This is a genomic window from Streptomyces sp. NPDC047014 (assembly GCF_040644195.1).
Taxonomy (GTDB): Bacteria; Actinomycetota; Actinomycetes; order Streptomycetales; family Streptomycetaceae; genus Streptomyces.
Window position 1 is genome coordinate 1 of sequence record NZ_JBEYVX010000002.1, and the last position, 56,108, is coordinate 56,108.

General features: G+C 73.5%; 49 protein-coding genes and 1 tRNA gene (1 of these 50 running past the window's edge). 23 read left to right on the forward strand and 27 right to left on the reverse strand.

All coding sequences use genetic code 11. The features are described from left to right. Positions 1–110: 110 nt before the first annotated feature. The 6 genes from pknB to ABZ873_RS01235 all read right to left on the reverse strand — a co-directional run bounded on the left by pknB (position 111) and on the right by ABZ873_RS01235 (position 8,173). Positions 111–2,132, reverse strand: a complete 2,022-nt coding sequence (gene pknB, locus ABZ873_RS01210; RefSeq protein ID WP_360863645.1) for a Stk1 family PASTA domain-containing Ser/Thr kinase — start codon at positions 2,130–2,132, stop codon at positions 111–113. A 193-nt stretch (positions 2,133–2,325) separates the two neighbouring features. Next, positions 2,326–3,792 carry a penicillin-binding transpeptidase domain-containing protein gene (locus ABZ873_RS01215; RefSeq protein WP_360863647.1) on the reverse strand — a complete coding sequence of 489 codons (1,467 nt, stop codon included), beginning with the start codon at positions 3,790–3,792 and terminating at the stop codon, positions 2,326–2,328. Continuing rightward, on the reverse strand, positions 3,789–5,213 hold the full coding sequence (locus ABZ873_RS01220; protein ID WP_360863649.1) for an FtsW/RodA/SpoVE family cell cycle protein: 1,425 nt from the start codon (positions 5,211–5,213) through the stop codon (positions 3,789–3,791). The genes ABZ873_RS01215 and ABZ873_RS01220 overlap by 4 nt, the downstream gene beginning before the upstream one ends. Before the next feature lie 28 nt (positions 5,214–5,241). Then, positions 5,242–6,702 (reverse strand): PP2C family serine/threonine-protein phosphatase, encoded by a 1,461-nt coding sequence (locus ABZ873_RS01225; protein WP_360863651.1) that lies wholly within the window; start codon positions 6,700–6,702, stop codon positions 5,242–5,244. Positions 6,703–6,849: 147 nt separating this feature from the next. Further along, a complete protein-coding gene (locus ABZ873_RS01230; RefSeq protein WP_360863653.1) occupies positions 6,850–7,353 on the reverse strand; it encodes an FHA domain-containing protein in 504 nt (167 codons plus the stop codon). 10 nt (positions 7,354–7,363) lie between these two features. Next, positions 7,364–8,173, reverse strand: coding sequence for a DUF3662 and FHA domain-containing protein (locus tag ABZ873_RS01235; protein ID WP_360863655.1), 810 nt, complete (start codon positions 8,171–8,173; stop codon positions 7,364–7,366). A 292-nt stretch (positions 8,174–8,465) separates the two neighbouring features. Between ABZ873_RS01235 and ABZ873_RS01240 the strand changes: the two genes are divergently transcribed. The 6 genes from ABZ873_RS01240 to ABZ873_RS01265 all read left to right on the forward strand — a co-directional run bounded on the left by ABZ873_RS01240 (position 8,466) and on the right by ABZ873_RS01265 (position 13,940). Beyond that, positions 8,466–8,548 (forward strand) — tRNA-Leu (locus tag ABZ873_RS01240). A gap of 234 nt (positions 8,549–8,782) precedes the next feature. Beyond that, a complete protein-coding gene (locus ABZ873_RS01245) occupies positions 8,783–10,495 on the forward strand; it encodes a histidine kinase (protein WP_360863657.1) in 1,713 nt (570 codons plus the stop codon). A gap of 9 nt (positions 10,496–10,504) precedes the next feature. Beyond that, a complete protein-coding gene (locus tag ABZ873_RS01250; protein ID WP_360863659.1) occupies positions 10,505–11,164 on the forward strand; it encodes a response regulator transcription factor in 660 nt (219 codons plus the stop codon). A gap of 51 nt (positions 11,165–11,215) precedes the next feature. Beyond that, positions 11,216–12,616, forward strand: a complete 1,401-nt coding sequence (locus ABZ873_RS01255; protein ID WP_360864085.1) for a DUF2252 domain-containing protein — start codon at positions 11,216–11,218, stop codon at positions 12,614–12,616. Positions 12,617–12,698: 82 nt separating this feature from the next. Continuing rightward, complete coding sequence (locus ABZ873_RS01260; RefSeq protein ID WP_360863661.1) at positions 12,699–13,532, forward strand: hypothetical protein; 834 nt, start codon at positions 12,699–12,701, stop codon at positions 13,530–13,532. A gap of 63 nt (positions 13,533–13,595) precedes the next feature. Then, positions 13,596–13,940: a rhodanese-like domain-containing protein gene (locus ABZ873_RS01265; protein WP_030647619.1), complete on the forward strand. Its 345-nt coding sequence runs from the start codon at positions 13,596–13,598 to the stop codon at positions 13,938–13,940. 56 nt (positions 13,941–13,996) lie between these two features. Here the strand turns inward: ABZ873_RS01265 and ABZ873_RS01270 are convergent, their stop codons facing one another. The 6 genes from ABZ873_RS01270 to paaA all read right to left on the reverse strand — a co-directional run bounded on the left by ABZ873_RS01270 (position 13,997) and on the right by paaA (position 18,884). Beyond that, complete coding sequence (locus ABZ873_RS01270; RefSeq protein ID WP_360863663.1) at positions 13,997–15,142, reverse strand: acyl-CoA dehydrogenase family protein; 1,146 nt, start codon at positions 15,140–15,142, stop codon at positions 13,997–13,999. Between the two features lie 109 nt (positions 15,143–15,251). Continuing rightward, a complete protein-coding gene (gene paaE / locus ABZ873_RS01275) occupies positions 15,252–16,358 on the reverse strand; it encodes a 1,2-phenylacetyl-CoA epoxidase subunit PaaE (protein ID WP_360863665.1) in 1,107 nt (368 codons plus the stop codon). Further along, positions 16,359–16,871 carry a 1,2-phenylacetyl-CoA epoxidase subunit PaaD gene (gene paaD / locus ABZ873_RS01280; protein WP_360863666.1) on the reverse strand — a complete coding sequence of 171 codons (513 nt, stop codon included), beginning with the start codon at positions 16,869–16,871 and terminating at the stop codon, positions 16,359–16,361. It abuts the gene before it with no gap. After that, a complete protein-coding gene (paaC, locus tag ABZ873_RS01285) occupies positions 16,865–17,608 on the reverse strand; it encodes a 1,2-phenylacetyl-CoA epoxidase subunit PaaC (RefSeq protein WP_360863668.1) in 744 nt (247 codons plus the stop codon). The genes paaD and paaC overlap by 7 nt, the downstream gene beginning before the upstream one ends. Continuing rightward, positions 17,605–17,889, reverse strand: a complete 285-nt coding sequence (gene paaB / locus ABZ873_RS01290; protein ID WP_360863670.1) for a 1,2-phenylacetyl-CoA epoxidase subunit PaaB — start codon at positions 17,887–17,889, stop codon at positions 17,605–17,607. The genes paaC and paaB overlap by 4 nt, the downstream gene beginning before the upstream one ends. Beyond that, positions 17,886–18,884, reverse strand: a complete 999-nt coding sequence (paaA, locus tag ABZ873_RS01295) for a 1,2-phenylacetyl-CoA epoxidase subunit PaaA (RefSeq protein ID WP_360864087.1) — start codon at positions 18,882–18,884, stop codon at positions 17,886–17,888. Before paaA ends, paaB begins: the two co-directional genes overlap by 4 nt. A 200-nt stretch (positions 18,885–19,084) precedes the next feature. On the opposite strand from paaA, the gene ABZ873_RS01300 reads away from it, so the two are divergent. The 3 genes from ABZ873_RS01300 to ABZ873_RS01310 all read left to right on the forward strand — a co-directional run bounded on the left by ABZ873_RS01300 (position 19,085) and on the right by ABZ873_RS01310 (position 21,993). Further along, entirely contained in the window at positions 19,085–19,747 is a 663-nt protein-coding gene (locus ABZ873_RS01300) for a DUF5819 family protein (RefSeq protein WP_360863671.1), read from the forward strand. Continuing rightward, positions 19,735–21,024, forward strand: a complete 1,290-nt coding sequence (locus tag ABZ873_RS01305) for an HTTM domain-containing protein (RefSeq protein ID WP_360863673.1) — start codon at positions 19,735–19,737, stop codon at positions 21,022–21,024. The genes ABZ873_RS01300 and ABZ873_RS01305 overlap by 13 nt, the downstream gene beginning before the upstream one ends. 216 nt (positions 21,025–21,240) lie before the next feature. Continuing rightward, positions 21,241–21,993 (forward strand): TrmH family RNA methyltransferase, encoded by a 753-nt coding sequence (locus ABZ873_RS01310; RefSeq protein WP_360863675.1) that lies wholly within the window; start codon positions 21,241–21,243, stop codon positions 21,991–21,993. A gap of 2 nt (positions 21,994–21,995) precedes the next feature. On the opposite strand, the gene paaN is transcribed toward ABZ873_RS01310, so the two are convergent. Further along, entirely contained in the window at positions 21,996–23,678 is a 1,683-nt protein-coding gene (gene paaN, locus ABZ873_RS01315; RefSeq protein ID WP_360863677.1) for a phenylacetic acid degradation protein PaaN, read from the reverse strand. Between the two features lie 124 nt (positions 23,679–23,802). Between paaN and ABZ873_RS01320 the strand changes: the two genes are divergently transcribed. Together ABZ873_RS01320 and ABZ873_RS01325 are read left to right on the forward strand one after the other, a co-directional pair. Continuing rightward, positions 23,803–25,350, forward strand: a complete 1,548-nt coding sequence (locus tag ABZ873_RS01320) for a 3-hydroxyacyl-CoA dehydrogenase (RefSeq protein WP_360863679.1) — start codon at positions 23,803–23,805, stop codon at positions 25,348–25,350. Further along, positions 25,347–25,934, forward strand: coding sequence for a TetR/AcrR family transcriptional regulator (locus tag ABZ873_RS01325; protein ID WP_360863681.1), 588 nt, complete (start codon positions 25,347–25,349; stop codon positions 25,932–25,934). The genes ABZ873_RS01320 and ABZ873_RS01325 overlap by 4 nt, the downstream gene beginning before the upstream one ends. A 49-nt stretch (positions 25,935–25,983) precedes the next feature. Here the strand turns inward: ABZ873_RS01325 and ABZ873_RS01330 are convergent, their stop codons facing one another. After that, positions 25,984–26,580 (reverse strand): Lrp/AsnC family transcriptional regulator, encoded by a 597-nt coding sequence (locus ABZ873_RS01330; protein WP_360863683.1) that lies wholly within the window; start codon positions 26,578–26,580, stop codon positions 25,984–25,986. 177 nt (positions 26,581–26,757) lie between these two features. Here ABZ873_RS01330 and pdhA (ABZ873_RS01335) point away from each other — a divergent pair, with 177 nt between their 5' ends. From pdhA (ABZ873_RS01335) to ABZ873_RS01345, 3 genes are read left to right on the forward strand one after another with little or no spacing between them, the layout of a single operon-like run. Then, on the forward strand, positions 26,758–27,894 hold the full coding sequence (gene pdhA, locus ABZ873_RS01335) for a pyruvate dehydrogenase (acetyl-transferring) E1 component subunit alpha (protein ID WP_360863685.1): 1,137 nt from the start codon (positions 26,758–26,760) through the stop codon (positions 27,892–27,894). 47 nt (positions 27,895–27,941) lie between these two features. Continuing rightward, positions 27,942–28,910, forward strand: a complete 969-nt coding sequence (locus ABZ873_RS01340) for an alpha-ketoacid dehydrogenase subunit beta (protein ID WP_360864089.1) — start codon at positions 27,942–27,944, stop codon at positions 28,908–28,910. Next, a complete protein-coding gene (locus ABZ873_RS01345; RefSeq protein WP_360863687.1) occupies positions 28,910–30,238 on the forward strand; it encodes a dihydrolipoamide acetyltransferase family protein in 1,329 nt (442 codons plus the stop codon). Before ABZ873_RS01340 ends, ABZ873_RS01345 begins: the two co-directional genes overlap by 1 nt. Before the next feature lie 85 nt (positions 30,239–30,323). Here the strand turns inward: ABZ873_RS01345 and ABZ873_RS01350 are convergent, their stop codons facing one another. From ABZ873_RS01350 to ABZ873_RS01395, 10 genes are all read right to left on the reverse strand, one after another. Continuing rightward, the gene (locus tag ABZ873_RS01350; RefSeq protein WP_360863689.1) at positions 30,324–31,301 is read right to left on the reverse strand and encodes an NAD(P)H-quinone oxidoreductase; all 978 of its coding nucleotides are present in this window, start codon (positions 31,299–31,301) and stop codon (positions 30,324–30,326) included. A 26-nt stretch (positions 31,302–31,327) separates the two neighbouring features. Continuing rightward, positions 31,328–32,428 (reverse strand): potassium channel family protein, encoded by a 1,101-nt coding sequence (locus ABZ873_RS01355; RefSeq protein ID WP_360863691.1) that lies wholly within the window; start codon positions 32,426–32,428, stop codon positions 31,328–31,330. Further along, entirely contained in the window at positions 32,416–33,714 is a 1,299-nt protein-coding gene (locus tag ABZ873_RS01360) for a molybdopterin molybdotransferase MoeA (RefSeq protein ID WP_360863692.1), read from the reverse strand. The genes ABZ873_RS01355 and ABZ873_RS01360 overlap by 13 nt, the downstream gene beginning before the upstream one ends. Beyond that, on the reverse strand, positions 33,711–34,649 hold the full coding sequence (locus ABZ873_RS01365) for an NTP transferase domain-containing protein (RefSeq protein WP_360863694.1): 939 nt from the start codon (positions 34,647–34,649) through the stop codon (positions 33,711–33,713). Before ABZ873_RS01365 ends, ABZ873_RS01360 begins: the two co-directional genes overlap by 4 nt. A gap of 144 nt (positions 34,650–34,793) precedes the next feature. After that, positions 34,794–35,333, reverse strand: coding sequence for a bacterial proteasome activator family protein (locus ABZ873_RS01370; protein WP_360863696.1), 540 nt, complete (start codon positions 35,331–35,333; stop codon positions 34,794–34,796). An 81-nt stretch (positions 35,334–35,414) separates the two neighbouring features. Continuing rightward, on the reverse strand, positions 35,415–38,180 hold the full coding sequence (locus ABZ873_RS01375) for an ABC transporter permease (protein WP_360864091.1): 2,766 nt from the start codon (positions 38,178–38,180) through the stop codon (positions 35,415–35,417). Positions 38,181–38,281: 101 nt separating this feature from the next. Next, on the reverse strand, positions 38,282–39,034 hold the full coding sequence (locus tag ABZ873_RS01380; RefSeq protein ID WP_360863698.1) for an ABC transporter ATP-binding protein: 753 nt from the start codon (positions 39,032–39,034) through the stop codon (positions 38,282–38,284). A 25-nt stretch (positions 39,035–39,059) separates the two neighbouring features. Continuing rightward, on the reverse strand, positions 39,060–39,692 hold the full coding sequence (locus tag ABZ873_RS01385; protein ID WP_360863700.1) for a PadR family transcriptional regulator: 633 nt from the start codon (positions 39,690–39,692) through the stop codon (positions 39,060–39,062). An 84-nt stretch (positions 39,693–39,776) separates the two neighbouring features. Further along, a complete protein-coding gene (locus ABZ873_RS01390) occupies positions 39,777–40,274 on the reverse strand; it encodes a hypothetical protein (RefSeq protein ID WP_360863702.1) in 498 nt (165 codons plus the stop codon). Positions 40,275–40,473: 199 nt separating this feature from the next. Next, entirely contained in the window at positions 40,474–42,126 is a 1,653-nt protein-coding gene (locus ABZ873_RS01395) for a protein kinase (protein ID WP_360863704.1), read from the reverse strand. Between the two features lie 229 nt (positions 42,127–42,355). On the opposite strand from ABZ873_RS01395, the gene ABZ873_RS01400 reads away from it, so the two are divergent. After that, on the forward strand, positions 42,356–43,951 hold the full coding sequence (locus ABZ873_RS01400; protein ID WP_360863706.1) for a protein kinase: 1,596 nt from the start codon (positions 42,356–42,358) through the stop codon (positions 43,949–43,951). Positions 43,952–44,051: 100 nt separating this feature from the next. Here ABZ873_RS01400 and ABZ873_RS01405 read toward each other — a convergent pair whose 3' ends face one another. Next, a complete protein-coding gene (locus tag ABZ873_RS01405) occupies positions 44,052–44,711 on the reverse strand; it encodes a response regulator transcription factor (protein ID WP_360863707.1) in 660 nt (219 codons plus the stop codon). Positions 44,712–45,037: 326 nt separating this feature from the next. On the opposite strand from ABZ873_RS01405, the gene pdhA (ABZ873_RS01410) reads away from it, so the two are divergent. The 4 genes from pdhA (ABZ873_RS01410) (at position 45,038) to ABZ873_RS01425 (ending at position 49,532) form a co-directional block, all read left to right on the forward strand. Beyond that, positions 45,038–46,246: a pyruvate dehydrogenase (acetyl-transferring) E1 component subunit alpha gene (gene pdhA, locus ABZ873_RS01410; RefSeq protein ID WP_360863709.1), complete on the forward strand. Its 1,209-nt coding sequence runs from the start codon at positions 45,038–45,040 to the stop codon at positions 46,244–46,246. Then, complete coding sequence (locus tag ABZ873_RS01415; protein WP_360863711.1) at positions 46,246–47,226, forward strand: alpha-ketoacid dehydrogenase subunit beta; 981 nt, start codon at positions 46,246–46,248, stop codon at positions 47,224–47,226. Before pdhA (ABZ873_RS01410) ends, ABZ873_RS01415 begins: the two co-directional genes overlap by 1 nt. Positions 47,227–47,239: 13 nt before the next feature. Further along, complete coding sequence (locus ABZ873_RS01420; RefSeq protein WP_360863713.1) at positions 47,240–48,664, forward strand: dihydrolipoamide acetyltransferase family protein; 1,425 nt, start codon at positions 47,240–47,242, stop codon at positions 48,662–48,664. Between the two features lie 103 nt (positions 48,665–48,767). After that, positions 48,768–49,532: a hypothetical protein gene (locus ABZ873_RS01425; protein ID WP_360863715.1), complete on the forward strand. Its 765-nt coding sequence runs from the start codon at positions 48,768–48,770 to the stop codon at positions 49,530–49,532. A gap of 28 nt (positions 49,533–49,560) precedes the next feature. Here the strand turns inward: ABZ873_RS01425 and ABZ873_RS01430 are convergent, their stop codons facing one another. Continuing rightward, positions 49,561–50,772: a DUF1266 domain-containing protein gene (locus ABZ873_RS01430; RefSeq protein ID WP_360863717.1), complete on the reverse strand. Its 1,212-nt coding sequence runs from the start codon at positions 50,770–50,772 to the stop codon at positions 49,561–49,563. Between the two features lie 197 nt (positions 50,773–50,969). Here ABZ873_RS01430 and ABZ873_RS01435 point away from each other — a divergent pair, with 197 nt between their 5' ends. Next, a complete protein-coding gene (locus ABZ873_RS01435; RefSeq protein WP_360863719.1) occupies positions 50,970–52,913 on the forward strand; it encodes a C1 family peptidase in 1,944 nt (647 codons plus the stop codon). After that, on the forward strand, positions 52,889–53,203 hold the full coding sequence (locus tag ABZ873_RS01440; RefSeq protein ID WP_360863721.1) for a hypothetical protein: 315 nt from the start codon (positions 52,889–52,891) through the stop codon (positions 53,201–53,203). Before ABZ873_RS01435 ends, ABZ873_RS01440 begins: the two co-directional genes overlap by 25 nt. Here ABZ873_RS01440 and ABZ873_RS01445 read toward each other — a convergent pair. Next, on the reverse strand, positions 53,184–54,365 hold the full coding sequence (locus ABZ873_RS01445; protein WP_360863723.1) for a DUF418 domain-containing protein: 1,182 nt from the start codon (positions 54,363–54,365) through the stop codon (positions 53,184–53,186). The two genes, ABZ873_RS01440 and ABZ873_RS01445, sit on opposite strands and share 20 nt — an antisense overlap. 166 nt (positions 54,366–54,531) lie before the next feature. On the opposite strand from ABZ873_RS01445, the gene ABZ873_RS01450 reads away from it, so the two are divergent. Together ABZ873_RS01450 and ABZ873_RS01455 are read left to right on the forward strand one after the other, a co-directional pair. After that, entirely contained in the window at positions 54,532–55,182 is a 651-nt protein-coding gene (locus tag ABZ873_RS01450; RefSeq protein WP_360863725.1) for a GntR family transcriptional regulator, read from the forward strand. Positions 55,183–55,334: 152 nt separating this feature from the next. Continuing rightward, on the forward strand, positions 55,335–56,108 hold the 5' portion of the coding sequence (locus ABZ873_RS01455; protein ID WP_360864092.1) for an MFS transporter. The gene runs 510 nt beyond the window's last position; the window shows 774 of its 1,284 coding nt (coding positions 1–774); the start codon lies at positions 55,335–55,337; its stop codon lies off the right edge, out of view.

A 56,108-nucleotide genomic window follows, 5' to 3' on the forward strand; every position in this document is an offset into this window, starting at 1 on the left:
CCACGGCGACGGTGTGGGAGACGTACGCGTCCACCTCGCCCCGGATCCGGTCGCGGACGTCCCGCGGGAGAGGGGCCGGACCCTTTTTGCCTACTCGCGTGCGCGGGTGCCTAGCGGCGTCCGCCGGTCAGGCCGCCGAACAGGCCGCCGTTGTTGTTGCCGCCGTCCTGCTGGCCCGGCTGCGTGATGAGGTCCACGTTCTGCCCCGAGGTGAGCGGGGTCCCCGGGGGCGGGTTGGTGGCGACGACGAGCGCGTTGTCGTCCGACGGGCCGGTGACGATCCCGACGCGCAGGTTGGCGCGCTGGAGGTCGTCCTTGTACTGCTTCACGGTGCGGCCCGCGAAGTTCGGCACCGCCGCCTGCGTCGCGGCCTTGGCGATGGTGATGTTCACCGTCTTGTTGACCTCGATCTGCTGGCCCGCCGCGAACTGCTGCCCGACGACCGTGCCCGGCGCCGCGCCCGGGGTCTCCGTCTCGGTGACGCTGCCGAGCTTGAGGTTGACGGCCTTGAGGGCCTTCTCCGCGTCGTCCCTGGTCTTGCCCTTGAGCTCGGGCACCTCGGCCTTGGAGATCTCCTTGGCCACCGTCAGCACGACCACGGAGTTCCGCTCGGCCTCGCCGCCCTTGGGGGTCTGGTCGAGGACCGTGCCCGGGGTCCGGTTGGACTCCTGCTGCTTGCGGTCGACCTGGAAGCCCTTCTCCTTGAGCGCCTTCTCCGCCTCCTCGAAGCTGAGATTGACGACGTTGGGCACGGCCTCCTTCGGCGCGCCCACGGAGATGGTCACCGTCACCGTGGAGCCGTCGGCGGCCTTGGTGCCCTCCGCCGGGTTCTGCTTGCAGACATTGCCCTTGGGCTGGTCGGCGCAGGGCTCCTCGGCTCCCTTGACCACCTTGAGGCCGACGTTGTCGCCGCTGCGGCTCGCCTGCTCCAGGGTCTGGCCCACGAACTTGGGCACGGTGGGCCGGTTGTCGGCCTGGCCGCCGAGGAGGGCGCGGCCGATCAGGATCGCGCCCACCAGGACGAGGACGCCGGCCGCCACGAGCAGGATGGTCGACGCCTTGCTCTTCTTCTGGCGGCGCGGGTTCTGGTCGTAGCCGCCGTGGCCCTGGTCGCCGTAGCCGTAACCGCCGTCACCCGGGGGCATCGGCGGCATCATCGAGGTCTGGGCGCCGGGGTCGGCGGTGCGCAGAGCCGTGGTGGGCTGGTCGTAGCCGCCCTGCGGGCCGTAGCCGTGGCCCTGGTCGGGATAGCCGTAGCCGGCCGCCCCCATGGTCGCGGCTGCGGCGACGGGCTGGCCGTCCAGGCACGCCTCGATGTCGGCGCGCATCTCGTCGGCCGACTGGTAGCGGTAATCGGGGTCCTTGACCAGGGCCTTGAGGACGATGGCGTCCATCTCGGGCGTGATCTCGGGGTCGAAGTTCGAGGGCGGCTGCGGCTCTTCCCGTACGTGCTGGTAGGCGACGGCCACCGGGGAGTCGCCGACGAACGGGGGCCGCACGCACAGCAGCTCGTAGAGCAGGCAGCCCGCCGAGTACAGGTCGGAGCGCGCGTCGACCTGCTCGCCCTTGGCCTGCTCCGGGGAGAGGTACTGGGCGGTGCCGATCACGGCGGCCGTCTGCGTCATCGTCATACCGGAGTCGCCCATGGCGCGGGCGATGCCGAAGTCCATGACCTTGACCTGGCCGGTGCGGGTCAGCATCACGTTCGCGGGCTTGATGTCGCGGTGCACGATGCCGGCGCGGTGCGAGTACTCCAGCGCCTGGAGGATGCCGATGCACATCTCCAGGGTGCGCTCGGGTAGCAGCTTGCGGCCCGAGTGCAGCAGCTCGCGCAGCGTGGAACCGTCGACGTACTCCATCACGATGTACGGGATGGAGATGTTGTCGACGTAGTCCTCGCCGGTGTCGTAGACCGCGACGATCGCCGGGTGGTTCAGGGACGCGGCCGACTGGGCCTCGCGCCGGAACCGGGCCTGGAAGGACGGATCACGGGCGAGGTCGGCACGCAGGGTCTTGACGGCGACGGTACGGCCGAGCCGGGTGTCGTGGGCGAGGTACACCTCGGCCATGCCACCGCGGCCGAGCACGTGGCTCAGCTCGTACCGGCCGCCGAGGCGACGCGGCTCTTCCATAACGTTCCAGCCCTCTCCGTCGGTCCCGACCGCACCTGTGTGTGGTCCGGCGGTGTGCTGTTCGCGCAAAGGCTACCGGCCGATCGTCCGTGATCGGTTCGCGGCCACAGGCTGATACTGGACCGGTACCGTACGCGCCGGTCCGCGCGGGGCTCAGTGACCTGGATCACCCCGCCCGGCGCGGATCCCCCGGTCACCCCTGGCTCTTGAGCACCGCTTCCATGACCGCCTTCGCGACGGGGGCGGCCAGACCGCCACCGCTGATGTCGTCGCGCGCGGTGCCCTCGCTGTCCTCGATGACCACGGCGACGGCCACCGGCGAGCTGCCGTCCGGGTTCTCGGCGTAGGAGATGAACCAGGCGTACGGGCGCTTCTTGTTGCCCTCGCCGTGCTGGGCGGTACCGGTCTTGCCGCCGACCTTGGTGCCCTTGATCTTCGCCTTCTCACCGGTGCCGGAATCGACGACGTTGACCATCATCTCCTGCACCTTCTGCGCGTTGGCGGCGGAGAGGGGCCGGCTCATCTCGGAGGGCTCGTGCTTCTCGATGATGTCCAGGTTCGGGGCGGTCAGCTGGTCCACCATGTACGGCTTCATCAGCTTGCCGTCGTTGGCGATGGCCGCGGTGACCATCGCCATCTGCAGCGGGGTGGCCGCGGTGTTGAACTGGCCGATGGAGCTCTGCGCGTTGCCGTCGCGGCCCATCTTCTTGTCGTAGATGCTGGCGAAGGCGCGGACCGGGACGTCGATCTTGTCGTTGTTGAAGCCGAACTTCTCCGACGTCTCGACCATCTTGTCGCGGGTCACCTTGTCGCCGAGGTTCGCGAAGACCGAGTTGCAGGAGATCCGCAGCGCCTCGTTCAGGCTGGCCTTCTCGCAGCCGGTGTGCGAGTTGGGCAGCTGGGTCTTGGTGCCGGGCAGGATGTACGGCTCCGGCGTGTCCGTCGGGTCGTTGATCTCCTTGACCACGCCGTGCTCCAGCGCGGCGGCGGCGGTGACCACCTTGAAGGTGGAGCCCGGCGGGTAGGTCTCGCGCAGGGCGCGGTTGACGAGCTTCTTGTCCTCGCTGTCCTTGAGCTCCACCCACGCCTTCTCGTCGTCCTTCGAGTTGCCCGCGAAGCGCGTGGGGTCGTAGGAGGGCGTGGAGACCAGGGCGAGGATGGCGCCGGTGCGCGGGTCGATCGCGGCGACCGCGCCCTTCTTGGTGCCGAGCTTCTCGAAGGCGGCGCGCTGGGCGTCCGGGTTGAGGGTGGTGACGACGTTGCCGCCCTGCTTCTTCTCCCCGGTGAACATGCCGATGGTGCGGTCGAAGAACAGCCGGTCGTCGTTGCCGGTGAGGATCCCGTCCTCCAGCGACTCCAGCTGGGTCGCGCCGAACGCCTGCGAGGCGTAGCCGGTGACCGGCGCCCACAGTTCGCCGTCCTTGTAGGTCCGCTTGAACTTGTAGTCGCTGCCGTTGGTGACCGCCGAGCCCGTGATCGGCTCGCCCTTGACGATGATGTTGCCGCGTTCGGTGGCGTACTGGGCGATCTGGACCCGCCGGTTCTCCTTGCGCGTGCCGAGCTCCTCCGCCTGCACGTACTGCAGCCAGTTGGTCCGGATCAGGAGCGCGAGGACGAGCAGCCCGCAGAACAGCGAGATGCGGCGCAGGGGCTTGTTCATGACGGGCGGACCACCTGGGTCATCTCGGAGTCGGGGGACGGGGCGGGGGCCGGCGCGGGGCGGCGTGCGGTGTCGCTGATCCGGATGAGGACGGCGATGAGGATCCAGTTCGCGAGGACGGAGGAACCGCCGGAGGCGAGGAAGGGCATCGTCATGCCGGTGAGGGGGATGAGGCCCATGACCCCGCCGGCGACGACGAAGATCTGGAGCGCGAAGGCGCCGGAGAGGCCGATGGCGAAGAGCTTGCCGAAGGGGTCGCGCGCGGCGAGGGCGGTGCGCACGCCCCGCTCGATGATGAGCCCGTAGACCAGCAGGAAGGCCATCACACCGGCGAGGCCGAGTTCCTCGCCGACGGTGGAGAAGATGAAGTCGGAGTTCGCGGCGAAGCCGATCAGGTCGGAGTTGCCCTGGCCCCAGCCGGCGCCGAGCACGCCGCCCGAACCGAAGCTCATGATCGACTGGCCGACCTGCTCGCAGGCGCCCGACGTGGCGTAGCAGCCGAAGGGGTCCAGCCAGGCGTTCACACGGGCCTGGACGTGGCTGGCGAAGCTGGCCACGACCACGGCGCCGCCGACCGACATCAGCAGGCCGATGACGATCCAGCTGGTGCGCTCGGTGGCCACGTACAGCATGATCACGAACATGCCGAAGAAGAGCAGCGAGGTGCCGAGGTCGTTCTCGAAGACGAGGACGAGGAGGCTCATCCCCCAGATCATCAGGATCGGGCCGAGGTCGCGGCCGCGCGGCAGGTAGAGCCCCATGAAGCGCCGGCTGGCCAGCGCGAGCGCGTCGCGCTTCACCATCAGATAGCCCGCGAAGAAGATCGCGATCACGATCTTGGCGAACTCACCGGGCTGGATGGAGAACCCGCCGACGCTGATCCAGATCTTGGCGCCGAAGACGTCCGCGCCCAGACCCGGGACCACGGGCAGGATCAGCAGCACCAGGGCGCCGGCCATGGAGATGTACGTGAACCGCTGGAGGACGCGGTGGTCCTTGAGGATCAGCAGCACACCGGCGAACAGGGCGATGGCCAGCGCCGTGTACATCATCTGGCGGGGCGCGGAGGGGGAGAACGTGCCGAAGGACCGCTTGGCCAGGTTCTGCAGGCGCTCGGACTGGTCCAGGCGCCAGATCAGCACCAGGCCCAGCCCGTTGAGGAGGGTGGCCAGCGGAAGCAGCAGCGGGTCGGAGTACTTCGCGTACCGGCGTACGACGAAGTGCGCGACCCCGGCGAGGGCACCGAGGCCCAGCCCGTAGAGCACCATGCCGGGCGGCAGGGTGCCGTTGATCGCGAGACCCACGTTGGCGTAGGCGAACATCGGGATGACCACGGCGAAGGCGAGCAGCATCAGCTCGGTGTTCCGCCGGCTCGGCAGCTCGATGGCGCCGATGGTGGTCGTGTTGGTGACAACGCTCATGGTGTGGCAGGCCCCCTGCGCCCGCGGGCTACTTTCCGCACAGGCCGACCAGCTGCTGCTCCTCGGCAGTCAGGCTGGGGCCGGGTGTCTGGCTGTTCTGGGCCTCGGCCTTGCGGCGCTCCTCGTCCTTCTTGCAGGCGGAGACCTGGACGCCGAGGTCGTCCAGCTTCTTGCGGGCGCCGTCGAGGGTGCCCTCGCTGATGGTGGCCTCGACGAGCTTCCGCTTGAAGGGCGGCAGGTACTTCAGTTCGATGTCGGGGCGGTCGGTCTCCACCTTGGAGAGCTCCAGCGGGCCGAGCTTCGGGCTGATGCCGCGGAAGAGCGCGACGTGCTCGCCCTTCACGCCGACGTAGAACTGGGTCTGGGTCCAGCGCCAGCCGGCGTAGAGGCCGCCGCCGATGACTCCGGCGACGATGAGCAGGGTCAGGGTGCGGGTGGCCCACCTGCGCCCTTTGCCGCGGCGCCTGCGGGGGTGGTCGTAGGTGTCCTCGTAGCCGGATCCGCCGTCGTAGCCGTCGGCCTCGCCGAAGGAGCCGTAACCGCCGCCGCCCTGGCCCTGGTCGCCGTACCCGTAGCCGCCGCCGTCGCCGCTGCCGGGCGGGCCGAAGGAGCCGGCCGGGGGGCCGGCCTGGCGGCCGAGCCCGGAGGCGCGGCCGGCCGGGGTCTGCATGGCGTGGTTGTTGTCGAAGAGCTGGTGCTGGTTCTCGGCGACCGCGCCGACGACCACCGGGGTGTCGCTGACCTGGGCGGCGAGGGTGTCCCCGCTGTCCGTGTCGAGCACGTCGGCGACGATGCAGGTGATGTTGTCGGGTCCGCCGCCGCGCAGGGCGAGCTGGATCAGCGACTGCACGGTCTCGCGGGGGCCGTGGTAGTCCGCGAGGGTCTCCTCCAGGGTCTGGTGGGAGACCACACCGGAGAGCCCGTCGGAGCAGATCAGGTAGCGGTCGCCGGCGCGGACCTCGCGGATGGAGAGGTCGGGCTCGACGATGTCGCCGCTGCCCAGCGCGCGCATCAGCAGGGAGCGCTGCGGGTGGGTGGTGGCCTCCTCCTCCGTGATGCGTCCCTCGTCCACGAGGCGCTGCACCCAGGTGTGGTCCTGGGTGATCTGCGTGAGGACGCCGTCGCGGAGCAGGTAGGCGCGGGAGTCACCGACGTGGACGAGGCCGAGGCGCTGGCCGGTCCACAGCAGGGCGGTGAGCGTGGTGCCCATGCCCTCCAGCTGGGGGTCCTCCTCGACCATGACGCGCAGCTGGTCGTTGGCCCGCTGCACGGCGCTGGCCAGGGCGGTGAGGATGTCGGAGCCCGGGACGTCGTCGTCGAGCTGCACCAGGGTGGAGATCACCTCGGAGCTCGCGACCTCGCCGGCGGCCTGGCCTCCCATGCCGTCGGCGATCGCCAGGAGACGCGGACCGGCGTAGCCGGAGTCCTCGTTCCCCTCGCGGATCATGCCCTTGTGGGAGCCGGCTGCGAACCGCAGGGACAGACTCATGCGCACCTGCCCTGTCGACGAAGCTTCCTCCGGGTACAACCGGTCTCGAGCCACACTGCCCACCCTCCGGTCGGGAGCGCGCTCGGGTCCGTGTCCTCGGTGGGACGGATCGCCGCCGCGCGCTCGCTCCGCTCGCTCATTCTCGTACTACTTCCGCAGCTCGATGACGGTCTTGCCGATGCGGATCGGCGCGCCCGGCGGAATGGGCGTCGGCGTGGTCAGCCGGGTCCGGTCGAGATACGTGCCGTTGGTGGATCCGAGATCCTCGACGATCCACTGGCCGTCACGGTCGGGGTAGATCCTGGCATGGCGGCTGGACGCGTAGTCGTCGTCCAGCACGATCGTGGAGTCGTGCGCCCGGCCCAGCGTGATCGTCTGGCCGGCGAGCGCCACGGTGGTCCCCGTGAGGATGCCCTCGGAGACGACGAGCTTGGTGGGCGCACCGCGCCGCTGCCGCTGCTGCGGGGGCGCGGCCTGCCGGCCGCCGCCCTGCTGCGGGGCACCACCGGTGTTCCCGCCGCGGCGCGAACCGCGCTGGGTCACTCTCGTACCGAAGAGATCGCTGCGGATGACCTGGACGGCCACGATGACGAACAGCCACAGAACGGCCAGGAAACCCAACCGCATGACCGTCAGGGTCAGCTCTGACATTGCCCCCGCTTCACCCTTCGGCTTGCCGGTAAATGATGGTGGTGCTGCCCACGACGATCCGCGAGCCGTCGCGGAGCGTAGCGCGGGTGGTGTGCTGCCCGTCCACCACGATGCCGTTGGTGGACCCGAGATCCTGGATCGTCGAGGGCGTTCCGGTCCGGATCTCACAGTGCCGGCGCGAGACGCCGGGGTCGTCGATCCGCACGTCGGCTTCGGTGCTTCGGCCGAGTACGAGCGTCGGGCGCGAGATCTGGTGGCGGGTGCCGTTGATCTCGATCCAGTGCCGCCGGGAGCCGCCCGCACCGGCCGCGGGGGCCGGTCCGCCGGGACCCGGGGCGGGCCTGCGCGCGCCGGGTCCGCCGGGGGGCGGGGCGCTGGGCATGGGCGGGGCACCGGCCGGCGGGTAGCCGTAGCCGCTCTGCGGCGTGGGCTGGGCCTGGGAGGTGCTGGAGGCCAGGGTGCGGCTGCGGACCCGGTAGAGACCGGTGTCGAGGTCCTCGGCCTTCTCCAGGTGGACCTTGATGGGCCCCATGAAGCTGTAGCGCTGCTGCTTGGCGTAGTCGCGGACGAGGCCCGCGAGCTCGTCGCCGAGCTGCCCCGAGTAGGGGCTCAGGCGGTCGTAGTCGCCGGCGCTGAGCTCCACGATGAAGTCGTTGGGGACGACGGTCCGCTCGCGGTTCCAGATGGTGGCGTTGTTGTCGCACTCCCGCTGGAGGGCTCCGGCGATCTCCACCGGCTGGACCTCGGACTTGAACACCTTGGCGAAGGTGCCGTTCACCAGACCTTCGAGTCGCTGCTCGAACCGCTTCAGAACTCCCATGGGGCACCTCCTCCGTCGCTGTCGCCCTGTACTGCTTACTGATCGTATCCACGCGTGGCGGATTCGGGTGGTTCCCCATCGCTCCCGCGAGGACGAGTGTTGGTCCTCACAAGGGATCGTAGGGGCGCTCCGGGAACAGTGTCCCGCACCCGGAGCGGAGTGCGGGAGGGGCAGTCCGCACGGGGCCGTATGCCCCCGGGGAAAGCGATGTGAACACACCCCGTTCTACGTGCTAATGTTTCGACGTCGCCAGGGGAACGGCCCGAAAGGGAAGGCCACTGGGACGCTGCTCGGGCGAGTGGCGGAACGGCAGACGCGCTGGCTTCAGGTGCCAGTGTCCTTCGGGACGTGGGGGTTCAAATCCCCCCTCGCCCACATCGACGAAACGGTCGGCATCGTGATCACGGTGCCGGCCGTTTCGCTGTGTCCGCACTCTCCGTGTTCCTCATTGCTCTGCCGGTCCCTTCTCTCTCCTCCGGCCCTCCGGGGGCTTCCTCCGCCCGGAGTGTGGCGTCGGTCACGGTCCGCCCCGCGCGAGCGACTTTGGTCGAGCGGATCGAGACGAAAGGCGGAGGGCGGTCCGGGATCCGGGTGTCTAGGGTCGGGCGGGTGGATGCGAAGGCGAAGACGCGGGCCGGCTGGAACTGGCTGACGGGGCCCGAGCCGTGGACCCCGCGGATGCTGGCCGGGGACCTGGCCGTCGCCGCGGTGCTGGCCATCCTCGGCCTGGGGGCCGTGGAGCTGGACCGGGGCACGGGCCGGGCGATGCTCGGCGGTTCCCTGGTCGTCCTGGTGCTGACCCTGCTGCGCCGGCGGCTGCCCGCGACCACGCTCGTGGTGGGTACGGCGCTCGGCTCGGTGCTGCCCGGGGTGATCTTCGCCCTGCCGATGCTGGGCTGGTCGGCCGGGCGGCGGATCGTCGGGGTGGGCCGGGCGCTGGGCGCCTTCACGCTGGCCTTCCTCGCGTCGGTGGGCTTCGGCGTGCTGGACCAGTGGGCGCAGATGCGGCCGCTGCTGGTGATCGTCTTCTCCACGCTGATGTTCCTGGCGACGACCGTCATGCCGGGCCTCGCCAGCCGCTACTGGTCGCAGCGCCGGACCCTGCTGGCGGCCCTCCAGGAGCGCAACGGGCAGCTGCTGCGGGAGCGGGCCATGGTCGCCGGGCAGGCACGGCTGCGCGAGCGCCAGCGCATCGCCCAGGACATGCACGACAGCCTCGGCCACCAGCTGGCGCTGATCTCCGTCCACACCGGGGCGCTGGAGGTGGACCCCGAGCTCACCGACCGTCAGCGCGAGGCGGTGGGGGTGCTGCGGCAGGCGTCGGTGGCCGCGATGCACGAACTGCGCGAGGTGGTGGGCATCCTGCGCGACGGGGTGGAGGCGCCCGCGCCGGTGGAGGACGCGCAGCCGGCCGCGCGCGGGGTGGCCGGTATCCCCGGGGTCGTGCAGGCGGCGCGGGGCGCGGGGACCGACGTACGGCTGACCACGGAGGGGCAGCCGCGGCCGCTGGTGGCGGCCTGCGACCACGCCGCCTACCGGATCGTGCAGGAGGCCCTGACGAACGCGTACAAGCACGCACCGGGGGCGCCGATCGCGGTGGAACTCCGGTACGAGGACGACTCGCTGGTGGTGGAGATCGCCAACGGGCCCTCGCCCGGCCCGGCCCCCGACGAGGTGGTCTCCGGCGGGCAGGGCCTGACGGGGCTGCGCGAGCGGGCGCGGCTGGTCGGCGGCATGGTGCACGCGGGCCCCGCCGAGGGCGGCGGCTTCCGGGTGGCGGGGGTCCTCCCGTACGGCACGGAACCGGCCGGGGCGGCCGACGTGGCCGACGACTTCGGGCAGCGGGCGCAGGCCCAGAAGCTCGTCTTCCCCCAGCTCCGGCGCGGGCGGCGGGGCGAGGGGCAGCCCATGGACTGGGCGGCGGTGGACCGGGAGCTGGCGGTGCGGGTGCGCAGCCGCAGCGCGGGCGTCGCGGTGGGCTGCGGGATCGCGGTGGCCGCGGTGGTGCTGCTGCTGATCGTGTTCGGCGCGGCCGCGGTGCTGCTGATGGACTCCGCGAGCGATTCCTTCATCGACCGCGGCGAGTACGACGCGGTGCACGTGGGCGAGGCGGAGAAGACGGTCCGCGGCCGGCTGCCGGCCGGCGGCGGTTTCATGACCTCGGGCGTGGAGCGGAAGGGGCCGCCCCGGCCGGAGGACTCCCAGTGCCTGGTGCTGCTCGCCGACGACCATCCGGGCGGGTGGGACACGGACTTGGTTTTCCGGTTCTGCTTCAAGGACGGCAAGCTCGTGGACAAGCAGGCGTACGAGGTCAAGCAGTAGGAGCACGGGGTGACAGCCGAAGTGATCAGAGTGGTGATCGCCGACGACGAGCCGCTGATCCGGGCCGGGATCAGGATGATCCTGACCTCGGCTCCGGACATCGAGGTCGTCGCGGAGGCGGGCAACGGCCGGGAGGCCGTGGACCTGGCCCGTTCGCACGCGCCGGACGTGATGCTGCTGGACATCCAGATGCCGGTGCTGGACGGGCTGACCGCGCTGGAGGAGCTGCGGCGGGCCGCCCCGGAGGTGCGGGCCCTGATCCTGACCACCTTCGGGGAGAAGGAGAACGTACTGCGGGCGCTGGGCCAGGGCGGGGCGGGCTTCCTGCTCAAGGACTCGGCTCCGGGCGAGCTGATCGGCGCGGTCCGGGCGGCCGCCGCCGGGGACGCCTATCTCTCGCCGGGCGCGACCCGGCACGTGGTGGACCAGCTGACCTCCGGGCGGGCCGCCGCCCGGGGCGCGGAGGCCCGCCGCCGGGTGGACGGGCTGAGCGAGCGGGAGCGGGGGGTGCTGGCGCTGCTGGGGGAGGGCCTGTCCAACGCGGACGCGGGCCGGCGGCTGCACATGAGCGAGGCCACCGTGAAGACGTACGTGAGCCGGATCCTGGCCAAGCTGGACTGCGAGAACCGGGTGCAGGCCGCACTGCTGGCCAGGGACGCCGGGCTGTAGGTACGGTCAGCCCGTTCGGGAAGCGATCGTGAACGGGTGGGGGCGGCGTCGATGACGGCGGTGGCGGGACAGCGGATTCCGGAGGTGGCGGGCTTCGCCCCGCGCGGGGCGGCGGGCTCCCCGAAGGAGCAGGGCAAGGCGCTGCGGGAGCGCCTGCCGCGGGCGGCGCACGCGGGCTTCGAGGCGCCCGCCGGGCGGCCGGACGCGGTGCGGGCGGTGGAGGAGTCCAACGCGGGACGGGTCCCCGGACTGAGCCCGATACGGGTGGGCCGGATGGCCGCCAACCCCTTCGCCTTCCTGCGCGGGGCGGCCGGGCTGATGGCCCACGACCTGTCCGGCGGCCCGGTGACCGGCGTCGGCGCGCAGATCTGCGGGGACGCGCACGCGGCCAACTTCGGTCTGTACGGGGACGCGCGCGGCCGGCTCGTCATCGACCTGAACGACTTCGACGAGACCGTGTACGGCCCGTGGGAGTGGGACGTGAAGCGGCTCGCGACCTCGCTGGTGCTGGCCGGCCGGGTGGCCGGGGCGGACGAGGACACCTGCCGGGCGGCCGCGCTGGACGCGGTGGGCGCCTACCGGCGCACGCTGCGGCTGCTGGCCAAGCTGCCCGCGCTCGACGCGTGGAACGCCATCGCGGACGAGGAACTGGTCTCGCACGCCGATGCCCGCGACCTGCTGGGCACCCTGGAGCGGGTCTCGGAGAAGGCCCGCAACAACACCTCGGCCCGGTTCGCGGCCAAGTCCACCGAGCGGGGTCCGGACGGCGCCTGCCGCTTCGTGGACGCACTGCCCGTGCTGCGCCGGGTCGGGGACGCGGAGGCGGCGGCCGTGGCGGCCTCCCTGGGCCCCTATCTGCACACGCTCCAGGGCGACCGGCTGCCGCTGCTCGCGCGGTACGCGATCCAGGACGTGGCCTTCCGCGTGGTGGGCACCGGGAGCGTCGGCACCCGCTCGTACGTGGTGCTGCTGCTCGACCACCGGGGCGAGCCGCTGGTCCTCCAGGTGAAGGAGGCGCGCCCGTCGGTGCTGCTGCCGTACCTGCCCGGACTGGGCTTCACGTCGGAGCCGGTGGAGCACGAGGGGATGCGGGTGGTGGCCGGGCAGAAGCGGATGCAGGTGGTCTCCGACATCATGCTGGGCTGGACCACGGTGGAGGGCCGGCCCTTCCAGGTGCGGCAGTTCCGCAACCGCAAGGGCAGCGTCGATCCGGCGGCCCTGGCCGTGGACCAGATCGACGACTACGGGCGGATGACCGGCGCCCTGCTGGCCCGCGCGCACGCGCACAGCGTGGACCCGCGGCTGCTGGCCGGGTACTGCGGCAAGAACACGGAGCTGGACGAGGCGATGGCGGCGTTCGCCGTGGCCTACGCCGACCGCACCGAGGCCGACCACGCCGATCTGGTGGCGGGGGTCCGGGCGGGGCGGATCGCGGCGGAGCTCGGGGTCTAGCCGGAGGCGGCGGGGGCGCGGGCGGTGTGCGCGGTGTTTCACGTGAAACATCGCCCGCGCGGACGGGCCGTACCCTGGCCGGGTGAGCGAGCACACCGAGCACCCCGAGCACCCCGAGCAGACCGTCCCCGGTGAGGAGCGTCCCGAGGCGCGCCTGGAGCGGGCCGTGAAGGCCGCCGAGCAGGCGCTGATCGAGTTCGAGATCGCGGTGGAGACCTTCCGCGTGGAGGTGGAGAACTTCTCCCGCCTCCACCACCAGAAGCTCGGCCCCATGTACACGCGGCTGGACGAGCTGGACGCGCTGATCGCCGAGGCGAAGGCGGCCCGCAGCGGGGACGCGGAGGATCTGCGGCGGGCCCGGGAGGCGCGGTCGCTGGTCATGCCGATGCCCGGGGTGGATGAGCTCTTCCACGACTGGATGGGCTCGGACGGGATCTCCGACGACGCCGGCGCGATGCTCACCGACCGCCCCGTGCGGCCCCCGGAGCGGGTGCGCCCCTCGGAGGAGGTGCGCCGCCTCTACCGCGAGCTGGTCCGCCGGGCCCACCCGGACCTGGCCCAGGAGGAGACGGAGCGGACGCGGCGCGATGCCTTCATCGCCCGGGTCAACTCCGCCTACGGGCGCGGGGACGAGGCCATGCTGCGCGAGCTGGCCGAGGAGTGGGAGGCCGGGCCGGCGCCGGTCGCGCAGCGGCTGAGCGAGAGCGAGGAGCTGTACGAGCGGCTGGAGTTCCTGGCCCGCCGCAAGGAGCTGCTGACGCTGGTGGCCAAGGAGCTGGAGGACAGCGCGATCGGCTCCATGCTGCGGATGGCCCCGGAGGACCCGGACCGGCTGCTGGAGGAGATCGCGGAGCAGCTGCTCGCGCAGGTCTCCGAGCGCGAGGCGGAGCTGGCCGCGGCGCTGGCCGCCGAGTGAGGCGGTCCGTACGGCCGGTCGGATAGGTTGGCGGCAGATCCGTGACGAGAGAAGGCGACAGCTATGAACTTCGGACCGCTGCCCTCCGTGGACGCCGCCGCGGTGCCCTCCGAAGGCTTTGTCCTGGACGTCCGTGAGGACGACGAATGGGCGGCCGGCCATGTCGAGGGCGCGCTGCACATCCCGATGAGCGACTTCGTGGCCCGCTTCGGCGAGCTGACGGAGGCCGTCGAGGACGGCCGCCGGGTGTACGTGATGTGCCGGGTCGGCGGGCGCTCCGCGCAGGTCACCCAGTACCTGGTGCGCCAGGACATCGACGCCGTGAACGTGGACGGCGGGATGCAGGCGTGGGACGGCGCCGGGCGCCCGATGGTGACGGACAGCGGGAACCCGGCCTTCGTGCTGTAGCCCGTCCCGGGGGACGGGGCTCGGGGTTCAGGTCTTGGGGCTCGGGGCCTCAGGTCTCAGGCGAGGGGGTGGGCGGCCAGCAGGTCGCCCAGGGCCTCCTCGTGGGCCGCGGCCGGGCCGAGCTGGAGCTCCAGCTGCTTGGCCCAGGCGTGGTAGCGGTGCAGCGGGTAGTCGGTGTCGGCGCCGAAGCCGCCGTGCAGGTGCTGGGCGGTCTGCACCACCCGGCGCACGCCCTCCGCGGCCCAGATCTTCGCCACGGCGACGTCCCCGGCGCTCGGCAGCGGCCCGCCGGCCGCCGTGCCGGTCGCGGCGTCGAGGCGCCAGGCGGCCTGCCAGAGGGTGACCTCCATGGCGCGCAGGTCGATGTAGCGGTCGGCGGCCTGGACGGCGACGGCCTGGAAGGTGGCCACCGGGAAGCCGAACTGCTCGCGTTTCCCGGTGTACTGGCCGGTCATGGCGAGGACGGCCTCCCCGAGTCCGAGCGCGAGGGCGCAGGTCCCGGTGGTGAGGAGCAGGCGCAGCCGCTCCCAGGCGGTGGGGTCCGCGATCAGGTGCGTCCCCTCCACGCGGACGCCGTCCAGGGCGAGTTCGGCGTACCGCTCCCCGCTGGTGGAGACCTGCTCGGCGAGGGCGAGTCCCGGCGCGGTGCGCGGTACGAGGGCCAGTACGGCTTCCCCTTCGCCGGTGTGGGCCGGTACGGCGATCCAGTCGGCGCCGTGCGCCCAGGCCACGGCGGTCTGGGTGCCCTCCAGGAGCCAGGCTTCGCCGTCCGGGCGGGCGAGCACGGCCAGTTCGGCCGGGTCGTGGCCGGAGCGGCCGTGCGCGGCGGCGGTGAGTACGAGGGAGCCGTCCGCGGCGCCGGGCAGCAGGGCGGCGGCCAGCTCGGGGCTCCCGTGGGCCTGGACGGCCATGGCGGTGGCGCAGTGCTCCAGCAGCGGGACCCGGGCGAGCACCCGGGCGGCCTCGCGTAGCACCAGGCACAGGGCGATGGTGTCCAGTCCGGCGCCGCCGTGCTCCTCGGCGAGGACCAGGCCGAGCAGATCGGATCCGGCGAGCCGGGACCACAGCGGGCGGTCGAGGTCCTCGGTGACGGCGCCGGGGGTGAGGGCGGGGCTGGGCACGCCGTCGGGGACGACGTCCGCGAACACGGCGCGGGCCGCCTCGACGGCGGCCCGCTGCTCCTCGGTGAAAGTGAAGTCCACTGCCTGTCCCTCCCGTTCCGGTCTGACGGGGCGTCAAGATAGAACAGGTTCCCGTAAATGGACAGGCCCGGGCGCTGCCGGCCGGCGGCTGCCGGGCGCCCGTTTCCGGCTAGCGGTCGAAGTCGATCTCCACTTCCTCCGTCACCGGGTGGGACTGGCAGGCGAGGACAAAGCCGGCGTCGGTCTCCTCCGCCTCCAGGGCGAAGTTGCGCTCCATCCGGACCTCGCCCGAGACCACGAAGGCCCGGCAGGTGCCGCAGACCCCGCCCTTGCAGGCGTACGGGGCGTCCGCGCGGTTGCGGAGCACCGCGTCCAGCAGGGATTCCCCGTCCTGGACGGGCCAGGTGCCGGAGCGGCCGTCGAGCCGGGCCGTGACCCGCCCCTGCGAGGCGGTGGCCGAGGCCGTCACACGCACCACGGCGGGGGCGGTGTCCTCGACGTGGAAGATCTCCTCGTGCACCCGGGTCCGGGCCACGCCGAGCCCGGCGAGCGCCCGCTCGGCGCCCTGCACCAGGCCGTACGGGCCGCACAGGAACCAGCCCGTCACCTCCGCCACCGGCAGCAGCGCGGGCAGCAGGGCCGCCAGCCGCTCCTCGTCGAGCCGGCCCGAGGGCAGCCCGGACTCCTGCTCCTCCCGGGAGAGCACGGTGACCAGCTGGAACCGCGACGGATAGCGGTCCTTGAGGTCGGCCACCTCCTCCAGGAACATCGTGGACGCCGCCGTACGGTCGCTGCGCACCAGGCAGAACCGGGCGTCGGGCCGGGCGGCCAGCAGGCTCGCGGCGATCGACAGCACCGGGGTGATCCCGCTGCCGCCGACGATCGCCGCGTAGTGCCCGGAGGCGGGGGCGGCGGCGGGCTCCAGCACGAAGCGGCCCGCCGGGACCATCACGTCCAGGACGTCCCCGGCGGCGATCTCCTTGTGCGCGAAGGTCGAGAACTCGCCGCCCTCCACCAGCCGCACCCCGACCCGCAGCCGCGCCGGGCCGGGTCCGTCCGCCACGGGGGCGGGCGAGCAGATCGAATAGGTGCGGCGGACCTCCGTGCCGCCCTCGGGAGCGGCCCGGCGCAGGGTGAGGTGCTGGCCGGGGGCGTGCCGGTAGTCCTCGCGCAGTTCCTCGGGGACCCGGAGGGTCAGCGCCACCGAGTCGTCGGTGAGCCGGTCGACTGCCGCCACCGTCAGCGGGTGGAACGCGCCGTGGCGGGGGGCGGCCATCTACAGCTCCTTGAAGTGGTCGAACGGTTCCCGGCAGGCCGTGCAGCGGCGCAGCGCCTTGCACGCGGTGGACGAGAACCGGCTGAGCAGCTCGGTGTCGGTGGATCCGCAGTGCGGGCAGCGGACCGACAGGGTCACCGGGACGGGCCCGCCCGCGGCGTGCGGCCGGGGCGGGGCGATGCCGAACTCGGCGAGCTTGCGGCGGCCCTCGGCGCTGATGTCGTCCGTGGACCAGGCGGGGGCCAGCACGGTGGTCACCCGCACCTCGGGGATGCCGTGGCCGGTCAGGGCCCGCTCGATGTCGGCCGACATGGCCTCGATGGCGGGGCACCCGGTGTAGGTGGGCGTGAGGGTGACCTCGGCGTGCCCGTCCTCATGCATCCGCACCCCGCGGACCACGCCGAGCTCCCCGAGGGTGAGCACGGGCAGCTCCGGATCCGGCACGGACCCGGCCAGCTCGGCCAGCTCCGCCTCCAGGCGGGTCACCGTGGCGGTGTCAGCGGCGCTCACCATGACGCCCCCGGGTGGCTGCGGTGCAGGTGCTGCATCTCGGCCAGCATCCGGCCGAAGGACTCGGTGTGCAGGCCCTGGCGGCCGGCGCCCGCGGCCCAGGCGCCGGTGCGGGAGCCCTCGGGCAGGGACAGGCCGGCCCGCTCCAGGACACCGGTCAGCGAGGCCAGCCAGCGCTGCTCCAGGGCCGCCCAGTCCACCCCGTCCAGGCCGTCCACCGGCTGGAACAGCTCGCCGGTGTACTTCCACAGCGCCTGGAGCGCCGCCCGCATCCGGCGGTGGCTCTCCTCGGTGCCGTCGCCGAGGCGCAGGGTCCACTGCTCGGCGTGGTCGCGGTGGTAGGCCGTCTCCTTGACCGCCTTGGCGGCGAGCGGCGCGAACGGGCCGTCCCCGGCGGCGAGCTCCGTGTACAGCTCGTGCTGGTGGAGCGAGAAGTACAGCTGGCGGGCGATGGTGTGCGCGAAGTCGCCGTTCGGCTGCTCGACCAGCTGGAGGTTGCGGAAGGAGCGCTCCTCGCGCAGGAAGGCCAGCTCGTCCTCGTCGCCCGCCAGGGACAGCAGGACGCGCGCCTGGCCGAGCAGGTCGAGGGCGATGTTGGCGAGGGCGAGCTCCTCCTCCAGCACGGGGGCGTGCCCGGCCCACTCGCCGAGGCGGTGGGAGAGGATCAGCGCGTCGTCGCCGAGGGCGAGGGCCGCCGTGATTTCGGCGGTGCTGAGCGCGGTGGTGCCGGTGCCGGTCACAGGTGGCTCACCCCCTCCGGGATGTCGTAGAAGGTCGGGTGCCGGTAGGGCTTGTCGGCGGACGGGGAGAAGAAGGGGTCCCGCTCGTCCGGGGAGGACGCGGTGACCGCGGCGGAGGGCACCACCCAGATCGAGATGCCCTCGTTGCGCCGGGTGTAGAGATCGCGGGCGTTGCGCAGGGCCATCTCCGCGTCGGGGGCGTGCAGGCTGCCCGCGTGCGTGTGGGAGAGGCCGCGGCGCGAGCGCACGAAGACCTCCCACAGGGGCCAGTTCTGCGTCATACCCGTGCCTCCTCGTTCTGTCCGGCGGGCTGCGCCGGCTGCTGTGCCGCCTGCTTGCGCGCATACGCGGCGGCCGCGTCGCGCACCCAGGCGCCTTCCTCGTGGGCCGTGCGGCGCTGGTTGATCCGCTGCTCGTTGCAGGGGCCGTTGCCCTTGAGCACGTCCCAGAACTCGGCCCAGTCGATGGCGCCGAAGTCGTGGTGCCCGCGCTCCTCGTTCCACTTGAGGTCCGGGTCGGGCAGGGTCAGGCCCAGGGCCTCGGCCTGCGGGACGGCGATGTCCACGAACCGCTGGCGCAGCTCGTCGTTCGAGTGGCGCTTGATGCGCCAGGCCATGGACTGCGCCGAGTGCGCCGACTCGTCGTCCGGCGGGCCGAACATCATCAGCGAGGGCCACCACCAGCGGTCCACCGCGTCCTGCGCCATGGCGTGCTGCTCCTCGGTGCCCTTGGAGAGGGCCATCAGCAGCTCGAAGCCCTGGCGCTGGTGGAAGGACTCCTCCTTGCAGATGCGGACCATGGCGCGTGCGTAGGGCCCGTAGGAGCAGCGGCAGATCGGCACCTGGTTGGTGATCGCCGCGCCGTCCACGAGCCAGCCGATGGCGCCGACGTCCGCCCAGGTCAGGGTCGGGTAGTTGAAGATCGAGGAGTACTTCTGCTTGCCCGAGTGGAGCTTGTCCAGCAGCTCGTCGCGGCTGGTGCCGAGGGTTTCGGCCGCGCTGTAGAGGTAGAGCCCGTGGCCCGCCTCGTCCTGCACCTTGGCCATCAGGATCGCCTTGCGGCGCAGCGAGGGCGCGCGGGTGATCCAGTTGGCCTCGGGCTGCATGCCGATGATCTCGGAGTGGGCGTGCTGGGCCATCTGGCGGACCAGGGAGGCGCGGTACTCCTCGGGCATCCAGTCGCGCGGCTCCACGCGCTCGTCCGCCGCCACGGCGGCGTCGAACGCCGCCGCGAGCCGCGCGCCCAGGTCGGCCGCCTCGGCCGTGCCTGCCGTCATGTCCGTCCCGTCCGTCCCCAGGGCCGTTCCCGGGCCCGTCTCCGGGGTCACTGCCACCATTGCGGGCCCCTTGTCTCCCTGTGCCGTCCGCCCGACCGACCGACCGATCGTTCGGTTCCTGCGCTTCAATGGTGAGACGGCGGCCCGTAGGGTGTCAACCTCTGTGGTCAACCCTGTGGACGCCGGAGGATCGGGTCGGGATGGATGGATGCGGGCACGAGAGCGCCGAAGAGGCCGCTCCGCCACCCCCGAGGGCGCCCGGAATCGCCGGTCTGTCCACCTCGTACAAGGTCCTGGCCGGGCTCGCGCTCGTGGCCGTCGCACTGGCCGCCTGCACCCACCTCGGGCTGGTCTTCCTGCACGTCGCCCCCTCGAACACGCTGAGCAAGCAGCACGCGGGGACGGTCGACGGCTGGATCTACCCCGAGTTCGAACAGAACTGGAAGCTCTTCGCGCCCAACCCGCTCCAGCAGAACATCGCGGTGGAGGCGCGCGCCGAGGTGCGCACGGCCGAGGGGGAGCTCGTCACCACCGGCTGGCTGGACCTCAGCGCCCAGGACGCGGCCGCGATCCGGCACAACCCCCTCCCCAGCCACACCCAGCAGAACGAGCTGCGCCGGGCCTGGGACTTCTTCACCGGCTCCCACGACGAGGACAACAAGCCCACCGGGGAGCGCGGCGAGCTCTCCGAGCAGTACCTGCGGCGGATCGCCGTGCTCCGGCTCGCCCCGGAGCACCCCGGCGGGCGGCTCCTGCGGGTGCAGCTGCGCTCGGCGACGACGGCCGTGCGGGCCCCGGCGTGGAGCACGGAGACCACCGACACCACGACGTACCACCGGGAGCTGCCGTGGTGGAAGGTGTGACGCGGGAGCGGGTCGCGCGCGGGCGCGCGGCGCTCGGGCGGGCGCTCGCGGAGGTCACCGGGCGGGCGCTGGGCCCGTACCAGAGCGCCGTCGTACGGATCGGCTTCGCCGCCACCTGGCTGCTGTTCCTGCTGCGCGAGTTCCCCCACCGAGCCGAGCTGTACGGGCCGGACGGGCCGTGGAGCTGGGAGCTGGCGGAGCGCCTGACGGCCTCGAACGGTGCCTTCACGGTGCTGATGTGGTCCGAGGGGACCCTGTGGTTCGAGACCGTCTACGCGGTCTCGGTGCTGGCCAGTGTGGGGCTGCTGCTGGGCTGGCGGACGCGGGCGATGTCCGTGCTGTTCATGGTGGGCGTGCTGTCGCTGCAGAACCGCAGTGTGTTCATGGGCGACGGCGGGGACAACGTCATCCACCTCGTGGCGGTCTACCTGGTCCTCACGCGGTGCGCGCAGGTCTGGTCGCTGGACGCGCGGCGGGCGCGGGCCGCGCGGGGGCGGGGCGGCTCGGCGGCGGACGGGGCGGCGGGGCCGGTGCTGTGGGCGGTGCTGGGCGCGGTGTTCGCCTACGGCGCGGCGACGGGGCGGTTCAGCTACGGGTGGCTGGCGGCCTTCGCGGCGGTGTGGGTGGGCTGCGGGCTGTGGTGGCTGGTGGACCGCTACGAGCCGGCGGGGGAGGGTCGGGCGGCGCTCGACGTCCTGGCGAACCTGGTGCACAACGGCGCGATGCTGGTGATCATGGCGGAGGTCTGTCTGATCTACGCGACGGCGGGCTGGTACAAGATCCAGGGGTCGCGGTGGCAGGACGGGACGGCGCTGTACTACCCGTTGTCGCTGGACTACTTCACCCCGTGGCCGGGGCTGTCCGGGGCGGTGGCGGGGAGTGGGACGCTCGTGATGCTGCTGTCCTACGGGACGGTGGCGGTGCAGGTGGCGTTTCCGTTCACGCTGTTCAACCGGCGGGTCAAGAATGTGCTGCTCGGCGTGATGATGCTGGAGCATGTGGGGATCGCGGTGCTGTTGGGGCTGCCGTTCTTCTCGCTGGCGATGATTGCCGCTGACGCGGTGTTTCTGCCGACGGCGTTTCTGGTGTGGGTCGGGGGGCGGCGGCTCGCCTGGCGGCGGCGGGGTGGAGACGTCGGGGTTCCGCTTCCCCGCGCCGAGCGGGAGCCGGATGTGCCCTGCGGCGCCGTTGCGGGGGCGCTGCCCCCGAACCCCCGCGCCTCAAACGCCGGCGAGGCTGGAATTGCCCCCGGTGCCTCGGACGTGGGCGGGGCGTGATCCGGGGCTCCGCCCCCGCCCCCGCGCCTCAAACGCCGGCGGGGCTGGAGGTGCCCCCGGTGCCTCGGATGTGGGCGGGGCTTGATCCAGGGCTCCGCCCCCGCCCCCGCGCCTCAAACGCCGGCGGGGCTGGAGTTGCCCGCGGGGCTGGAGTTGCCCGCGGGGCTGGAGTTGCCCCCGGTGGGACGGGTGGGGTGGGCGTCGTAGGGTCGGGGGATGCGTGATGTGGGAGACGGGCGGCGGGGCTGGGACGAGGCCGGTGGGTCCGGGGAGCTGGTGTTGCTGGACGGGTTTCATGCCGTCAAGCACGCTCTGCGGTTCGGGGCCGAGGTGCGGGTGGTCGTCGCCGATGATCCGGAGGCGGTGCTCGCGCTCGCGCGGGAGCTGGCTCCCGATGTCGAGGGTGACCTGGCGCGGCTGGTGAAGGCCGCCGTGCTCAAGGAGCTGCTGCCGCGCGTGCACCCCACCGGGGTCGCCGCGCTCGCCGTGCGGCCCGGCCGGGAGGACGGGATCGCCGGGCTGCGGCGGCTGCCCCGGCCCGCGCCGGTGGTCGTCCTCGACAACCCCCGCAACCTCGGCAACGTCGGCGCCGTCGTCCGGCTCGCCGCCGGCTTCGGGGCCACCGGGGTGGTGACCCGGGGCGACCTCGACCCCTGGCACCCGAACGTGGTCCGGGCCGGCGCCGGGCTGCACTACGCCACCACCGTCGAGCGCCTCGCGCTCGACGAGCTGCCGCCCGGCCCGCTCTACGCGCTCGACCCGGAGGGCGAGGACATCCGCGCCCTCACCCTCCCGGACGACGCCCTGCTGGCCTTCGGCTCCGAGCGGCACGGGATCTCGCCCGAGCTGCGCGCCCGGGCGGACCACCTGGTGTCCCTGCCGATGCGCCCGCAGGTCTCCAGCTACAACTTGGCCACCAGCGTGGCCATGACCCTCTTCCACTGGGGCGGCCCCGCGGCCGCCCCCTAGGGCTACGCCTGGCGGCGGACCTCCACCACGCGGAAGCGGTTCGCGACGAACGCGCCGTCGCACAGGGCGGCGTTCGCCGCCGGGTTTCCGCCGGAGCCGTGGAAGTCCGAGAAGGCCGCGGTCTGGTTCACATAGACCCCGCCCGTGAGGTTCAGGGAGAGCTGCGCGGACTCCTCCAGGCAGACCTCCTCGATCGCCCGCTCGGTGTCCGCGGAGGTGGTGTACGCGCCGACCGTCATCGCGCCCTTCTCCCGCACCGTGCGCCGCAGCAGCTCCAGCGCGTCGGCCGTGGAGTCCACCGCCACCGCGAAGGAGACCGGGCCGAAGCACTCCGAGAGGTACGGCGCGGAGTCGTCCGCCTTGCCGGCGTCCAGCTTGACCATCACCGGCGTACGGACCACCGCGTCCGGGAACTCCGGGTTCGCCACCTCCCGCGAGGCCAGCGCGACCTCACCGAGCGAGGCCGCGGCCTCCAGGCGGACCTTGACGTCCGGGTTGACCAGGGCCCCGAGCAGCGCGTTGGCGCGGGCGTCGTCGCCCAGCAGGCCGCCCACCGAGCCCGCGAGGTCCGCGACGACCTCGTCGTAGCTCTTGTGGCCCGCGTCGGTGGCGATGCCCTCGCGCGGGATCAGCAGGTTCTGCGGGGTGGTGCACATCTGGCCGCTGTACAGGGACAGGGAGAAGGCGAGGTTCGCCAGCATGCCCTTGTAGTTGTCCGTGGAGTCGAGGACGACGGTGTTGACGCCCGCCTTCTCCGTGTAGACCTGCGCCTGCCGGGCGTTGGCCTCCAGCCAGTCACCGAACTCCGTCGAGCCGGTGTAGTCGATCAGCTTGATCTCGGGGCGCACGGCCAGGGACTTGGCGATGCCCTCGCCCGGCCGCTCCACGGCCAGCGCCACCAGGTTCGGGTCGAAGCCGGTCTCCGCCAGCACCTCGCGGGCCACCTTGACCGTCAGCGCCAGCGGCAGCACGGCCCGCGGGTGCGGCTTGACCAGCACCGCGTTGCCGGTGGCCAGGGAGGCGAACAGGCCCGGGTAGCCGTTCCAGGTGGGGAAGGTGTTGCAGCCGATCATCAGGGCGATGCCGCGCGGGACCGCCGTGAAGGTCTTGCCGAGCTCCAGCGGGTCCTTCTTGCCCTGCGGCTTCGACCAGCCGGCCTCGCCGGGGACGCGGGTCTGCTCCTCGTAGGCATAGGCCACGGCCTCCAGGCCGCGGTCCTGCGCGTGGGGGCCGCCCGCCTGGAAGGCCATCATGAACGCCTGGCCGCTGGTGTGCATGACCGCGTGCGCGAACTCGTGCGTACGGGCCGAGATGCGGGCCAGGATCTCGATGCAGACCAGGGCGCGCGCCTCCGGCCCGGCATCGCGCCAGGCGCCCATGCCCGCCTTCATCGCGGGCAGCAGCACGTCCGCGTCCACATGCGGGTACTCGATCTCCAGCGCGGGGCCGTACGGGGACACCTCGGCGCCCGCCCAGCCGTCCGTACCGGGCTGTCCCAGGTCCATCCGGGTGCCGCGGACCGCCTCGAAGGCGGCGAGCCCGTCGGCCGGGGCGCTCTCGCCGTACGCCTTCGGGTGCTCGGGATGCGGGGACCAGTAGGCACGGCTGCGGATCGCCGACAGGGCCTGGTCCAGGGTGGGCCGGTGCTTGGCGGACAGCTGGGGGACGGTGAGCTCGGCGGCCATCAGGGACCAACTCCTCGTTGAGCCGGGCGAAGGAGAGCGGACTGGAGTTAGAGTAACCGAACGATCGGTCGGGACAAGAGGGCCCGGCGGACCTGTGGACAAGTCGGTGCGGGAGGATCAGGACATGACAGGAATCGAGCGGTCCCGCACTGTGGCGGTCGTCGGCGCGGGCACCATGGGCCAGGGAATCGCCCAGGTCGCCCTTCTCGCAGGTCACCAGGTGCTGATCTACGACATCGACGCCTCCCTCGCCGCCGACGGCGTCGGCATCGTTCAGGACCGTGTCGAGCGCATGGCCGCCAAGGGCCGCCTGGAGCGCGCCGCCGCCGAGGAGGCGGCCGGCCGGATCGGCGCCGCGGGCACCCTCGCGGACCTGGCGGACGCCGCGCTCGTCATCGAGGCGGTCGTCGAGAACGTGGGCATCAAGCAGGCGCTCTTCGCCGCGCTCGAAGAGGTGGTCGCGCCGGACGCGCTGCTGGCCACCAACACCTCCTCCCTCTCCGTGACCGAGCTCGCCGCCGGTCTCGCCCGCCCCGGCCGCTTCCTCGGCCTGCACTTCTTCAACCCGGCGCCGCTGCTCCCGCTCGTCGAGGTGGTCAGCGGCTTCGCCACCGACCCGGCCGCCGCCGAGCGCGCGTACGCCACGGTCCTCGGCTGGGGGAAGACCCCGGTCCGCTGCGCCGACACCCCCGGCTTCATCGTCAACCGCATCGCCCGCCCCTTCTACGCCGAAGCCTTCGCGGTGTACGAGGAGCGCGGCGCCGACCCGGCCACCATCGACGCCGTGCTCCGCGAGAGCGGCGGCTTCAAGATGGGCCCCTTCGCGCTGACCGACCTGATCGGCCAGGACGTCAACGAGGCCGTGACCCGCTCCGTGTGGGAGTCCTTCTTCCGCAGCCCCAAGTTCACCCCCTCCCTCGCGCAGCGCCGGCTGGTCCAGTCGGGCCGCCTCGGCCGCAAGTCGGGCCATGGCTGGTTCCCGTACGGCCCGGAGGCGGAGGTTCCGCAGCCGCACACCGCCGGGCCCGAGGAGGCCCCGGAGAAGGTCACCGTCGTCGGTGACCTCGGACCGGCCGCCGAGCTGACCGTCCTGATGGAGGAGGCCGGGATCGCGGTCACGGCCACCGGGCACGGGGGGCCGTACATCCAGCTGCCCGGCGAGGGGCAGCTGGTGCTCGCGGACGGCCGGACCTCCGTCGAGTTCACCGACGTCGTGTACTTCGACCTCGCCCTCGACTACCGGGGCGCCACCCGCATCGCGCTCTCCGCCGGCGAGGACGTCAGCGAGCGGACCCTCTCCGAGGCGATCGGGCTGTTCCAGCGGCTCGGCAAGCGGGTCTCCGTCATCGGGGACGTGCCCGGCATGATCGTCGCCCGGACCGTCGCCATGCTGATCGACCTCGCCGCCGACGCCGTCGCCCGCGGCGCCGCCTCCGCCGAGGACATCGACACCGCCATGCGCCTGGGTGTCAACTACCCCCTGGGGCCCGTCGCCTGGCACGAACGCCTCGGCCGGGACTGGGCCTACGACCTGCTGCACCACCTCGACGAGCGCTGTCCCGGCGGCCGCTACGCGCCCTCGCTGGCGCTGTTCAAGCTGGGGTACGCCGAAGACGCAGAGGACGCAGAGGACGCCGGGGACGCAGCGGCCGGCGAGGAGGGCGGGGCATGACCACGGTCAGGCGGGACACCTACACCCCGGAGACGCTGCTGTCCGTCGCCGTGCAGGTCTTCAACGAGCGCGGCTACGACGGCACCTCCATGGAGCACCTGTCCAAGGCCGCGGGCATCTCCAAGTCCTCGATCTACCACCACGTCACCGGCAAGGAGGAACTGCTCCGGCGGGCCGTCAGCCGGGCCCTGGACGGCCTCTTCGCCGTGCTGGAGGAGCCGGGCGCGGTCCGCGGCCGGGCCGTCGAGCGCGTCGAGTACGTCACCCGCCGCACCGTCGAGGTGCTGGTGGGCGAGCTGCCGTACGTGACCCTGCTGCTGCGGGTGCGCGGCAACACCCGGACCGAGCGGTGGGCGCTGGAGCGCCGCCGCGAGTTCGACCACCAGGTGGCCGACCTGCTCAAGGCCGCGGCCGCGGACGGCGACCTGCGGGCCGACGTGGACATCCGGCTGGCCACCCGCCTGCTCTTCGGCATGGTGAACTCGCTGGTCGAGTGGTACCGGCCGAGCTCCGGCACGGGCCCCGAGCAGCTCGCGGACGCGGTCGTCCACATGGCCTTCGACGGCCTGCGCACCGCCCGCTGAGCACCCCGCGCGCGGCCGCCCCGGCCCGCGCCGCTGTCACCCGTACGGCCTACTCCTCGCTGAGCGCCGGGGGCGCCGCCGGGCCCTGGCCGGGGCCCTGGTCCAGCAGGTCCGTCTCCTCGAAGACCAGCAGCGTACGGGTGGACAGCACCTCCGGGATGGCCTGGAGGCGGGTCAGGACCAGCTCGCGCAGGGTCCGGTTGTCCGGCGTGTGCACCAGCAGCAGGACATCGAAATCCCCGCTGACCAGCGCGATGTGCGCGGCGCCGGGAAGCTCGCGGAGCTGTTCGCGGACCGTGCGCCAGGAGTTCTGGACGATCTTGAGGGTGATGTAGGCGGAGGCGCCCTGCCCGGCCCGCTCGTGGTTCACGCGCGCGGTGAACCCGCGGATCACCCCGTCGTCGATGAGCCGGTTGATGCGCGCGTAGGCGTTCGCGCGCGAGACGTGCACCTGCTCCGCCACCGAGCGTATGGAGGCCCGGCCGTCCGCCTGGAGCAGCCGCATGATCGAGCGGTCGATCGGGTCCAGGGGCCGCGGAGCGACGGGTGGGGCCGCGGGGGCTCCCGGTGCGCCGCCCGGCGCGGCCGGGGCGGAACCCGGCGCGGCCGGGGCGGAACCCGTCGCGGCCATTTGTTCATCCGGCATTGCCCGATGCCTCCCTCTCCTGGACGTCCTGCGTCCATCCCAGGTCCCCGCCGCCCGTTTGTCCACAGCCTGGAGCCGCCTGTAGCCAAATTGCGCGGACAACCGAACAATCGGTAGGTGAGGGGCCTCACGCCTGGGGCCCGCCTGCCCGCTTCCCACGAGGAGGTGTACGCCGCCATGACGGTCCAAGAGCTGCCCGGTGCCGGTGCGTCCCACCGTTCCACCCCGCCGCCCGCCTGGAGGCCCCGTACGGACGCCGCCGCGCTGCTGCCGGACGCCGAGCCCTACCGGGTGCTGGGCACCGCTGCGGCGGACGGCCTCGACCCCGCGCTGATGCGCCGCTGCTACGCCGAACTGGTGCGCGGCCGTCGCTACAACGCCCAGGCCACCGCGCTGACGAAGCAGGGCCGGCTCGCCGTCTACCCCTCGACCGTCGGCCAGGAGGCGTGCGAGATCGCCGCCGCCCTGGTCCTGGAGGAGCGGGACTGGCTCTTCCCCAGCTACCGCGACACCCTGGCGGCCGTGGCCCGCGGGCTGGACCCGGTCCAGGCGCTCACCCTGCTGCGCGGCGACTGGCACACCGGCTACGACCCCCGCGAGCACCGCATAGCCCCGCTGTGCACCCCGCTCGCCACCCAGCTGCCGCACGCCGTCGGCGTGGCGCACGCGGCCCGGCTGCGCGGGGACGACGTGGTCGCCCTCGCCATGATCGGCGACGGCGGCACCAGCGAGGGCGACTTCCACGAGGCGCTGAACTTCGCCGCCGTCTGGCAGGCGCCGGTGGTCTTCCTCGTGCAGAACAACGGCTTCGCGATCTCCGTCCCGCTCGCCAAGCAGACCGCCGCGCCGAGCCTGGCCCACAAGGCCGTCGGCTACGGCATGCCCGGCCGGCTGGTCGACGGCAACGACATCGCCGCCGTCCACGAGGTGCTGGCCGAGGCGGTCCGGCGGGCCCGGGCCGGTGGCGGCCCGACCCTGATCGAGGCGGTCACGTACCGCATGGAGGCCCACACCAACGCCGACGACGCCACCCGCTACCGCGGGGACGCCGAGGTCGAGGCGTGGAAGGCCCACGACCCGATCGCCCTGCTGGAGCGCGAGCTGACCGCCCGCGGCATCCTCGACGAGGAGGCCGTCGAGACCGCGCGCGCCGACGCCGAGGAGATGGCGGCGGCCCTGCGCGAGGGGATGAACGCGGACCCGGTCCTCGACCCGATGGACCTGTTCGCGCACGTGTACGCGGAGCAGACGGGCCAGCTGCGCGAGCAGGCGGCCATGCTCCGTGCCGAACTGGAAGCCGAGGACCAGGCGTGACGACGGTGGCGGCGAAGTCCGCGAAGACGGGGGCCAAGCCCGCGACGATGGCCCAGGCCCTGAACCGGGCCATGCGCGACGCCATGGCCGAGGACCCGACGGTCCACGTCATGGGCGAGGACGTCGGCACCCTCGGCGGCGTCTTCCGGATCACCGACGGGCTCGCGAAGGAGTTCGGCGAGGACCGGTGCACGGACACCCCGCTCGCGGAGGCCGGAATCCTGGGCACCGCCGTCGGCATGGCCATGTACGGCCTGCGCCCGGTGGTGGAGATGCAGTTCGACGCCTTCGCCTACCCGGCCTTCGAACAGCTCATCTCGCACGTGGCGAAGATGCGCAACCGCACCCGCGGCGCGATGCCGCTCCCGATCACCATCCGCGTGCCCTACGGCGGCGGCATCGGCGGCGTCGAGCACCACTGCGACTCCTCCGAGGCGTACTACGTGGCGACGCCCGGCCTGACCGTGGTCACCCCGGCGACCGTCGAGGACGCCTACGGGCTGCTGCGCGAGTCCATCGCCAGCGACGACCCGGTGGTCTTCCTGGAGCCCAAGCGGCTCTACTGGTCGAAGGCCGACTGGTCGCCCGAGGCGCCGGCGGCCGTCCCCGGCATCGGCAAGGCGGTCGTCCGGCGTACGGGCACCAGCGCGACCCTGATCACCTACGGCCCCTCGCTCCCGGTCTGCCTGGAGGCGGCCGAGGCCGCCCGCGAGGAGGGCTGGGACCTGGAGGTCGTGGACCTGCGCTCGCTGGTCCCCTTCGACGAGGACACGGTCGTGCGGTCCGTACGCCGCACCGGGCGCGCGGTGGTGGTCCACGAGGCCGGCGGCTTCGGCGGGCCGGGCGCGGAGATCGCCGCCCGGGTCACGGAGCGCTGCTTCCACCACCTGGAGGCCCCCGTGCTGCGCGTGACCGGCTTCGACATCCCCTACCCGCCGCCGATGCTGGAGAAGTACCACCTCCCCGGAGTGGAACGGATCCTGGACGCCGTGGCCCGCCTCCAGTGGGAGAACTGATGCCGCAGGTCATGGAATTCAAGCTGCCCGACCTCGGTGAGGGCCTGACCGAGGCCGAGATCGTGCGGTGGCTGGTCGCGGTGGGCGATGTCGTCGCCATCGACCAGCCGGTCGTCGAGGTCGAGACGGCCAAGGCGATGGTCGAGGTCCCCTGCCCGTACGGCGGCGTGGTCACCGCGCGGTTCGGCGAGGAGGGCGAGGAACTGCCGGTGGGCGCCCCGCTGATCACCGTCGCGGTGGGCGCGGAATCGGTGCCGGAGGCCGAGGCGGAGGCGGCTCCGGCGGCCGAGGCCGCCGAGGGCGCGGCCGCCGCGCCCCGGCCCCTGATCGGCTACGGCTCGGACCACTCGCGTCCGGCCCGTCGGCGGCGGGTGCGACCCGTCACCGCCGAGGTCTCGGCGCCGGTGGCCCCGGTCGCAGCCGCCCCGGCGGCTCCGGCTCCCGCCGCTCCCCCCGCCGGGCCGGTTCCGGTGATCTCGCCGCTGGTGCGCAAGCTGGCCAGGGACCACGGGGTGGACCTGCGCGCGCTGAGCGGGTCCGGGCCCGAGGGCCTGATCCTGCGCGCCGACGTCGAGGCGGCGCTGACCGCGCCGCGCGCCCCGGAGCCGGCCCCGGCCGCGGCGGCGTCCCCGGCGGCGCAGGGCGAGCGGATCCCGCTCAAGGGCCTGCGCGGGGCGGTGGCGGAGAAGCTGTCGCGCAGCCGGCGGGAGATCCCGGAGGCCACCTGCTGGGTCGACGCCGACGCCACCGAGCTGATGGCCGCCCGCGCCGCGATGAACGCCGTGGGCGGACCCAAGATCTCGGTGCTCGCGCTGCTGGCCCGGATCTGCACGGCCGCACTGGCGAAGTACCCGGAGCTGAACTCCACCGTGGACCTCGCGGCCAAGGAGATCGTCCGGCTCCCCTCGGTGCACCTGGGCTTCGCCGCCCAGACCGAGCGGGGCCTGGTGGTCCCGGTGGTCCGCGACGCGCACGGGCTCAACCCGGAGTCCCTGTCGGCGGAGTTCGCCCGGCTGACCGAGCTGGCCCGTGCGGGGCGGCTGGCGCCGTCGGACCTCACGGGGGGCACGTTCACCCTGAACAACTACGGGGTGTTCGGGGTCGACGGCTCCACGCCGATCATCAACCACCCGGAGGCGGCGATGCTCGGGGTGGGCCGGATCATCGACAAGCCGTGGGTCCACGGCGGGCAGCTGGCGGTCCGGAAGGTGGTCCAGCTGTCGCTGACCTTCGACCACCGCGTCTGCGACGGCGGCACGGCGGGCGGCTTCCTCCGCTACGTGGCCGACTGCGTGGAATCCCCGACGGTCCTCCTCCGCACGCTGTAGCAGGCCGCGCCTCAAACGCCGGCGGGGCTGGAAATCCAGCCCCGCCGGCGTTTGCGGCGCGGGGGTGCGGGGGCGGCGCCCCCGCTCACACCGTGAGCAGCAGTTTTCCCACGTGCGCGCTGGACTCCAGCACCCGGTGCGCCTCCGCGGCCTCCGCCATCGGGAACACCCCGTGCACCACGGCCCGCACCCGCCCCGCCGCCACCAGCGGCCACACATGCTCCCGCACCGCCGCCACGATCGCCGCCTTCTCCTCCAGCGGCCGCGCCCGCAGCGAGGTCGCCGTCACCGCCGCCCGCTTCGCCAGCAGCGCGCCCAGGTTCAGCTCGCCCTTCACCCCGCCCTGGAGCCCGATCACCGCCAGCCGGCCGTTCACGGCCAGGGCGTCCACATTCCGCGCGAGGTACTTCGCGCCCATGATGTCCAGGATCACATCCGCCCCGGCCCCGCCCGTGGCCTCCCGCAGCACCTCCACGAAGTCCTGCTCGCGGTAGTCGACCAGGATGTCCGCGCCCAGCTCCGCGCAGCGCGCCAGCTTCTCCGGCCCGCCCGCCGTGACGGCCACCCGCGCGCCCACCGCCTTGCCCAGCTGGATCGCCATCGTCCCGATCCCGCTGGACCCGCCGTGCACGAGCAGCGTCTCGCCCGGCCGCAGCCCCGCCACCATGAACACGTTGGACCACACCGTCGTGACCACCTCCGGCAGCGCCGCCGCCGTCACCAGGTCCACGCCCTCCGGCACCGGCAGCAGCTGCCCCGCCGGCACCGCCACCCGTTCGGCGTAGCCGCCGCCGGCCAGCAGGGCGCACACCTCGTCGCCCACCGACCAGCCGGAGACCCCGGCGCCGAGCGCCGCGATCCGCCCGGAGCACTCCAGTCCGGGATAGCGGGAGGCGCCGGGCGGCGGATCGTAGAACCCCTGCCGCTGGAGTACGTCGGCGCGGTTCACGGCGCTCGCCGCGACCTCGACGAGGACCTCTCCCTCGCCCGGCACCGGATCGGGTACGTCCGCCCAGACCAGGGCCTCGGGGCCGCCGGGCTGCTCGATGGTGATCGCATGCATGGCCCGGAGGCTACGCCACGCGGCGGCTACTCGGCAGGACCCAGCGTCACCCTCGCCGCACCGGGCGGCGAGGCCCGGACGATGGTGATGAGACGGTCCGTCAGCTGGAGCGGGCTCGCGTGCGGATCGTCGTACGGGAGCAGCCGGTGGCCGCGCAGCACGTTCACCACGAGGTCGTCGGCGTCGCGCACGGACTTGCCCACCTCGGCCTTGCGGACGGGCCGTTCGATGAGGTCGAGCCCGCTGCCCTGCTGGATCAGGTCCTCCATGACCGTGCCCGCGCTCGGGCTGAGCACCGACAGGCCCAGCAGCCGGCCGGCCGCGCTCGCGCTGGTGATGACCGCGTCGGCGCCGGACTGCCGCAGCAGCGGGGCGTTCTCCTCCTCGCGCACCGCGGCGACGATCTTCGCCCCCCGGTTGAGCTGCCGGGCCGTCAGCGTCACCAGCACCGCCGTGTCGTCCCGCTGGGTGGCGATGATGATCTGACGGGCCTTCTGGAGCTCGGCGCGCAGCAGCACGTCGGAGCGGGTGGCGTCACCGACCACCCCGGTGAAGCCCTCCGAGTTGGCCGTGTCGATCACCTTGGCGCTGGGGTCCACGATGACCACCTGCTCCCGGGCCAGGCCCCGGGCCAGCAGGGTCTGGAGGGCCGAGCGGCCCTTGGTGCCGAAGCCGATGACGACCGTGTGCTCGCGCAAGTTCTTCCTCCAGCGCTTCAGCCGCCACTCTTCCCGGGTCCGTTCCGTCAGGACTTCCAGGGTGGTGCCGACCAGGATGATCAGGAACAGCACGCGCAGCGGGGTGATCAGCAGGATGTTGATCAGCCGTGCGCTGTCGCTGTACGGGACGATGTCGCCGTAGCCGGTCGTCGAGAGCGTCACGGTGGCGTAGTAGAAGCAGTCGAGCAGATCGACCTGCTCGTTGGCGTTGTCGTGGTAGCCGTCGCGGTCCAGCCAGACGATGAAGACCGTCAGGAAGAGCACGAACAGCGCCATCAGCAGGCGCTTGGCCACCTGCCGCAGCGGGTGTTCGACGACGCGTTTGGGCAGCTTGATGCGGCGCGAGACCAGCTTCTCGTCGGCTTCGCGGGCCATGGCGTCCTGTCCGGGCAGTTTCACGTGAAACATCCTCCGGAGACCCACGGCAGATCCAGGATCTCCAGGTCCTGGCCGGACCGGGCCCCGCGCGGCGGTACGACGGCCAGCGCGTCGGCGGCCGCCACCCCGCGCAGCATCGCCGGGCCGTGGTAGCGCAGCGGCACCGCGTGCTCCTCGCTGAGCAGCACGGGGACCAGCCGGGTGTCGTACGGATGACCGGGTACGTCGCCCTGCACGGGCACCGTGTACCGGGGGCGGGGCCGCCGCCCGGCGAGGGCCCGCAGCAGCGGTTCCGCCAGGGTCAGCAGCCCGGAGACGGCCGCGAGGGGGTTCCCGGGCAGCCCGACCACATACCGGCCGTCCGCCCGCCCGCCGACGCGCGCCAGCAGCATCGGATGTCCGGGCCGCACCGCCACCCCGTCGATCAGCAGCTCCGCCCCGGCCTGCGCCAGTACCGGATGGACGTGGTCCACGGGACCGGAGGCCGTGCCGCCGGTGGTGACGAGGACATCGGCGGTGGAGGTGGTGACCGCGTCCAGCAGCTCCTTCGCCCCGGCCGGATCGTCGCCGAGCCGCCGCGTGCCGGTGACCTCGGCGCCCAGCCGGCTCAGCCAGGGCCCGAGCATCGGGCTGAGGGCGTCGCGGATCAGCCCGTCGTGCGGGCGGCCCTCGGTGAGCAGTTCGTCGCCGAGCACCAGGATCTCCACCCGGGGGCGGGGCCGCGTGGTCAGCTCGTCGTACCCGGCGGCCGCGGCCAGCCCGAGCACGGCCGGGGTGATCAGGGAGCCGGGCGGCAGCAGCAGATCGCCCGAGCGGCATTCCTGGCCGCGCGGGCGGATGTCCTGGCCGGTCAGCGCGGGCCGGTCCGCGTAGAGCTGGCCGCCCGCCTCCCGGCAGTGCTCGGTGCGGATGACGGCGGTGGTGTCGGCGGGGATCCGGGCGCCGGTGGCGATCCGTACGGCCTCGCCGTCGGTGAGCGGCGCGGGCTGCCCGGAGCCGGCCAGGACGCCCTCGCCGCCGCGCACGGCCCAGGGGCCCGGTCCGGCGACGGCCCAGCCGTCCATGGCGGAGGTGTCGAAGGAGGGCAGGTCGGTCAGCGCGTCCAGCGGCTCGGCCAGGACCTCCCCGAGAGCGTCGGCGAGCGGCACCCGGTGGGTACGGGCCGCCGCGCCCGCTCCCGCGTGCAGGGCGAGGTCGCGGGCCCGCGGCCAGGGGGCCGCCCGGTGCCCGCCGCCGGGGCCGCCGCCCCCGGGGGTGCGGCTGACCAGGGCCAGGGCCTCCTCAAGATCCTGCTCGGCGGAGTTCGTGGGGCTCATCCCGCGCCGCCCCGTTCCGCCTCGTCGGAGCCGGCAGCCGAGCCGGAGTCGGAAGCGGAGCCGGCCTCGCCCTCAGCCTCCGCCTCCGCCGCCCAGCGCAGCGCCAGCCCGGCGGCCTTGCGGGACGCTTCGGCGACGGCCCGTGCGGGGTCGGCGCCGGTGGCGGCGGCATGGGCGGCCGCGTAGCCGACCAGGAAGGTGGTCAGCGGGGCGGCGGGCCGGGCGACGCCGTGGGCGGCGTCCCGGGCGAGGTCGAGCAGGGTCTTGGTGTCGACGTCGAGGTCGATGCCCAGCTCGTTCTTGACGGCGGTGATCCATTGGTCCAGCACGGTTCCATGCTCTCTGATCCGGGCGCGGGCGACTGCGAGATCGTCCCAGGTGTCGCAGTCGAAAGCGGCGAGGGGCTGCGCCACGACGGGTACGAGGTCCAGCTCGGCGGTGAGCGCCCGCAGAGGCAGCCCCGCCAGACCGCCGTGCTCGGCGGCCAGCAGGGCGATCTCGCGGCGCAGCGGCTCGGCCCGGTAGGCGGCGACCAGCGGCTGGTCCCGGCCCCCGGCATCGCGCAGCAGCGCCCCCTCCGCTCCTTCCGCCCCCTCCGTACCCCGCGCGCCGGGCGCGGCCAGCAGGGCCCGCACGGTGTCCCGGTCGAGGAACGGCAGGTCGGCGGAGAGGACGAGGACCAGTTCGGCGGTGACCACCCGCAGCCCGGCGTCCAGCGCGGCCACCGGGCCGCCCCCGGGCGGCTCCTCGCGGGTCCAGCGGACCGGGCGGGCGGTGGGGCGGCGGGCCCCGACCACGACGGTGGTGCGGGCGTCGGGGCAGGCGTCGAGGACGCGGTCGAGGAGGGCGCGCCCGCCGACGCTCAGCGCGGGCTTGTCGGCCCCGCCGAGCCGCCGCGCGGCGCCGCCGGCCAGCACGATCGCGTCGTAGCTCATGCCCATGAGTATGCGCGGACCATGTCCCCGGCGGGCACCCGGTCTTGGGCCGCGTTCCCGGGCCGCGCCCCCGGCGGGTCCCGGGAACGGCGAAGGGCCCGGCCCGCGCGGGGTGCGCGCGGGCCGGGCCCTTCCTCGTACGGCCTACAGGTAGGGCCCGGAGCGGATCGCTCCGTGGCCGCCGTCCTCGTCCTCGTCGTGCGCGCCGCCCGGCGGGAGGGCGCGGCGCATCTGCTCCAACTGGGCCCGCGCCGCCATCTGCTGCGCGAACAGTGCCGTCTGGATGCCGTGGAAGAGCCCTTCCAGCCAGCCCACCAACTGGGCCTGCGCGATCCGCAGTTCCGCCTCGGAGGGGATGGCCTCCTCGGTGAACGGCAGGGACAGGCGCTCCAGTTCCTCCACCAGCTCCGGCGCGAGGCCGTCCTCCAGCTCCTTCACCGAGGCGGCGTGGATGTCCTTGAGCCTGACCCTGCTCGCCTCGTCGAGAGGCGCGGCGCGTACCTCTTCCAGGAGTTGCTTGATCATGCTGCCGATGCGCATGACCTTGGCGGGCTGTTCGACCATTTCCGTCACCGGGACCTCGCGCGACTCGTCATCGGCGTCGCCGACCGCCGACCCGTCCTGTCCCACGATCAGGACGTGCGGGGGACTGTCCTGCGACCGTTCACTCCTCGGCATCTCCATGCCGTCATTCTCTCGCACACCTTCGCTCTCACTCGGTGTGCCCCCGTACAGGCGTGATCCACCCTGTACGGGGGCCCGGACTCAGCCCGCGGCCCGGCGGGCCAGGGCGCCGCTGGAGCGGGTGACCAGGGCGGCCAGCAGGGCCGCACCCAGCGGGACCACGACGAGCAGCTGGCCGAGCGTGGACCAGGGCACGGCGATCGGCACGTACGGCGCGGCCTCCCCCACCATCGAGTAGCCCTCCTCGACGGCGCGCAGGGACAGCTCCTCCAGCTCCCGGCGCTGGGTCAGGCGCAGGCCGACCGCGGGCAGGATCCCGGCCGCCGAGCCCAGGACGACGCCCATCAGGGCCACCACCCCGCACTGGAAGCCGCTCAGCGTGCGCCGCACCCGGGGTGCCGCGCCCACCGCCGCGAGGGTTTTCAGGTCGGCCTCGGCGTCGGCCTGGGCGAGGCCGGTGGCGATGCCGGCGGCGCCGATGGTGACCAGTCCGGCGAAGACGGTCAGGGCGAGCAGGGCCAGGCTGTCGTCGCCCTGGTAGCCGTCCTCGATCCGCAGGACGGCCTCCACGCCCATGCGGTCGATGTCCCCGTCGATCCTCTGCCGCTGCTCGGAGGTGGCCTTGCCGTCGAGTGCGAAGTACGAGCCCACGGGCGCGGTGGCCAGCCCCGCGGCCTTGGCGGCCGTCGGCGGCAGGATCAGTTCCACGCCCCAGCTCTCGGTGCCCTCGGGGGCCACGTGGACGGGCAGGACCTTGTCCACGCCGACCGGCTCCCTGGGCGGTCCGTCGGCGGCGGTGGCGGCGGCGCTGTCCGGCCCGGAGATGAGCCGCAGGGTGAGCCTGCCGTCCTTGACCTGGCGCTTGTCGAAGGCGACGGCCCGGCCGCCCTGGAGGGCGGCCACGGTGCCCGGGTCGGTGACCGCGAGCACGCCGAGCAGCTTTTCGTCGGCGACGAGCGTGGAGTACCGCGTGCCGTGCGTGGCCGGGGTGCAGCGCCAGTCCCGGCGCAGTTCGCGGGCCTGCTCCGGGGTGAACGCGTCGAAGCCCCTGGGGTCCTCGTCGAGCGGGCAGCGCTGGTCCTTGGGCGTGATGATCTCGGCGCGCCCGCAGGCCGGGTCCTCGGAATAGGTGTCGCAGCCCGGCCTGCCGAAGACCAGCCGGTCCACGTCCGCCCGTACGGACAGCGGGAGTTGCTTGGCCAGGGTCTCGCGCAGGGCGGGGACCTCCAGGTACGCGCTGTTCTCGGTGGCCTCCAGCAGGCCGGTGCCGTGCGGGAGGTCGGCGACGTACTCGTGGCGGCGCTGGATGTCGCTGCTGTGCTGGTACGTGGCCACCGCGACGGTGCCGGCGACGGCGGCCAGGACGGCGGCGACGGCGGGCGCCGTACGCCCCCGGTTGCGCACGGCGTCGCGCAGCGCGAGCCGCGGGGACAGCGGCAGCCACCGCCCGAGCCGCCCGAAGAGGCCGACCAGCACCGGGGTGAGGGCGACGACGCCGAGCTCGGCGAGGGCGCTGCCCCCGGCGACGACGGTGGAGCCCAGGTCCGAGGCGGTGCCGTACAGGGCGATCGCGGCCCCGGTGGCGACGGCGGCGAGCCCGGCGACGGGCAGCACCCGGTTGGCGCGGCGCACCCCGCGCCGTCCGGTCAGCGAGGCCAGGACGGTCTGCCGGGAGGCGGTGACGGCGGGCACGATCGCGGACAGCAGGCCCGTCAGGACGGCGAGCAGGGCGATCCCCGCCAGCTCCAGCGGGCGGAAGTCGAGGCCGCCGAAGCGGCTGCCGAGCTGCGCCTCCAGTACGGGCCGCAGGCCGATGGTCAGCGCGATGCCGAGGGCGGTGCCGACGACGGCCGCGGCGGCGCCGATGACCAGGCCGCCGGAGAGCACGATGGAGCGGATATGGCGGCGGTCGCCGCCGTTGGCGCCGACCAGGCCGAGCTGGCGGCGCGAGCGGCGGGCGCCGACCGCGAAGGCCGGTCCGGCGAGCAGGCAGATCTCCAGCATGGCGAGGCCGACGACGGTGGCCAGGACGGCCATCTCGGTGGTGGAGCCGCCGCCCGGCTGGAACTGCGCCTTGGGCTCCTGGCGGTAGAGCGGGACCTGGGAGTCGGCCGGCGGGTCGAGGGCGACCGCGCGGGAGACGACGACCAGGGACTTGGCGTTGGCCGCCTGGACCATGTTCCACGTGAAACCACCGCCGCCGACGGTGACCAGGTACGCCGCGTCGGGGTGCACCCCGGTGCCCCCGGCCGCCAGGAGGGCCTTGTCGAGCGGGTCGATCAGGCTGCCGGGCGGGGCGATGAGCTGGCCCCGCCGGAGGTCGTCGGGCAGCTCGTAGGAGCCGACGATCCGGAAGGGGAAGGCGCCGCCACGCGGGGTGACGGAGGAGCCGACGAACAGCCCGGAGTCCTTGAGGAAGGCGTCGGTCGCGATGACCTCGCCCGCCCGCTCGGGCAGCCGGCCCCGGCCGGGGGTGATCAGGCCCTTCGCCAGCGGGCTGGCCAGGTCGATCTCGCGCAGTTCGGTGTTGAGCAGCCCGTGCTGGGTGCGGACCTTGCCGTAGCCGATGGCGTCCTTGAGGACCTGGCTGCCGGCCGGGACCGCGGCGGCGAGCAGGGCCGCGGAGTCGGGCGCGGGCTTCGCGGGCGCGGCGCTCCGGTCGGAGCCGCCGGCGGTCACGTACATCGTGCCGTCGGGCGTCTGGTGGAGCGGCAGGCCCATGCCCGGGTCGCTGATCCGGGCGTCGGCGGCGCCGATCTTGCGGCTGACGGCCTGGTCGGGGGAGAGCTCGGCGCTGCGCAGGGTGAGGTCGGCGGCGCTCACGCCGAGGATCGGCAGCGCGATCATCGCGAGGACCAGGGAGCTGCGGCCCTTGGCGCGCCAGGCGTCGCGGCGCGCGATGCGCAGGGCCGCCACCCAGGAGTGGTACCGGCCGTGGAGCGGGGAGGTCACTGGGCGGCCGCCTGCCCGGAGAGCAGGGAGTCGGCGTGGCTGCGCAGGGTCTCGTCGACGACGCTGCCGTCGCGGAGGAAGACCACGCGGTCGGCCCAGGCGGCGAACCGCGGTTCGTGCGTGACGAGGACCCCGGCCGCCCCGGCGTCGCAGCGCGAGCGCAGCAGGGCGAGCACGGACTCGCCGGTCTCGGAGTCGAGGGCGCCGGTGGGCTCGTCGGCGAGGACGAGGCGGCGGTCGCCGACGAGGGCGCGGGCGATGGCGACGCGCTGCTGCTGGCCGCCGGACATCTCGTCGGGGAAGCGGTCGGCGAGGACGCCGAGGTTCATCTCCGTCAGCGCCGCGAGGGCCGCGGCGCGGGCCTTGCGGGCGGAGGTGCCGTCCAGCTCCAGCGGCAGGGCCACGTTCTCGGCGGCGGTGAGCGCCGGGATCAGGTTGTAGTCCTGGAAGACGTAGCCGATGCTGCGGCGGCGCAGCGCGGCCAGCTGCTTGCGGCTCGCGGTGGTGATGTCGGTGCCCTCGACGAGCACCCGGCCGCTGCTGGGGGTGTCGAGGCCGCCCGCGAGGGTGAGCAGGGTGGACTTGCCGGAGCCGGAGGGCCCCATGACGGCGACGAGTTCGCCGGGGTGCACGGAGAGGTCGATCCCGCGCAGGGCGTGCACCTCGGTGGCGCCGCTGCCGTGGGTGCGGACGAGCCGCTCCAGTCGCAGGACGGGTTGCCGGGTCGGGTGCTGGGGCTGATGAGGCATGAGGGGTCCCCCCTGGAACGGTGGTTCAGCTCCGCCGCGCGCGGGCGGTGCGCGGCGGGGTGGAAGTGGTCGGGGCCTGGGGCGCTTCGGTGGTGCCGGCTCTCCGGTCGGCCGGCAGGGAGAGCCGTACGAGCCGGGCCTCGCAGTGGTCGAGCCAGCGGGCCTCGGCCTCGGTCTGGAAGATGAGCTGCTCCAGGACGAGCAGCCAGGCCACGTCGTCGCGCTCGCGGGACTGCCCGCTCTCGACGGCGGCGAGGGCCGTGGCCTTGAGCCGGGTGTAGTCCTGCATGGCGCGGATGGTGGCGTGCCGCTGGGACTGGATGACGGCGCGGATGTCCACGCCGGGGGCGCCCACGGCCATGGCGAGCTTGATCGACAGCTCGTCGCGGGGCGGGTTGGCCCGGTCGACCGGGCGCTCGTACCAGGCGCGCAGTTCGGTGCGGCCGGTGTCGGTGATGGCGTACAGGGTGTGGCCGGCGGCGTCCTCGCCGTCGGGGGCGACGAGACCGTCGCGTTCGAGGCGGGCGAGGGTCGTGTAGACCTGCCCGACGTTGAGGGGCCAGGTGGAGCCCGTGCGGGATTCGAACTCGGTACGCAGCTGGGAGCCGTACCGAGGTCCCCGTTCCAGCAGGGCGAGCAGGCCGTGGCGGATCGACATACTCGGTATGTATACCGAGTATGTTCGAGCCGGGCAACCATCCCGCGGCGTACGCCGCAGGGGGGATACGGGGTCCGGCGCGGCTCAGGCGCCCCGGCGCAGCCGCACGCCCAGATAGCCCAGCCCGAGCCCCATCAGGGCGCATCCGGTGCCCAGCGGCAGTATGTGCGCGGCCAGATCGGCGGCCCGGTCGTTCGGCGCGGTGCCCAGCGCGGTGTCCTCCGCACTCGCCGACGGGACGGGCGCCGCGACGGTCGGCCGCGGGGTCGGGACCGGGGGCGGCGGTGTGGGCTCGGTGCGCGGGCGCGCGGGGAGCAGCGGCCGGGAGGCCACCGTCAGCTCCGGGTTCGCGGGCTCCCCCGCGGGCCGTCCGGGCCGCTCCCGGCCCGCCCCGGCGGCGCTGCCCGCCAGGGCCTCGCCGTCGTACCCGGCGCCGCCCCCGGAGCCCGCCGCCGGTGTGGGGGCCGGAGCGGAGCGGGCGGGCCCGAGGGGGCCGGCGTAGGCGGAGGCGGCGGGGAGCAGCGCGACGGAGGCGAGGGCGGCGCAGGCCAGCCAGCGGGACGGTCGCAAGCCTTGGATCACGGGGAGCCCCTCCCGTCCCTGGGGTGCCCCGGAGAGGATCCGGGGGTCGAGCCGGCTGACGCGTCCAGCAGAGATGGGCTCAGATTTACATAGTGGGGCAAAAGCGGCATCCCGGACGCCCTCCAAGGGTGTCCGGGATGCCGGTGTGTCGTCCGGGCGGGGCGGGGCCGTCAGGGCGCGACCTGCCCGGGTGGTGCTCCTACTCGGGGTTGCCGGTGGACACGGTCAGCGTGTACTCCGTGCCCTCCTTGCCGATCTTCTCGCCCGCGGCCGGGGACTGGCTGAGCACGGTGTCCTTGCCGTACACCGCCTCGTCCTTCGGGACGATCGTGTACTTGCCGCCGGACGCCTGGATGCACTCCTTCACGGAGAGCAGGTTCTTGTACTTGAGGTCCGGCGCCGAGTACTTGCCGGCCTCGCTGTAGTGCTTCACCGGATCCGTGCACTTCTTCGGGTCGATGGTGCGCGTCAGGTCCGGCCCCTTGAACCCGGGCTTCGCGGAGGCGGTCGCCGCCGTGGAGGCGCCCGGGTCGGCCGCCTTGTCCTTGGTGTCGTCGCCGTTGGACGCGATCGCCGCGATCAGACCGCCCACCGCCAGCAGGGCCACCACGATCGCGCCGATGACCACCGGGTTGTTCCGCTTCCCGCCGCCGCCCGCCGCGCCGGAGCCGGCCGAGGCGTTCGCGGGGGAGATCGTGTACGGCGGCGGGGTCGGCGGCGCGTACTGCTGCTGGGGCTGCGGATAGGCGTAGCCGCCCTGCCCGTGCTGCTGCGGGGCGGGCGTGGGCGCGTACCCGGCCGGGGTCGGGGTGTGCGCCGACGGGTACGGCTGCTGCACACCGTGCGGGGGCGAGGTGAAGCCGGAGTCCACCGGCGGGAACACGGCCGAGCTCACGCCCGCGCCGCTGCTCAGGGGCCCCTGGCCCGGCACGATGACCGGCGCGCCGGTCTGCCCGGAGCCCAGCACCCGCGCCACCTCGTCGCCCATGGCGGCGGCCGTGGGGAAGCGCTCGTTCGGGTTCTTCTTGAGCGCCCGCGCCACCAGCGCGTCCATCGCCGGGGTCACCGCCCGGTTGACGGAGGACGGAGCCACCGGCTCCTCCTGCACATGGGCGTAGGCGATGGCCAGCGGCGAGTCCGCGTCGAAGGGGATCCGCCCGGTCAGCAGCTGGAAGAGCATGATGCCGACGGAGTAGAGGTCGGAGCGGGCGTCGACGCCGCGGCCGAGGGCCTGCTCGGGCGAGAGGTACTGCGGGGTGCCGACGACCATGCCGGTCTGCGTCATCGAGGTGACCCCCGACTGCATGGCGCGGGCGATGCCGAAGTCCATCACCTTGACCACGCCGCGCTTGTTCACCATCACGTTGCCGGGCTTGATGTCGCGGTGGACCAGCCCCATCTCGTGGCTGGTCTCCAGGGCGGCCAGTACGTCGGCCGTCATCTTGAGCGCCTTGTCGGCGGGCATCGCGCCGTACTGGCGGATGTCCTCCTCCAGCACCGAGCCGAGCGGCCGGCCCTCCACGTACTCCATGACGATGTACGGCATCACGGCGCCGTCGCCGGGGCGGCCGTCGAAGGCCACCTCGCCCTCGCCGGTGTCGAAGACCGACACGATGTTCGTGTGCGACAGTTTGGCAACAGCCTGCGCCTCACGGCGGAACCGCTCCCGGAAGGACTGTTCCCGGCCGAGATCGCTGTGCAGGGTCTTGATGGCCACCTGCCGGTCGAGCGCGGAGTCGTACGCCAGGTACACGGAGGCCATGCCACCGGCCCCCAGCAAGTCCCGTAGCTGGTAACGGCCACCGGCCAGAGAGCCGCCTGCGTACTGGCCCTGAGTGCCGTCCTGGCTCATGACTGTTGCTTCCCCTCGGGCTGTGTCCAGGCGCCTCCGGCCGGGCGCATGTGGCGCCCAGTCTGCCCCAGGGCAAGCACACGTCAAGCCAGGTGCCCGTTCCGTGACCACACGTGCACAGGGTGGCCTTGTCCGAACGGTGACCGGTTCCGAGGCTGTAGCGTTCACCGGAGCACAAAGAAAAGGACTACCGCTGAGCGGCGGCCGAGAGAGACGACGGCGAGGACTGATGGCACCCGAACCCGAGGGAAACGGCGCCGGGATGACCGATGGTCCTGAGCACTGGGGCGACGGTGGCCTGGTGGGCGACGGCCGTTACCGGCTGACGCACCGGCTGGGCCGCGGCGGCATGGCGGAGGTCTTCGCCGCCGAGGACGTGCGGCTGGGCCGCACCGTCGCCGTGAAGCTGCTGCGCGCGGACCTGGCCGAGGACCCGGTGTCCAAGGCCCGCTTCACCCGCGAGGCGCAGTCCGTCGCCGGGCTCAACCACCACGCCGTCGTCGCCGTGTACGACTCCGGCGAGGACAAGGTCGGCCCGAACACCGTCCCGTACATCGTCATGGAGCTGGTCGAGGGCCGCACCATCCGCGACCTGCTGATCAGCGCCGAGGCCCCGGGCCCCGAGCAGGCGCTCATCATCACCTCGGGCGTGCTCGAAGCCCTCGCGTACTCGCACCAGCACGGCATCGTGCACCGCGACATCAAGCCCGCGAACGTCATCATCACGGACGCCGGCGCCGTCAAGGTGATGGACTTCGGCATCGCCCGCGCCCTGCACGGCGCGCAGTCCACGATGACCCAGACCGGCATGGTGATGGGCACCCCGCAGTACCTCTCACCCGAGCAGGCCCTCGGCAAGGCCGTCGACCACCGCTCCGACCTCTACGCCACCGGCTGCCTGCTGTACGAACTGCTCGCGCTGCGGCCCCCGTTCACCGGCGAGACCCCGCTCTCGGTGGTCTACCAGCACGTCCAGGACGCCCCCGTGCCGCCCTCGCAGCTGCCGGAGGGCCAGCACATCCCGCAGGAGCTGGACGGGCTCGTCATGCGGGCCCTGGCCAAGGACCCGGACGACCGCTTCCAGAGCGCGGAGGAGATGCGCGGGCTGGTCCAGTACGCGCTCCAGATGCTGCACGACCAGGGCCCGAACACCGGCACCTGGAACACCGGCCCGGTCACCATGGCCCTCCCGCACGGCCGGGGCGGCGCCGCCCCGACCACGGCGATGCCGGTGGGCGGGACCGGCGGCCAGCAGGGCTACTCCGCGCACGCGTCCACCAGCCAGTTCCAGGCGCCGATGGTGCCCGCGCTGAACCCGGACGACGGCTCGGCCTTCCCCGGCGGCCCGGCCGGCCGGGGCAACGGCTACGACGGCTACGAGAGCTACGACGACCGGGGCGGCAGCCGCTGGAAGATGTGGCTCTTCGCGGTGCTCGCGATCGTCGCGATCGCGGGCGGCGTGGCCTACGCGGTGAGCAGCGTGGGCGGCGGCGGAGGCGGCGACCAGAAGCAGACTCCGGGGGTCACCCAGCCCCCGGCCAGCGCCAAGCCGAGCTCGGCCGACTCCCCGAACCCGCAGCAGTCGCACCAGACCTCGGACAACACGCCGTCCAACCCGGACACCCAGCCGACGGCCACCCGCACCCGCACGCAGAGCGCCAACCCGACCCCGACCGCGACGGCCACCGCCACGCAGTCCCCGACGCCGACGGCCACCAAGAGCGCCACGGCGACCGCCACGGCGACGCCCACCAAGAGCGCGCCGCCGACGGCGACCCCGCCCACGAAGTCGGCTCCCCCGCCGGCTCCCGACAGCGCGGAGTGAATGCGTCAGATGTACGAGGAGGGGCCCGGCGGAAGTAATTCCGCCGGGCCCCTCCTTCGTACTCCTCGGACCCGGAGCGCACCCCGCGGGGAGAATTCCCTCAGCGCTTCTCGGCCTGGAGCCGGGCCACGTAGGCGGCGGCCTGGGAGCGGCGCTCCATGCCCAGTTTCGACAGCAGGCTGGAGACATAGTTCTTGATCGTCTTTTCGGCCAGGTGCAGCCGCTCACCGATCACGCGGTTGGTCAGCCCCTCGCCGATCAGGTCGAGGATCTTGCGCTCCTGCTCGGTCAGGTTGGCCAGCCGGTCGTCGCCCCGGCCCTTGTTGCCGTCCCGCAGCCGCTCCAGTACGCGGGCGGTGGCCACCGGGTCCAGCAGGGACTTCCCGGCGGCGACGTCACGCACCGCGCTCAGCAGCTCGTTGCCGCGGATCGCCTTGAGCACATAGCCCGAGGCGCCCGCCATGATCGCGTCGAACAGGGCCTCGTCGTCCGCGAAGGAGGTCAGCATCAGGCATTTGATGCCCTCGTCCTGCGAGCGGACCTCGCGGCACACCTCCACGCCGCTGCCGTCCGGCAGGCGCACGTCCAGCACGGCGACGTCCGGGCGGGTGGCCGGGATCCGGACCAGGGCGTCCGCGGCGGTACCCGCCTCGCCGACGATCTCGATGTCCTCTTCGACCGACAAGAGCTCGTGGACGCCCCGACGCACCACTTCGTGATCGTCCAGGAGGAATACCTTGATTTTTCCGTCTTCGCGCACGACGTCAGTTTCACACACTCACCCCTTCCCTGCCGGAGTTACCCGGGATAACGTGCCGTTGTTCCCGGCCCCTGCAAGGCTGTGACCAGTGGTTGTTCCCGTCCCGGCGGATTTACTTGGAAATCCAAGCAAAAACGCAGGTCAAACGGGGTTTCGCAGTTATGCGGGGCACTGGGTAACGTGCATTGCGCAGGGCACTCGCCGGGACGCCTGTCACGCCTGAATCCCGACTGCGACGCGCACCCACCCCGTGCGCTCGTCACGGACGCAGGTGAGCCGCACTGGACCCCGGAGAACCCGGGTGCCGGACCGACGGAGGAGCACAAGTGACCGTGGAGAGCACTGCCGCGCGCAAGCCGCGACGCAGCAGCGGCACCAAGCGGGCGGCAGGTGCGGCGAGCGCCGCCAAGCCCGCCGCTGCCACCGCGCAGACGCAGGACGCCGAACCTCAGCTCGTACAGCTGCTGACGCCCGAAGGTGACCGCGTCGACAGCGCGGAGAGCGCCGAGTTCGCCGCCTTCGTCGCCGACATCACCACCGATGACCTGCGCGGGCTCTACCGCGACATGGTCATGACCCGCCGCTTCGACGGCGAGGCGACCGCCCTCCAGCGCCAGGGCGAGCTGGGCCTGTGGGCCTCGCTCCTCGGGCAGGAGGCCGCGCAGATCGGCTCCGGCCGCGCCCTGAACGACGCGGACTACGTCTTCCCGACCTACCGCGAGCACGGCGTGGCCTGGTGCCGCGGCGTCGACCCGACGAACCTGCTCGGGATGTTCCGCGGTGTGAACCACGGCGGCTGGGACCCCAACAGCAACAACTTCCACCTGTACACGATCGTCATCGGCTCGCAGACGCTGCACGCCACCGGCTACGCCATGGGCGTGGCCAAGGACGGCGCCGACGCGGCCGTCATCGCCTACTTCGGCGACGGCGCGTCCAGCCAGGGCGACGTGATGGAAGCCTTCAACTTCTCCGCGGTCTACAACTCCCCCGTGGTGTTCTTCTGCCAGAACAACCAGTGGGCGATCTCCGAGCCCACCGAGCGCCAGATGCGCGTACCGCTCTACCAGCGCGCCCAGGGCTTCGGCTTCCCCGGCGTCCGCGTCGACGGCAACGACGTCCTGGCCTGCCTGGCCGTGACCCGCTGGGCCCTGGACCGGGCGCGCCGCGGCGAGGGCCCGACCCTGGTCGAGGCGTTCACGTACCGTATGGGCGCGCACACCACCTCCGACGACCCGACGAAGTACCGGCGGGACGAGGAGACGGCGGCCTGGGAGTCCAAGGACCCGATCCAGCGCCTCAAGACGTACCTGCTGGCTTCCGGCGGCGCCGACGAGGCGTTCTTCACGGAGCTGGAGGCCGAGAGCGAGGCCATGGGCAAGCGCGTGCGCGAGGCCGTGCGCGCCATGCCCGACCCGGACACCATGGCGATCTTCGAGAACGTCTACGCGGACGGGCACGCGCTCGTCGACGAGGAGCGCGCGCAGTTCGCTGCCTACCTCGCGTCCTTCGAGCCGGCCGAGGAGGGTCACTGATGGCTGTCGAGAAGATGTCGGTCGCGAAGGCGCTCAACGAGTCGCTGCGCAAGGCCCTGGAGCAGGACCCGAAGGTCCTGATCATGGGTGAGGACGTCGGCAAGCTGGGCGGTGTCTTCCGTATCACCGACGGCCTGCAGAAGGACTTCGGCGAGGAGCGGGTCATCGACACCCCGCTCGCCGAGTCGGGCATCGTCGGCACGGCCATCGGCCTGGCCCTGCGCGGTTACCGGCCCGTCGTGGAGATCCAGTTCGACGGCTTCGTGTTCCCGGCGTACGACCAGATCGTCACGCAGCTCGCGAAGATGCACGCCCGCGCGCTGGGCAAGGTCAAGATGCCCGTCGTCGTGCGCATCCCCTACGGCGGTGCCATCGGCGCGGTCGAGCACCACTCGGAGTCCCCGGAGACGCTGTTCGCGCATGTCGCGGGCCTCAAGGTGGTCTCCCCCTCGAACGCGAGCGACGCCTACTGGATGCTCCAGCAGGCCATCCTCAGCGACGACCCGGTGATCTTCTTCGAGCCGAAGCGCCGCTACTGGGACAAGGGCGAGGTCGACACCGAGGCCATCCCGGGCGAGCTGCACAAGGCGCGCGTGGCCCGCGAGGGCTCCGACCTCACCCTGGCCGCCTACGGCCCGATGGTGAAGGTCTGCCTGGAGGCGGCGGCCGCGGCCGCCGAGGAGGGCAAGTCGGTGGAGGTCGTCGACCTGCGCTCGATGTCCCCGGTCGACTTCGACGGGATCCAGGCGTCGGTGGAGAAGACCCGCCGGCTCGTGGTGGTCCACGAGGCGCCGGTCTTCCTCGGCGTGGGCTCCGAGATCGCCGCCCGCATCACGGAGCGGTGCTTCTACCACCTGGAGGCGCCGGTGCTGCGTGTGGGCGGCTTCCACGCCCCCTACCCGCCGGCCCGCCTGGAGGACGAGTACCTGCCCGGCCTGGACCGGGTGCTCGACGCCGTCGACCGCTCGCTGGCGTACTGAGGAGCCACGTTCCATGACCATCCGCGAATTCAAGATGCCCGACGTGGGCGAGGGCCTCACCGAGGCCGAGATCCTCAAGTGGTTCGTCCAGCCGGGTGACACCGTCACCGACGGGCAGGTCGTCTGCGAGGTCGAGACGGCCAAGGCCGCCGTCGAGCTGCCGATCCCCTTCGACGGCACCGTGCACGCGCTGCTCTTCGAGGAGGGCACCACGGTCGACGTCGGCCAGGTGATCATCTCGGTGCGGACCGCGGGCGCCGCCGCCGAGGCCCCGGCCCAGGAGGCGGGCTCGCCCGTCGCCGCGGCCGCCCCGGAGGCTCCGGCGGCCGAGGAGCCCGCCGCCGAGGCCCGCCAGCCCGTGCTGGTCGGCTACGGCGTCTCCACCGCCTCCACCAAGCGCCGCCCGCGCAAGGCCACGGCGGGCACGGCCGCGCAGAACGGCACGGCCGCCGCGGCCCCGGCCGCGCCGGTGCTGCCCGCCGTCCCGGCGCAGCCGGCCGGGGAGCGGCCGCTGGCGAAGCCGCCGGTGCGCAAGCTCGCCAAGGACCTCGGCATCGACCTGGCCTCCGTGGTCGCCACCGGCGACGGTGGGGTCGTGACCCGGGAGGACGTCCACGCGGCGGCCGCCGCGGCGATCGCCCCGCAGGCCGTCCCGGCGGCGGTGCCCACGGCTCCCGCCCCGGCTCCGGCGGCCGCGCCCGTCGCGGCGGTGGCCGCGGCGGTGGCGGACCCGGCGGCGCGGGAGACCCGTATCCCGGTCAAGGGGGTCCGCAAGGTCACCGCCCAGGCCATGGTCGGCTCGGCCTTCACCGCCCCGCACGTCACCGAGTTCATCACCCTCGACGTGACCCGGACGATGAAGCTGGTCCAGGAGCTCAAGGAGGACCCGGACCTCGCCGGTCTGCGGATCAACCCGCTGCTCCTGATCGCCAAGGCCGTCCTGGTGGCCATCCGCCGCAACCCGGACGTCAACGCGTCCTGGGACGAGGCGGCCCAGGAGATCGTGCTCAAGCACTACGTGAACCTGGGCATCGCGGCGGCCACCCCGCGCGGGCTGATCGTCCCGAACATCAAGGACGCTCACGCCAAGACCCTGGGCGAGCTGTCGGAGTCGCTGTCCTCGCTGGTCGCCACGGCCCGCGACGGCAAGACCTCCCCGGCGGACATGCAGAACGGCACCGTCACCATCACCAACGTCGGCGTCTTCGGCGTCGACACCGGTACGCCGATCCTGAACCCGGGCGAGTCCGCGATCCTCGCGGTCGGCGCGATCAAGCTCCAGCCGTGGGTCCACAAGGGCAAGGTCAAGCCGCGCCAGGTCACCACCCTGGCGCTGTCCTTCGACCACCGCCTGATCGACGGCGAGCTCGGCTCGAAGTTCCTCGCCGACATCGCGGCGGTCCTGGAACACCCGCGCCGCCTGGTCACCTGGGCCTGACGTCCCCCCGCACCACCACCGGTGGCCGGCCTCCCCGCGGGGGGCCGGCCACCGCCGTGTTCCCGGCCCGAGGGGTACCCTGCCGCCGGGGAAGGGGGGCGGGGTGTCCATCGCCGAGCTGCAGGTGTACTCCGTCGAGGAGGCCGATGTCACGGGCGGCGTGTGCGTGGTGCGCTGCGTCGGCGGGGTGGCCCGCGCCGGGCAGGTGTACGCCGCCGGGGAGTCCCGGATGGGCCTGCGCCGCATCGAGCGCTACGGCCGGGCCGTCCGCTGCTTCGACGCCGGGCACACCGCCCGCGTCCACCTCACGGGGGCCATGGTCGCGCTGCTCTCCCGCGGGCAGGTGCTGACCTCGGTGCCGCCCGCCGGGCACACCCTGGCCGATCTGGAGGCATGGCTGGCCACCGGGCCGCCGCTGGACGACGAACCGCAGCCGCGGACCCTGCGCGTGCTGGCCGGGGTGCGGATGCGCGACGACCGCCTCCCGGAGGCGATCCGGCTGCGCTGGGGCCGGGTGGCGCTGGCCGCCGCCGAGCGCTGCGCGCGCGCCGAGGGCACGCCCGATCTGCTGCGGGCGCCCGAACTGGCCCGCGTACAGGTGTACTTGATCGAACGCTTCGGGCCGGGCCGGGGCGGTGACCCGGTGGCCCTGTGCCGGGAGCTGCTGGCCCTGATCGACCTCACCCCGGAGCAGGCGGCGGCCCAGGCCGGCGCCTGGCGCGACCTGCCCCACCACCGCATCCGGCACCTGCGCCGGCTCAAGGCGCTCGTCCCGTGGCTGACCGCCCTGCGCCCCCACCTCGCGCACGAGGCCGCGCTCACGGCGGCGGTCGACGCCTGGACCCGGACCGGGCCGCGGCTGCCGTAGGGGCCGGAGCGTCACTTCCACCGGAGCGTCACTTCCAGGGGATGTGCAGCCAGGGGCTCGCCGGGTCGGTGGTCAGGGTGACGTGGGCGGCGAGGGCGCCGGTGTACCAGGTGCCGAACTCCTCCTCGTCGAAGTGCAGGCAGCGCCCGAGCACGTACCCGGCGGAGAAGTCCGCCCACGAGCGGTACACGCCGCGCGCCGCGTCCCCGGCGCGCAGGACGGCCGTCTCCGCCTCCTGGAGGGTGCCGTAGCGGCAGCCGACGCCCCAGCGGGCCATCTGGGAGGCCCGGCCGAGGTCCCAGCCCTCCACGGAGCGCACCCAGCCGTCCTCGGGCAGCAGCCCGTCGGCCCGGAAGCGCTGCTCGTAGCGGGCGATCCGGCCGATGAGCCGTCCGACCCCGGCGATCTCCCCCTCCACCTCGGCGGCGGGGCGCGGCCGGGCGGCGGTGACCCCGTCCGGGGTGAGCTGCGGCTCGGCGGCGCGCTCGGCGTTGCGGCGCAGCGTGGCCTCGGCGGTGTGCCGCCAGTGCTCGGTGTCCACCGGGCCCGCGAAGTCGGAGGCCAGCGCCCGGCGCACGCGCAGGGCGAACTCCCAGACGGGGCTGACCATCTCGGCGTTCAGCAGGGTCTCCAGGGTGGAGAGCCAGTCGGCGCGGTCGGTGATGCTCCAGCTCTTCGCGACCCGGCGGCGCTCGTGCCGGTAGCCGCCGCCGTGGTAGGCGAGGGCGTTCCAGAACTCGCCGTTCGTGACGGCGAGATGGCCGCCGACGGCCAGCCCGTGCGCGATGTCCCCGTGCAGCGGGCCGCCGGTGAAGAGGGCGTGCACCCGGCCGTCGGGCAGCCCGTAGGAGGGCGCGGCGTCGGCGTGCGCCCGCCAGCGGGCCAGGTCGGCGGGGGTGGTGGTGAGGTACGCCTCGGCGGGGGAGCCCGGGTTCACGGCGAGGAAGGCCGGATCACCGGCCGCCCACACGGTGGAGAACCAGCCCAGGCTGCGGGACTCGAAGACGGTCTCGGGGGTGGGGGCGGGCAGCATGCCGGCGGTGTGCACGACCAGCATGCGGTCCGGGGTGGCGTGGAAGAACACCGAGTCGGGGTGCGCGTCGGACTGGGCGCGGTGCTGCCCGAGGTAGAGCGGGGTGCGGGCCAGGACGTCGAAGTACGCGGCCCAGTCGCCGGCGGTCTTCGCCTCGTACAGCTCTCTCTCGATGACGCTCGGCGCGCTCCAGGTCCCGGTCCCCATACCGGGACCCTAATACGGGCGTTGGGGCCGCTCCGCCCCGGGCCGCCCGCCCCCGCCCGGGGGCTCGCGGGCGGGCGCCGTCCGGCGCCCCCTCGTGCCCCCGCGCGACCGCGCGGACCCCCTTGACGCCCCCCGGCGCCCGGGGCACGCTCGCGGGTCCCGAATCTCCATCCGCACGGTCGCAGCCGGGGGGCCGCATGCCGCAGGAAACCGTTCAGTCGGCGGGGGAGCTGCGCGCGCGGCTCCTCGCGCGGGGGGCGCGATGGTCGGTGCTGGAGCACCTGGCCGACGAGGAGCCCCTGCCGCGGCCCTCGCTCGGCCTGGAGCCCGGGGCGGATCTGACCCGGGCCGAGGAGGCCGGCCGGGTCGATCTGCGGGGGATCATCGGGCACCCGAGCGGCAACCCGCACCTCACCCGCCGCCGGGCCGCCCACGGCCTGCTGGCGGACGCGCCCGGGGCCGCCCCGGTGGCCGGTGCCCGGCCCGCCGCGGTGGACTGGCGCGAGCGCTGGGGCTGGCCGTGGATCACCAAGGTGAAGGACCAGAACCCGTGCGGTTCCTGCTGGGCCTTCGGCGCGGCGGGCCTGGTGGAGTCCATGGCCCGCATCGAGCACGACGTCTGGGCGGAGCGCTCCGAGGGGGACGTCCACGACGGGCTGCGCTACACCTGCGGGCAGGGCAGCAACCCGGAGACCGCGCTCGACTGGATCCGGGGCAACGGCGGGCTCGCCGACCCGGACTGCTGGCCGTACAGCACCCCGCCCGACGGGCTGCCCGCCGCCCGCCGCGACGCCTGGCGGGCCGAGTACACCCCCAGCTGGGACCGCTCCGGGCGCACCGTCCGGATCCCCGAGCACGTCCGGCTCGGCGATGTGGAGCAGCAGAAGGTCTGGCTGGACACCGTCGGCCCGCTGACCGCCTGCTTCGACGTGTACGAGGACTTCTTCGGCCTGGGCTCCGGGGTGTACCACCGCACCAGCGACCGGCTCGCGGGCGGCCACTGCGTGCTGGTCGTCGGCTACGACGACGCGGCGGGCTGCTGGCTGTTCAAGAACTCCTGGGGGACGGGCTACCACGTCGGCGGCTACGGCCGGATCGCCTACGGCGAGGTGAACATCGACCACTGGGCCAAGTGCGGGCTGCGCGGCACCAACCCCGATCCGTGGACCAAGCGCCGCCTGCACACCGGCAACGTCTACGAGAGCGGCAACGGCCGCGCCCACCGCAACTTCGAGCTGCTGGCCACCACCACGGGCGACCGCCTCCAGCACTGGTGGCGCGAGGGCGATCCGCCGTACGGCTGGTCGCGGGCGGAGGTCTTCGCCGCCGACGCCTCCGGCCAGCCCGCCTTCACCGGCACCACCTACAACCGGAACATGGAGTCCCTGCACGTCACCCCGGGCGGCCGGCTGCGCCACTGGTACTACGAGCAGTCGGCCGCCGTCTGGCGCGACGGCGGCGTCTTCGGGCCGGGCGACGCGGCCGTGGGCTCCACCCCGGCGTTCATCCAGAGCGACTACGGCAAGCCCGGAAACTTCGAGGTGGTCGTGCGCACCACCGACGGCCGGCTGAACCACTGGTGGCGGATCAACGGCGCCCCCTGGACCTGGAACGACGGCGGCCGCTTCGCCTCCGGCATCGCCCACTACGGCCCGGCCCTGGTGCAGACCCGCGCCCGCCACCTGGACCTCGTCGCCACCCGTACCGACGGCCGGATGCAGCTCTGGTGGCGCGACGACCCGAACGGCTTCGTCTGGCGCGCCGGGGAGGTCTTCGGCAGCGGTACGCCCGCCACCTCCGCGCCCTGCCTGATCGAGGGCCAGTACGGGGCCGCCGACGAGGACACCGCCGGGAACTACGAGCTGTGCGTGGCGGTGGCCGGCGGGCAGGTGGAGCACTGGTGGCGGGGCAACGCGGGCGGCTCCCCCTGGCGGCGCGGCGCGGTCTTCGGCCATGACGTCGCCTCGGTCACCGGGATGCTCCAGGGCAGTTTCGGGTTCAACCTGGAAGTCGTCGTACTGCGCACCGACCGCCGGCTCCAGCACTACTGGCGGGACGGCGCGGGCTGGCACGAGGGGCCGGTGATCGGCCCCGTCGGAGAGGACCGGGCGGGCACGTGGAGGTACGGAGCGTCGTGCTGAGCCCCGGTGAGCCGTACGAGCTGCGGCTCACCGGGCGCGGGGCGCGCGGGTACGTGTGGACCTGGCGGGTGACCGGCGACGCGGACCTCGTGGCGGTGACCGAGGCCGCCGGGACGGCCGGGGCGGGCCCGCCGGGCTCGGCGGTGGAGCTGACCTACGTGGTCCGGGCCCGGCCCCCGGGCGGGGGACGGGCCAGGATCCGCTTCGCGCAGGTCAGGCCGCCCTACCCGGAGGAGGCCCCGTACGACGAGTTCGTGCTGGACGTGGAGGTCACCGGCGGCGCGGGCTGAGGACCGCGTGCTGGAGGGCCTCCAGCGGACCGCGCCCGAAGCGGCGCAGCCAGAGCCAGGACCCGGCGGCAAGAACCACGCCGACCCCGGCCCACAGGCCCATCACCCACCAGGGGCCGTCGCCCGCGAACCGCGCGGCGAGGCCGAGCCCGAAGCCGTAGCAGAGCAGGACGCAAACCAGGTTCTGGGCGACGTAGCAGGACAGGGCGGTGCGGCCGACGGAGCCGAGGGCGGCGGTCGCGAAGCCGGGCAGCCACCGGCGGTCCAGGGCGATGCCGAGCAGGCCGAGGTAGCCGAGGGCGAACAGCGGGGCGGCGCCGTAGCGGCCCAGCAGGTAGAAGTCCTCGCCGCCGAGGGTGGTCGCGGCGTTCAGCGGCAGCCCGAGGCCCAGCCCCCAGGCGGCCAGCCGGGCCCGGATCCGGCGGCCGCCGGCGCCGTCGGTGAAGGCGCCCGCGCGGTACAGCCGGACCCCGAGCAGGAAGAGGAACACCAGCAGGCCGAAGGAGAGGACCGGCTCGATGCGCAGGACCGCGGCGTTCTCCAGGCGGAAGGAGATCTGCTCCGCCCAGCTCCCCCGGGCGTACAGCTCCACCGCCGCCGGACCGGGGGCCCGCGGCGGGCTGTCGGGGCGGCCCGCCGAGCCCAGGGTGAGCAGCCCGATCAGGGCCAGGTGCAGCCCGCCGGCGGTCCACATCGCGACCTGCCGCACCCGCGCGGAGCGGGCCAGCAGCCAGGCGACGAGCAGCGCGGTGACGGCGTACCCCATGAGCACGTCCCAGGCGAAGACGAGCACGAAGTGCACCGTGCCCTCCAGGAACAGGAAGGCGGCGCGGCGCGGGTACCGGCCGGGCCAGGGGCTGCCGCGGCGGGCGGCGGAGTCGTACTGGATGGCCAGGCCCACCCCGAACAGCACGGTCAGCAGGGCCAGGAACTTGCCGTCCGCGAGGAAGCGGAAGACGGTCTCCGCGAGGCGCGCGGGGGAGGGGCCGGAGAGGACGTCGGGCGCGGCCAGGGAGCCCTGGAGCACGCCCCACTCGGAGCCGGGCGAGGTGAAGATCCATACGTTGGTCATGAGCGTGCCGAGGATCGCGGCACCGCGCAGGAGGTCCAGGAGGGGCAGCCGGGTGGCCGTGCGGGCCACCGGGGTGAGGGTGTCGGCCATGCCCTCCAGCCTTCCGGCGGCCGGGGCCGTCCACGTCCTGCGGGCGGACGAAGCCCCTCTGCATCCTTCGATGCACGGCCGCCGGACGCGGGGAGGAGGGCGGGGCCTCGGTCCACATCCCGGACGTGCCTGCCGCCCGTAGCGCTGTTGTATCTATGCTGTGTACATGCCCGCCGCCACCAGCATCCTGACCGCCGCCGACCGCGTCTACCGGCATGTGAAGGACGGCGTGCTCGACCGTCGCTACGAGGGCGGCACCCTGCTCACCGAGGGCGAACTCGCCGAAGCCGTGGGGGTGTCCCGGACGCCGGTGCGCGAGGCGCTGCTGCGGCTGGAGACCGAGGGGCTGCTCAAGCTGTACCCGAAGAAGGGCGCGCTGGTCCTGCCGGTCTCCGCGCAGGAGATCGACGACGTGCTCGAAACCCGGCTGCTGGTCGAGGAGTTCACCGTCCGCCGGGCCGTACCGACCCCACCGGGCCTGCTCGACCGGCTCACCGCCCTGCTCGACGAGCAGCGCCGGCACGCCGACGCGGGCGACCTCGCCGCCATGATGGCCGCCGACCGCGGCTTCCACGCCGAGATCGTGCGCCACGCCGGCAACCAGATCCTCTGCCGCCTCTACGACCAGCTCCGCGACCGGCAGCTGCGGATGGGCGTCGCCCTGCTGCACGCCCACCCCGACCGGCTGGAGCGCACCCTCGTGGAGCACGCCGAGATCCTGGCCGCGCTGCGCGCCGGGGACGTGGAGACGGCCGCCGCCGCCGTCCGCGGCCATATCGGCCGGGTCGACGCGCTGCTGCGGGGGCCGGGCCGGTGACCGCCCCCGCCCCCGTTCCCGACCCCGCCCCCGTTCCCGCCCCGGCGTCCGTTCCCGACCCGGCGCCCGTTCCCGCCCCGGCGTCCGGACCGCGCGGCTCCGGGCTCCCGCAGGACCCGCCCGGCGGGGCGCGCGCCTTCGCCGTCTGGGGCATCGGCGTCGCCGTCTACTTCGTCGCGGTGATCTTCCGTACCAGCCTCGGCGTGGCCGGACTCGAAGCCGCCGACCGCTTCCACGTGGGCGCCTCGGCGCTGGCGGCCTTCTCCCTGCTCCAGCTCCTCGTCTACGCCGGCATGCAGATACCCGTGGGCCTCATGGTGGACCGCCTCGGCACCAAGAAGGTCCTCACCCTGGGCGCCGTGCTCTTCACCGCCGGACAGCTCGGCTTCGCCCTCTCCCCCTCCTACGGGATGGCGCTCGCCGCGCGGGCCCTGCTCGGCTGCGGCGACGCCATGACCTTCATCGCCGTCCTGCGCCTCGGCACCCGCTGGTTCCCCGCCCGGCGCGGCCCGCTGACGGCCCAGCTGGCCGGACTCGCGGGCATGGCCGGCAACCTCGTCTCCACCCTCGTCCTCGCCCCCGTCCTGCACGGCGTGGGCTGGACGGCCGCCTTCGCCGGGAGCGCGGTGGCCGGACTGGTGGTGCTGGTCCCGCTGGTGCTCTTCCTGCGGGACGGCCCCGAGGGGTACGAGCCCCCGCGCACGCCCCCGCCGTCCGGCGCCGGGGCCCCGGACGGCTTCGTGCGCTTCGTCCGCCGCCAGATCCGCGCCTCCTGGAGCGAGCCGGGCACCCGGCTCGGCCTGTGGGTGCACTTCACCACGCAGTTCCCGGCGATGGTCTTCCTGCTGCTGTGGGGCATGCCCTTCCTGGTGGAGGCGCAGGGCCTGTCCCGGGGCACCGCGGGCGCGCTGCTGACGCTGGTCGTC

What these genes read in the sequence shown, in the direction of transcription:
- ABZ873_RS01300 (WP_360863671.1), top strand. Translation starts at nt 19,085, where the DNA reads ATGGATGGATGCGGGCACGAGAGCGCCGAAGAGGCCGCTCCGCCACCC.
- ABZ873_RS01320 (WP_360863679.1), top strand. Translation starts at nt 23,803, where the DNA reads ATGACAGGAATCGAGCGGTCCCGCACTGTGGCGGTCGTCGGCGCGGGC.
- ABZ873_RS01370 (WP_360863696.1), bottom strand. Translation starts at nt 35,333, where the DNA reads ATGGAGATGCCGAGGAGTGAACGGTCGCAGGACAGTCCCCCGCACGTC.
- ABZ873_RS01420 (WP_360863713.1), top strand. Translation starts at nt 47,240, where the DNA reads ATGACCATCCGCGAATTCAAGATGCCCGACGTGGGCGAGGGCCTCACC.
- paaE (WP_360863665.1), bottom strand. Translation starts at nt 16,358, where the DNA reads ATGGCCGCCCCCCGCCACGGCGCGTTCCACCCGCTGACGGTGGCGGCA.
- ABZ873_RS01430 (WP_360863717.1), bottom strand. Translation starts at nt 50,772, where the DNA reads ATGGGGACCGGGACCTGGAGCGCGCCGAGCGTCATCGAGAGAGAGCTG.
- ABZ873_RS01450 (WP_360863725.1), top strand. Translation starts at nt 54,532, where the DNA reads ATGCCCGCCGCCACCAGCATCCTGACCGCCGCCGACCGCGTCTACCGG.
- ABZ873_RS01365 (WP_360863694.1), bottom strand. Translation starts at nt 34,649, where the DNA reads ATGAGCTACGACGCGATCGTGCTGGCCGGCGGCGCCGCGCGGCGGCTC.
- paaB (WP_360863670.1), bottom strand. Translation starts at nt 17,889, where the DNA reads ATGACGCAGAACTGGCCCCTGTGGGAGGTCTTCGTGCGCTCGCGCCGC.
- ABZ873_RS01310 (WP_360863675.1), top strand. Translation starts at nt 21,241, where the DNA reads ATGCGTGATGTGGGAGACGGGCGGCGGGGCTGGGACGAGGCCGGTGGG.
- ABZ873_RS01230 (WP_360863653.1), bottom strand. Translation starts at nt 7,353, where the DNA reads ATGTCAGAGCTGACCCTGACGGTCATGCGGTTGGGTTTCCTGGCCGTT.
- ABZ873_RS01220 (WP_360863649.1), bottom strand. Translation starts at nt 5,213, where the DNA reads ATGAGCGTTGTCACCAACACGACCACCATCGGCGCCATCGAGCTGCCG.
- ABZ873_RS01355 (WP_360863691.1), bottom strand. Translation starts at nt 32,428, where the DNA reads ATGTTTCACGTGAAACTGCCCGGACAGGACGCCATGGCCCGCGAAGCC.
- ABZ873_RS01330 (WP_360863683.1), bottom strand. Translation starts at nt 26,580, where the DNA reads ATGCCGGATGAACAAATGGCCGCGACGGGTTCCGCCCCGGCCGCGCCG.
- ABZ873_RS01385 (WP_360863700.1), bottom strand. Translation starts at nt 39,692, where the DNA reads ATGTCGATCCGCCACGGCCTGCTCGCCCTGCTGGAACGGGGACCTCGG.
- ABZ873_RS01265 (WP_030647619.1), top strand. Translation starts at nt 13,596, where the DNA reads ATGAACTTCGGACCGCTGCCCTCCGTGGACGCCGCCGCGGTGCCCTCC.
- ABZ873_RS01445 (WP_360863723.1), bottom strand. Translation starts at nt 54,365, where the DNA reads ATGGCCGACACCCTCACCCCGGTGGCCCGCACGGCCACCCGGCTGCCC.
- paaN (WP_360863677.1), bottom strand. Translation starts at nt 23,678, where the DNA reads ATGGCCGCCGAGCTCACCGTCCCCCAGCTGTCCGCCAAGCACCGGCCC.
- pdhA (WP_360863685.1), top strand. Translation starts at nt 26,758, where the DNA reads ATGACGGTCCAAGAGCTGCCCGGTGCCGGTGCGTCCCACCGTTCCACC.
- pknB (WP_360863645.1), bottom strand. Translation starts at nt 2,132, where the DNA reads ATGGAAGAGCCGCGTCGCCTCGGCGGCCGGTACGAGCTGAGCCACGTG.
- ABZ873_RS01235 (WP_360863655.1), bottom strand. Translation starts at nt 8,173, where the DNA reads ATGGGAGTTCTGAAGCGGTTCGAGCAGCGACTCGAAGGTCTGGTGAAC.
- ABZ873_RS01350 (WP_360863689.1), bottom strand. Translation starts at nt 31,301, where the DNA reads ATGCATGCGATCACCATCGAGCAGCCCGGCGGCCCCGAGGCCCTGGTC.
- ABZ873_RS01225 (WP_360863651.1), bottom strand. Translation starts at nt 6,702, where the DNA reads ATGAGTCTGTCCCTGCGGTTCGCAGCCGGCTCCCACAAGGGCATGATC.
- ABZ873_RS01395 (WP_360863704.1), bottom strand. Translation starts at nt 42,126, where the DNA reads ATGAGCCAGGACGGCACTCAGGGCCAGTACGCAGGCGGCTCTCTGGCC.
- ABZ873_RS01415 (WP_360863711.1), top strand. Translation starts at nt 46,246, where the DNA reads ATGGCTGTCGAGAAGATGTCGGTCGCGAAGGCGCTCAACGAGTCGCTG.
- ABZ873_RS01215 (WP_360863647.1), bottom strand. Translation starts at nt 3,792, where the DNA reads ATGAACAAGCCCCTGCGCCGCATCTCGCTGTTCTGCGGGCTGCTCGTC.
- paaD (WP_360863666.1), bottom strand. Translation starts at nt 16,871, where the DNA reads ATGGTGAGCGCCGCTGACACCGCCACGGTGACCCGCCTGGAGGCGGAG.
- ABZ873_RS01340 (WP_360864089.1), top strand. Translation starts at nt 27,942, where the DNA reads ATGGCCCAGGCCCTGAACCGGGCCATGCGCGACGCCATGGCCGAGGAC.
- ABZ873_RS01255 (WP_360864085.1), top strand. Translation starts at nt 11,216, where the DNA reads ATGACGGCGGTGGCGGGACAGCGGATTCCGGAGGTGGCGGGCTTCGCC.
- ABZ873_RS01400 (WP_360863706.1), top strand. Translation starts at nt 42,356, where the DNA reads ATGGCACCCGAACCCGAGGGAAACGGCGCCGGGATGACCGATGGTCCT.
- ABZ873_RS01380 (WP_360863698.1), bottom strand. Translation starts at nt 39,034, where the DNA reads ATGCCTCATCAGCCCCAGCACCCGACCCGGCAACCCGTCCTGCGACTG.
- ABZ873_RS01360 (WP_360863692.1), bottom strand. Translation starts at nt 33,714, where the DNA reads ATGAGCCCCACGAACTCCGCCGAGCAGGATCTTGAGGAGGCCCTGGCC.
- ABZ873_RS01325 (WP_360863681.1), top strand. Translation starts at nt 25,347, where the DNA reads ATGACCACGGTCAGGCGGGACACCTACACCCCGGAGACGCTGCTGTCC.
- ABZ873_RS01345 (WP_360863687.1), top strand. Translation starts at nt 28,910, where the DNA reads ATGCCGCAGGTCATGGAATTCAAGCTGCCCGACCTCGGTGAGGGCCTG.
- ABZ873_RS01435 (WP_360863719.1), top strand. Translation starts at nt 50,970, where the DNA reads ATGCCGCAGGAAACCGTTCAGTCGGCGGGGGAGCTGCGCGCGCGGCTC.
- ABZ873_RS01375 (WP_360864091.1), bottom strand. Translation starts at nt 38,180, where the DNA reads ATGATCGCGCTGCCGATCCTCGGCGTGAGCGCCGCCGACCTCACCCTG.
- paaA (WP_360864087.1), bottom strand. Translation starts at nt 18,884, where the DNA reads ATGACGGCAGGCACGGCCGAGGCGGCCGACCTGGGCGCGCGGCTCGCG.